The following is a 56,596-nucleotide window of genomic DNA, read 5'->3' as shown; positions in this document are numbered from 1 at the left end:
TCGCAAAAAAACGGCTTCGAGCCGATCCATTCGTATCAACAAACAAGGCCAAACCCTCGGTCGGAAAGGCAACGAGACCCGCTATCGCCTGATGGAAGCCGCGCGGCGCCTGCTGAAAATGCAATCCCCTGTAGAACTCACTGCCGTCTCGATCGCAAAGGAGGCTGGAACTTCGTCCGCTACCTTCTATATCTATTTCGACGACGTCCGCGACATCATCTACGCACTGAGTGAGGTGGCTAGCCTCGAACTGGGAGAAGTGCATCGGCTACTCGAGCAAGAATCGAATCCGGCTGCTGTCGATATGGAGCACGCACGGCGCGTAGTCGATGCATTCAACGATGTCTGGAATCGCCATCGCGATGTCCTCCGTTACCGCAACCTCGAAGCCGACCGCGGTGACCGCGCGTTCTCGGACCTACGTGTGCGCTCGGCGATCCGCATCATCGATCGCTTCGTCGAACGCATTATGGCCGCCTACCCCGAGAAGGAGCGCCCCAGCCGCGGACAAGCCTATGCCGAAGCAACGGTGTTGTTTGCCGCCATGGAGGGGATCGCCGAAACCGATCCGGCACTCGTCAAGGAGTGGCAAATCGGCGCCGCGCGTCTTTCGGTTGCGACGGCTTGGTTGCTGGCTCGCAGCTTCGGTGCTCGCAATCCGGCGGCAGACGCGATCGACACTGAAACCGACGCCGCCGGACGGCTCACAAAGAAAGCGGCTAAGAGGACTACCCCAAAACAAACCGCTGCGGCAAAAACATCCCGCGCACGTACTTGATTCAGACACGTACACCCTTCACTAAGACGAACCGTTTCCCTATTCCAGCCTATCTGCCGCCGGTCCCGTAGGACATCACTTTTTTGGGTCGGCGGCATCCGCTCTCGCAATAACTAACAATACGTCATTTTTCAAGCCCATGTCAATCGGCTACAGGATAGGCGTTCGCATCGCAAGTGCCTATCGTCGTCTTTCTCGCTATCCGCCAATGATGGCTTCCACAGACCAGATCGCCTCCGCGATCTGACCCGGTGTCATTTGGCGCACAAATCGCTTCACGCTCGGGCTCGACATGGCACCCTCCGCCAGTTGTTGCACTTCGGCCGTCGTCGGATTCGTCAGCCCGAAGTCAGCCAATCTCCGAGGCAGGCCCAACTCTGCAAAGAGGGTGATGATGTCGTCGATATAGCTTGCCTCACGTCCTTCGAGCATCAGTTGCACCAACAAGCCGTATGCGACATGGGAACCATGCAAGGTCCCAGCGGCGCGCTGAATCATCGGAAAACCGCGGGCAATGGCATGTGCGATCGACAAGCCGCCATTTTCGAATGCGAGTGTGCTAAGGAGCACCGTCGCTTCGATCAGCAGCTCGACATCCTCCGTGATTTCCTTACGGGATGCCGCTCGGAGCGCTGCGGCGCCGTGCTTGCGAATAATGTCATAGCAGGCATCCGCGACTACCAGTCCGGTATGGGAAGGTTTGCCGCCGAACAAGGTCGCCGCTCCAGCGGCCGCGCATGCCTGTGCTTCGAACGTCTTTGAAATTGCGTCGCCGACTCCCGCTAACAGAAAGCGCAACGGTGCATCGACGATGACGCGCGTATCGACCAAGACCAGGTCCGCGTTGCGCTTGAGTTGCTGGACTTCGACCAATGCATGATGGTCGTCATACAAGGCGATCGAAGCGCTCGCTGGACCATCATTCGACGCGATGGTCGGCACACTGACGAACCGCGTCCCCAGCAGCCGCGCTACCCCTTTGGCGGTGTCGATGGACTTGCCGCCCCCGACGCCCACGACGATGTTCGGCGACAATGGTCGCGCGTTTTCGGACAGCGCATCGATTGCTGCCTTTGTCACCTCTCCGGGGCACAAGAACATCTGGATGATCGCGTCTTGGCTTGTAAAGCTCCGTTCAATTCGCGTCCCAAACAATCTATTGACGTCCGCGTCTACGACAACGATTGCATTGCTTCCGAGTTCCAAAGCATATCGACCGAGATCGTCGATCACGCCTGGGCCCTGGATATAACGCGAAGTCGCGGCGAATATCCGCATGGCGGATCCTCCTAGCATGACATTCACTGAGGAAAGGACTAGTCGTTCACTCCTGGTTGCAACCCTGCCGTGCCCCGCGGCGTCTATGACTCAACAACGATGAGTAACCGGAATCTGCGCACCGGTCACCGCGCTAGCCTGTGCGGACACGAGAAACGAAATGACATTCGCAATCGATACTGGCTGCACCCAGCGCAAAAAATCAGCATCAGGCATTTCTTGGCGATTAACGGGCGTATCGATGATCGCGGGCAGAATCGCATTCACGGTGATATTCCGATCCTTCAGCTCCTCTGCCAACGACTCCGTCATGCGTGCCAGGGCAGACTTGGAAGCGGCATAAGCCCCCATCCCCAATCCGCCGCGACTAGCGGCCGCCGCACCGATATTGACAATTCGGCCACCACCTCGTGCAATCAACAATGGGATCGCAGCCTTGCACGCCGAAACGGCGGTCTTGAGATTCATTGAATAAAGATCGTCCCAAGTATCAAGGCTTCCCTCTTCCACGGTCTCCCAGCGAAATCCACCTGCGACGTTGATGAGGGCATCGAGACCGCCGAATTTAGCCGCGACAGTCCGTAAGGCCGCCTGCGCCGCATCGAAAGAAGTAAGATCCACGCCGCCCAAGAGACACTGGCCAGTGAACTCGCGCGCCACTTCGTCGGTCGGGGATAGCGCATGATCGATTAGTCCCACGTTCGCGCCTGCGGCCTTGAACGCTCGGCCAACAGCGGCACCTAACGTTCCGAAACCACCAGTAATGACAACGGTCATCGCCATACCGCCCCCTTAACCAAGCATCCCGATCAGTTGCGGCACCGCATCGAACAGGTCTCCCACAAGGCCATAGTCGGCGACCTGAAAGATCGGAGCTTCTGCGTCCTTGTTAATGGCCACGATCACCTTCGAATCCTTCATGCCCGCCAAGTGCTGGATCGCGCCCGAGATGCCCACTGCAACGTAAAGCTGCGGCGCGACGATCTTGCCCGTCTGGCCGACTTGGTAATCGTTCGGCACATAGCCCGCATCCACCGCAGCGCGCGAAGCGCCCAGCGCTGCGCCAAGCTTGTCGGCTAGCGGCTCGAGCACCTTGGTGTAGTTTTCGCCGCTGCCCAGGCCCCGGCCGCCCGACACGATGATGTTCGCGCTCGTCAGTTCCGGACGATCGAGCTTCGTCAGCGCCCGGTTCACGAACTGGGAGATGCCGCGATCAGCCGCCGCTTCGATTTTCTCGACCTCTGCACTTCCCCCTTCGGCCGCTACCGCGTCGAAACCCGTCGCGCGCACCGTGACCACCTTGATCGTATCGTCCGATTGCACCGTTGCAATCGCATTGCCCGCGTAGATCGGACGCTCGAATGTGTCAGCCGATACCACGGCCGTGATTTCGCTGATTTGCGCGACGTCGAGCTTTGCCGCCACCCGTGGCGCCACATTCTTGCCGTATGCGGTAGCAGGTGCAGCGATGTGCGAGTAATCCCTCGCAATGTTCAGCACCGTGGCTTCGACGTTTTCGGCGAGCCCCTCGGCCAGTTGCGGCGCATCGGCCAGCAACACCCTCGCCACGCCGGCGATCTTCGCCGCCGCGTCCGCCGCGCCTTGCGCGTTGTGACCCGCGATCAGCACATGCACATCACCGCCGACGAATTTGGCAACCTCGTGTGCAGCGGCCACCGTGTTCAGCGTCGCGCCCTTGATCGATGCGTTGTCGTGTTCGGCAATAACCAGAATCGTCATTTGTCTCGCTCCCTCTTACAGCACCTTGGCTTCGGTCTTCAGCTTCTCGACCAGCGTCTGAACGTCGGGCACCATCACGCCGGCACTGCGCTTGAGCGGCTCGGCTACCGTCAAAGTCTTCAAACGGGGAGCGACGTCCACACCGAGGTCTTCGGGTTTGATCGTTTCGAGCGGCTTCTTCTTCGCCTTCATGATGTTGGGCAGCGTGACGTAGCGCGGCTCGTTCAGGCGCAAATCCGTCGTCACCACGGCCGGCAACTTGACGGCAATCATCTCGAGGCCCCCATCGACTTCCCGCGTCACGGTAGCCATTCCTTCAGCGATCGAAAGCTTCGAAGCAAAGGTGACCTGGGGCCAGTCCAGCATGCTCGCAGCCATCTGTCCTGTCTGATTCGCGTCGTCGTCGATGGCCTGCTTACCACAGATGACAAGTTGCGGCTTTTCGCGATCAGCGACTGCCGTAATAATCTTGGCTACGGCCAACGGCTGCAATTCTGATTCGGTTTTCACGAGAACCGCGCGATCGGCGCCCAGCGCCAATGCATTGCGCAGCGTCTCGTGGCAAGCCGCCGCCCCGCAGGACAAGACGACTACCTCACCGGCGATCCCGTGCTCCTTCAGGCGCACAGCCTCCTCGACCGCGATCTCGTCAAACGGGTTCATTGCCATCTTGGCATTGGAGAGGTCGACACCACTACCGTCGCTCTTCACGCGGACCTTCACATTGAAATCCACAACGCGCTTGACCGGAACCAAAATCTTCATATTCTGCTACTCCTCGATTTCACCTGCATGGCTGGTTTTTCGCCGCCCAAGCCGATCAACAAAACGGCTCAGCGCATCCTGTGCTTCGCGCGACGCGAGAAGCTTGGAGAAGTGCTTGCCCTCTTCTTCCAACGTCAGCATCAACGCCGCATGCTGTCCTCGACGCATCAACTCCTTCGTCTTCACGACAGCATTCGGCGGGTGCTGCGCGAGCTTGAACGCAGCAGCGCGCGCGTGATCCAGTGCAGCACGGTCATCAACCACTTCGGTGACCAGCCCGCCAAGCACTGCCTGGTCGGCATTGAACGACTCTCCGAGGAGCAGCCATCGCGCGGCCCGCTTGTAGCCGCCACCCTGCGCCAACAAAAGACTCGAACCGCCTTCCGGGCATAACCCGAAGTCGATAAACGGCATCTGAAAGCGCGTTCCGCGTCCCGCATAGACCACGTCACAGTGGAGTAAGGCAGTCGCCCCTACGCCTATCGCCCCACCTTCCACCGCCGCCACGATGGGCTTGCCGCAACTCGCAATGGCGCGAAAGAACCGCAGCGGCACGAATTCCCTATTGGAATCATGGCCGATGAATTCGGACAACGCGTTTCCCGAAGTGAAATAGCCCTCTTCGCCGTGGAACAATAGAACCCGAACCTCTGGGTCGACACTGGCTTGGGCAATCAACTCTGCGAGTGCCACGTACATCTCGTTGTCGATCGCGTTGCGGCGCGATGGCGCATTCAAGCCGATGGTCAAGACGCCCCCGGCCTTGCTGGTTACAACTGCGTCGGTACTCATAGATGCTCGCCCGCTCGTTGCACGATAGGCTAGAGATTACCATAAAACTAACTACATGTCAGTTTCGTTGGGAGGCTACCGTCACCCCTCGTCTCGCTGTCATGGAACTGACTCTGCACCGTTCGCAGCTCGCGATTGACTTGCTCAGATGGATCCGTTGATCTCAAGCGGCTATCTATCATCGTCCTGCAATCGAACGATCGAGGCGCTCAGATCTGTGCTATCCGCGCATGCGCGATATCGGCCATTACGTCTTTGAGAGAGCTCGACTCGTCGATCAGTCGGGCGGCATCCACTTTGACTCGTTCGGCAACCAAGCGCTTGGCGACCATGAACTCCTGCGGACGATTAACCGCGTCCGCTGAAATCACTACGCCCTCTCTCAGGTAGAAGGCTACGAAGCGATCTTTCTCCATCGCACCGCGTACGACGAACTGGTCGAAGCCCTCCGATAGGCCGACCATCTGAAGCTTCAAGTCATACTGATCGGACCAAAACCACGGTACCGCGCTGTAGGCGGCAGGCTTGCCTATCATATTCGCCGCCGCCACTCGTGCCTGCTCCAGCGCATTAGGCACCGACTCGAGCCGCATCCGCCGTTGATAAAAGACATTCTCGTGGAACGTGCAATCTCCGCATGCGACGATATCCGGGTCCGACGTCAGCAAGTGCGCGTCTACGACAATCCCGTTCGACACTTCGAGCCCTGCGGCTTCGGCCAGCTCTGTATTCGGTACTAGCCCGATGCCGATGACCACAAGGTCTGCGTCGACGCGCTGCCCGTCCGTCAACACGAGGGCTTCAACTTTCCGTGCGCCATCGAGTGCCCGCACCCCAACGCCAGTGCGAATTTCGACTCCGCGCGCGCGGTGAACGCTTTCGTAATACGCCGATATCTCCGGTACAGTCACGCGCGCCAGCACTCTCGGCAACCCCTCGATGACGCAAACATGCAGTCCGGCCTTTACTGCTACTGACGCGGTCTCGAGCCCGATGTACCCCCCACCGATGATCACCAGGCGCCGCCCCGCCTCGAACTGTGTCCGCAGGCGCTGGATATCTTCGATGTTGCGCACGTAATGGACGTTTGAATGTGTGGCACCCGGCAACGGGAGTTTTCGCGCGCGCCCGCCCGTTGCCAGTCCCAACTTGTCATACGGGAGAACGGAACCGTCAGCGAGGCATATCCGATGTGCATCACGGTCAATGCGCTCGACGGCAGTTCCAAGCATGCATTGGATTCCTTGTTTTTCGTAAGCATCGGCGGTTTTTAGGTAAAGCGACTCCAGGCTGACCTCGCCGGCCAAAAACGCCTTGGACAACGGTGGACGCCGATACGGAGGGTATCGCTCGTCACCCAGCAAAGTGATGCTTCCAGCAAAGCCCTGAGAGCGAAGCGCACCTGCCAATTCGGCGCCGGCCTGTCCCGCACCGACGATGACGACTCGGCCTGTGGAGATATCGAGTTGCATGGTTACTCGCGCAGTTCAATTCGACCATTGTTGATCGCCAGCACATTCCGTTCGGTCGCCCATACGCGGAATGCAATCGCTTTCGATTCGCGCCACATTTCGGTGCGCAGCGTCTCGCCCGGGAAAACCGGCGAGGTAAACCGGCCGAAAATCGACGCGACTCGTTCGGCTTGATAGTCCAGCGCAGCGCGGATGACCGCGTGCGCAGCGACCCCCCATGTGGCAAGCCCGTGGAGGATTGGGCGCTCGAAGCCCGCCTTGCGGGCGACCGCAGGGTCTGCATGCAGCGAATTCCAATCGCCGTTGAGGCGGTATAGCAAAGCCATATTGTCAGCCGTCGGCATTTCGCAAGATAAGTCGGGCGTCCGCTCCGGGATGGCCGGTGGAGAAGGCACTGGCTCCGCCGGCCCGCCAAAGCCCCCGTCCCCACGCGCCAGCATGGTTTGCGTGATGGTGCAGAGCGGATCGCCTGTATCTCTTTCGAAAATACGCCGCTCGTAGGTGATGAATGCGCCTTTGCCAGCGCCCTTGTCAATGACGCTCACGACTCGTGATTTCCCAATGACATCCGCCTGGACCGGCAATGGCTTGTGCAGTACCAGCCCCTGTTCCGCGTGAACGATCCGCACCCAATCGAGGCCCGTGTCTAGCAGTTGGGGCCAAAAACCCGGATGGGCAAGTACAACCCCCATCGTCGGAACAGCACATAGCTCCCCTTCGTAAGCGAAACGCAATTGCCTTGCGTCGAGAGGATCCGAACCGTAGCCTAGACTGATGGCGTAGAGCAACGTGTCCCGATGAACATACCGTTGGGCCGTGTCTGGAATCGGCAACGACAACAGTCGCTCGCGATCGATTGCCATGCGGCCTCCTACAATCCTTGGAAAGAAGGTGCTCGCTTTTCAGCGAACGCAGCGACCGCTTCACGATGATCCTTCGTCAAGTAGAGCGCCGCCTGGTTGTCCATTTCGTATGCCAGAGCCTCCTCGAGCGTCGTCATACCGCGGGCGTATGCCGCCTTTAGCAGCGCTACCGACATTGGCGCATTGGCACCCAACTCCCGAGCAATAGCAACGGCTGCCGAGACCGTCTCGCCAGGTTCGACAAGGCTATCCGTCAAACCCAGTCGCTGTGCTTCTTCCGCCTCCACTTTCTGCGAGGACATCAAGATCCTCTTGGCCTGAGCAAGGCCGATGCGTTGCGGCAGCGTATACATCAACCCCAGGTCGGGTATCAGCCCGACTTTCGCAAAGGAAGAGACAAATCGCGCGCTTTTGGACGCGACGAGATAATCGCAGGCCGCAGCCAGCGAGAACCCTGCTCCCGCGGCATACCCCTCGACGGCGCCCACCACCGGTTTTCCCATCTGCGTCAATGTACGGACCACCCGATGCGCGATGACCATGCGCTCACGCCCAACCGGGAGCGGTCGCTCGGCCGACATACCGGATATATCGCCTCCTGAGCAAAAGTGCCCTTCCGCGCCCGTCAGCACGAGCGCTCGACAGCTTGCATCTACGCGCAGCGCCTCGAGATGGTCCGCGAGAGCCAGCAACAAATCGCGCGATAGTGCGTTGCGGGTCTTCGGATTGTTCAGTGTGACGATCGCGACGCTGTCCGCTCTTTCCGTCAGAACCAGTTCATTCATGAAGCTTCTCTCTGGAGTTGAGTCAAAACCAGCAGCGAGCGCAAGGTGGCGATCAGTGCGGCCGGCTGGTCGATCATCAGATGGTGATAGCCGCCGGGAATACCTACGGGCCCATATCCTAGTGGCAGGAGGTCTACGATGCGTCGAGCGAGGGCCGAAGAAACGATCGCACTAGCTTCGCCATAGACGTAATGCACGGGCCGGTTCACGCTACGCAGCAACAACTCTCCGTTATCCTCGTGCTGAGCGCCAGCGGGAATCGCCGGATCGAACTTCCAACGCCAGCCACCCTCCACCTTCCGTAGCGAGTGGCGCGCAATGTACTCGAAGGCCCAAGGGTTGGTCTTCGGCTGTTCCGGCAACAGACGGTAGCGCCCCACTGCGACGTCAAAGTCGGCATAGATCCGATCGCCGCGCATGTTCGGCGGCGCTTGTGGATGATCGCAGCCCTCAAATACCACATAGCTGTCAACGACAATCAGCCGCGAAAACAGGTCGGGCCGTTCCGAACAGGCGCGCAGCACTCGCAACCCGCCGCTGCTATGTCCCACGGCAATAACGGGCCCAATTTCGAGCGCCTCGATCAATCCGGTGATATCGCGCGCACCCGTGCCCGGTGGATAGTGCGTGCGATGATCGCTATCGCCCATCCCCGAAAGATCGAGAGCAATCACCCGATGCGTCGGCGCAAGAAACGGAGCAATAAAATCCCACCACCGAGCATGTGCCCCATATCCATGCACGAGCAAGAGCACTGGCTTATACGTGTCGCGCAAAGACCATCCGCGGTAGTGCAACTGCACACCGTCAGTTCCGACACGCCGCGATTCACCGGGTTGCGATAATGCCCAACTGAACCATTCGGGCGCCATCTGTTCGTCTACGGATGGGGAAGCCGAGGTCTGCATTGCCCGCTCATCGTCCCGAGAACGTGGGCTTGCGCTTTTCTCGGAAGGCATTGATCGCTTCTTGGTGGTCTTCTGTAAGAGATGAGACGTTCTCATAGGCCATGCCGACATCCATCATGCTAGCGGCCATTTGGCGCAGCGGCACATTGATCGTGCTCTTGCTCCAGCGCAGCGACTGCACGGGCATTGCTGCGAGCTTGTCGGCATACGCATCCACGTACGAGTCGAGCTCGCCCGCAGGCATGACCCCGTTGATCATTCCCATTTCGTAAGCCTTCGCAGCCGAGAATTTCTCACCGGTGAACAGGTAATGCTTGGCGCGCGCATATCCGATCAGGTACGGCCACATGATCTGACCACCGTCACCGCTGATCAAGCCGACATTGTTATGGGGATCGCCGAAGCGAGCATTATCCGCGGCAAAAATCACGTCACAGAACACGGCCACTGTCGCGCCCAGGCCGATCGCATCGCCGTTGACCTTTGCGATGATCGGCTTGTCGCACTCGAGCAAGCTCGTCACAATGCGCTTTGCTTCACGCACCGCTTGATAGAAGGCCGGCGGGTTGTCGCGCAGCCACTGCATGTGCTCGATGTCTCCACCTGCGCTGAATGCCCGCCCCGCACCGGTGATAACGATGATGTCGCTCTCCTCATCCTCAACGACGTCGGAGAATACTCGCGATAGCTCGGTGTGAGCCCGTCCGGCGAAACTGTTGAGCTTTTCGGGCTGGTTGAATGTGATAGTCAAAATACGGCCACGACGCTCGAATCGCATCGTTTCATAGGCTGAATAGTTCATCGGCTGACTCGGAAAATGCGGGTTGGAAACTGGGAACGACCGGCGTCTTCACGAAATGTTAAACATCAGTCGTCGATACGCACTCAGCGCTTTCCCTCGAGCAATCCTTTGAGGTTGGCGCTCATGATCTTCTCTACTGTCTTTGCATCGATATCACCTACGTCCTTGAAGAAATCCAGCGGTACGCCCAGCCCCTCCGGGTGGGGCCAGTCGCTGCCGAACAGCACACGGTCAGCCCCCATCAGTTCAACCAATCGGTCGATTGGATCTTCATAAAACGGCGAGATATAGACGTGTCTACGAAACGTATCGAGCGGGTCCCCCCGAAAGCACTGCGGCATCTTGTGATACGTGCTGCGTATGCGCTTGAGCAGAGGCTCGAGCCATGACGAGCCGTTCTCGAGTGACGCGACGCGGACATTTGGGAAACGGTCGAAAACACCGTGGACGAGCAAGGCAGCAAGAGAATCGGAGATCGCACGCCCCATCGCGTCGAGCAACTCCGGAAACGAGTCCTTTTCAAACGGGCGCCATTCCCCCTTTTCGCCAGCAGTCCACCACCGGTTGACTTTGTCATAACCCGAATCGGACACATGCAGGACGACAAATACCTTCGACTCGTCGATACGCGCCCAGAACGGATCGAACTCCGTACTGCCGATCGAGCGGCCGCCCCCGATACCCGGCACCGGCGCTGGGCGGATGCCGACTACCCGCGCGCCATTGCGCAGCAAATATTCGAGCTCCTCGACTGCAGCGTCTACATCGCCAAGATGGATCATCGAGACGGGGAATAGCCGGTTCGCTCGCGCGAGACCAAATTCTTCAACCACCCACTGATTCAGCGAATGGAAGAGCGCGTTGACTACATCGGCACGAGCGCCGATGCGCTCTTCAATCACCGACGCCAGAGTCGGCAATATCAAGCCTGCGTGGATTCCCTGCTGGTTCATCACATCCAGATGCGCAACGCCATTGTTGAAAGCCGGTTGCGACCGAATCGGATCTCCTCCGAACTCGCGAAGCGACTTCCCTTCCGGGTTCTGACCGCGGTACCACTTCTCGTGCGCACCGGGCGCCGCGACAACCTCGAACGTGGGATTGGGGATGTAATCGCTCAGTACGCCCGCCACCGCGAGCTTGGTCCGGCCGTTGACCTGCACGTACTGGAATTCCTGCCGGTATTGCTTCGGCAAATGCTTCAAGAAGGCATCCGGCGGTTCATAGAAGTGTCGATCGCAGTCGTATATGGAGTAGTTCATTGCATGCATCCCTACCTCCTGAGCAAAATTACGCGCATAAAACTGATTGATCGTCAGTTTTATGCGCGAACTAAGTCCGTCGTTGATTTATGATCGAGTGCCGCTACAAATTCCGCATGTAGTTGTTCGGTCCTACCGTCACCCCAAGCGTAATGCTCGCTTCTCGACTACATTGAACGGCCCCGTTTCGCTTTCATACAATCCGGCAATCCCCTCTGTGGCAAGATGCACCGAATCTCTCACGCAGCGAAGCGGCCACAACTTGGCCCGCCGTCAGAGAATCTCTCCGAGCACCGTGCCGACTTCGTAGCTTTCGCCGGCTAGCTTTTGAATCTTCAACGTGCCCGTCGCCGGCGCCTCGATGTCGTTCACGGCCTTTTCGCTTTCAAGCGCGTAGATCGGATCGCCCTGGCTAACGGCGCTACCGTCGGGGACCAGCCATTCGACAAGGGTCCCTTCGTTCATCGAAAAGCCGATCTTTGGCAAAAGGATGGGAGTAGTCATTGATATATTTTCCCGACACGTGGTGAAAGGATTAAAACTCGACTCAACGCAAAGTTTTGCGCAATGCTGCTTCGATCTGTGCCGCACCCGGAATGAAAGCTTGCTCCAACGGTTTCGAATACGGCACAGGGCAATGCGGAGCGCCGATTCGCTGCACCGGCGCGCGCAACTGGCTAAACAGCTCTTCGTGTATCACCGAGGAAATTTCCGCGCCTACGCCAAAAGGTTTTACCGCTTCGTGTGCGACCACTGCGGCCCCCGTTTTCGCCACGGACTTCAGCACGGTGGCGCGATCCCACGGTGCGATCGTGCGCAGATCGATGACCTCGATTGCAATATCTTCGCCAGCCAGCTTGGTAGCAGCCGCAAGAGCCGGTGCGACTTGCGGCCCGTAGCACACTACAGTCGCGTCGCGTCCCTCACGCACTATATTGGCCACCCCTAATGGGATGCGCAGGCCGGGATCAGGAGGATCGCCAGGCGTGAAATAGGTGGGCAAATGTTCGATAAAAATACATGGATCATCGTCAAAGATGCAGGACAATAACAATCCCTTCGCCTCGGCGGGCGATGAGTACGTCACCACCTTCAAACCAGCGGTATGCGCGAACCACGCTTCCAAATAGTCAGCATGTTGACCCGCAGTCGAAAAACCCGCGCCGGTGGTGGTGCGAATGGTAAGCGGAACCTGAGTCTGTCCGCCCGACATAAAGCGCAATTTGGCAGCGTGGTTGACGATCATGTCCATCGCAACCGTGGTGAAGTTCATCAGCATGATCTCGGCGATCGGCCGCATGCCGACCATCGATGCGCCGATCGCTGCACCGATGATCGCCTGCTCGGAGATCGGCGTCGACCGCACTCGGGCATCACCATATCGAGTGGAGAGGCCCTTCGTTACACCCATTACTCCACCGTCTTCGGGATCGGCGACATCTTCGCCGAGCAAGATCACCTCCGGGTCGGCTGCCAAGGCCTCGTCCAGCGCCATATTGAGCGCCTGAACGGTAGTTATCTTGTTGGTTTTCGCGGTCATTGCCGAATCTCCTTAACCGACGTATCGGCCCATACGTCGCAGCTCAATTCCGAGACGGCTGGAAATGGGGCGGCCACGGCGAGATCGATGGCGCGTTCGATCTCTTTGCTATAAGTTTCGTCGATTGCGGATAGTTCAGCGTCGCTCGCGTGCCCCTGTTCGATTAGCCATGCCCGGTATCGAGGGATGGGATCTGCTTGCATCGCAGCCGCCTTTTCTGCCTTGTCCATATAGGCATCCGCATCGCCGAACACGTGACCGTAAAACCGGAAGGTCATCGCCTCGATCAACGTCGGCCCCTCGCCCGCACGCGCTCGCTCGATCGCTTCATGGGCCGCCGCGTACATCGCTAGAGGATCATTGCCGTCGACGGTTACCCCAGGTATCTGATAACCGACTGCGCGATCCGAGATCCTTGCCGCCGCCGTGGCCTTTTCATAGCGAGTATGTTCGCCGTAGCGGTTGTTCTGGCAAACAAACACGACCGGCAGTTTCCAAACCGCCGCCATGTTCAGTGATTCATGAAAGGCGCCGATGTTCGACGCCGCATCCCCGAAATAGGCAATCGCCACCCGCCCGTCGTTACGGATCTGCGATGCCAATGCAAGGCCGTTGGCGATCGGCATGCTGGAACCGACAATCCCGGTGGTCACCATCGCGCCCGAGCTCGGGTGAGTGATATGCATTGGGCCGCCCTTCCCCTTGCACGTACCTGTCGCTTTCCCGGCGAGTTCAGCCCAGAGGTCGTTCAGAGGCACGCCCTTCGCGAGCATGTCGTGAATCCCGCGGTAGATCGTACAGATGTAGTCTTCCCGCCTCAAATTGACCGACACCGCGGCGGGAATCACTTCCTGCCCGCGGGGCGAATAGTAGATCATCGGTATGCGTCCCGACAGGATCGCCCCGCGCGCCTGCTCATCGTTCTGCTTGAGAAGGCTCATCTTGCGATACATCTCGATCAGCGTCGCTCGATCGGGCTGTGCGGCGGTCTGACTCATGCTGGTGCCTCCTGCAATGCCAAGTATGGGTTGCATAAATCGATTCGTCGGAAGGAATAACATTACAGCCGGCAGCCGAAGCGTCCGCCCGATAGCTGACACTATATCACTTTCTTGGTCGAAGAAAAGGCCAACCGATATTTGATGGTAGGGTATCGCATTAGGTACAAGGGATTTGGCGTCTAGGAGAAAGGGCGAGGATTCCACAGGCCCTCCGGTCGACCATCCATCCAGCGCCGCAACGACACTTGGCTGTCGAAGTATGTGGCTCGACGCGGCGGAATAAAGTTCGGCGAGACGCCTTGCCGCGTCCCGCCGATGATACCGCCCGCTCGGATTCCGGGGAATCCTTTGAGGACACCGCCTCGCGCGGGATGTCGTGCCCTGCGCACGGCCTGAACTTCAAATGGCTCAGTAGTTGATCGTATGATACGGTCCCGGCAGCAGCCCTGCTCCGCCCTTACACCGGCAGTGTAAGACGGGCAAGTTCCGCGAAGTATCTCGCTCCGGTGAGCAGAATGTCGTCGTTGAAGTCGTACGTGGCGTTATGGAGCGGTACTCCCCCTGCCTCGTTGGCGACACCGTTCCCGATGAATACGAAGTTGCCCGGTACGACCTGTAGAAATGCGCCGAAGTCTTCCGAAATCATCATTGGTTGTACGTTCGCGTCGACATTTTGTTCGCCCGCCACACGCGTGGCCGCTGCAACGGCGACTTCGACGTACCGCGGAGTATTCACCGTCGGCGCGAATTCATGGGTGTACTCGAATTCGCAATCCACTCCGTGCATTCGACAGAGCCCCTCGCAGACCTCACGCATACGCGTCTCCAGCAGTTGCTGAACTTCCGGCGCGTAGCTACGTGTATCGCCTTTGATCGTGACATTCGACGGAATCACATTGCGCAACCCATCGGTGATGAACTCCGTGCAAGAAATCACAGCCGGCAGACTTGGATCGAGGTTGCGAGAAATGATCGTTTGCAGCGCAAGTACGATCTGCGACGCGATCACGATCGGATCGACGCCCATATGCGGACGTGCGGCGTGCGTGCCTCGCGCCTTAATGTGAATGACGAAATTGTCTTCGCTGGCCATGATGCCGCCCGGCCGCGTCGAGAAGCTACCCGCCGGCATGCCAGGCATGTTATGCGCACCGAAGATCGCGTCGACCGGAAAGCGTTCAAACAAACCATCCTTCATCATGGCCTTCGCGCCGCGACCGTGTTCCTCCGCCGGTTGAAAAATGAATCGGACGGTGCCGTTGAAGTTGCGCTGCTCGGCAAGCAGGCGGGCCGCACCCAAGATCATCGCCATATGACCGTCATGGCCACAGGCGTGCATTTTTCCTGGGATGCACGAGGCGTGAGGCCGACCGGGGACGTTCTCCGTAATGTTCAGGGCGTCCATATCGGCGCGCAGCCCGATGGCGCCGCTTCCGTTGCCGACCTTCAGGTTTGCGACAAGCCCCGTGCCACCGATGTTGCGGTAGACCTCCAAGCCGAGCGTCGTCAATACGTTCGCAACGTAGTCCGACGTCCTCTTCTCCTCGAATCCTGTTTCCGGATGCTGATGAATTTGGTGGCGCCAGTTCTTCAACTGTTCCTGCAGCGAGCGTTCCATGATGCATTCTTCTCCGTTTGCCATTGTGTCGTCTACTGAACGACACGAAGTTTCCATGCAGCTTGGCGCGCTTCGACCGCGTTCGCGGTTTCGCCAACCAGTTCCCGGTAGACGGAGGGCGCAGTCGCCCCTTCAGTGTTGATGACCAGCACGCGCGACGTTGGTCCGAGCCCTGCGGCTTGCGCAAGGTCGCGGCTCTTCATCAGCACCGCCAATCCGGCATACCCCGCAGCACCCGACTCCCCCGCCACCAGCGGTGCGTCCCGCTCAGAGCCACGCGCGAGCGAACGCATTGCCGCAATTGCGTCGTCATCGGCGATCGTCATGAAATGATCGATGCATCGGTCAAGTATCTTCCACGCGAGTGGGGAAGCTTCACCGCAGGCCAACCCCGCCATCACGGAGTCGACGGACCCCGTCGCCCGGGATGCGAGCCCCGAGATTGCACTTTGGTACAGGCAGTCCGCCTGTTGCGGCTCGACCACGATGAAATTTGGCCGTTCGGCGCCGTAGTGCTCCCACAAATAGCTCGCAATTCCGGCGGCTAGACCACCGACGCCCCCCTGCAGAAATACATGCGTAAAGGGAGGCCGGGAAGGTTCCTCATTCAGTTGCGCCACAATTTCCGCCGAAATGACGCCGTAACCCTGCATGACATCTCGAGGGATTACCTCGTAGCCCTCGTACGATGTGTCGGACACGACATGCCAGCCATTGTTTGCCGCAAGTCGCGCGGCGTGCTCAACGGATTCATCATAGTTTCCGTCGATGCGAACGATTTTTGCCCCATAGGCAGCGATCGCTTGTTCCCGCTCGATGCTCACGTTGGCATGCAGCACAATCACGCACTGACAGCCGATCGAACTGGCCGCCGCCGCAAGGGACTTCCCATGATTTCCGTCTGTCGCGCTAATCACCGTCAGGTTCGACAGCATCTGCGCGTAATGCCCCGTGATCAGTGCTTTCGGCTCGATGTCGTGGGCACGCCATTGACGCATGACAAGTCGCATCAGCGCGACGGGAGCACCCAAGGCCTTGAAGCTCCCAAGGGGTGACCGAAACGATTCGTCCTTGAGTCGTAGCTCGGACACACCGAGAGCCGCGGCTGCATCCGGCAGGTCCCACAATGGCGTTGCGGCCCCGCTGATCTGCTCCCATTTCGAAAGCCACGCGCCGCTCTCATGCGCGGCACGTATGTTGAGAATGTCCCTCAAGGCCCCGGGGTACGAGGTATGGGACGACCGAGGGTTGGCAATCAGCATGTCGGGTTGCTCCGGTGAGGCAGCCGAGTCGGGGCCGCGGATTCGTTTGATTCGAGCGGGATCGCTTGTATCTTCGATCCCCTTTCGAGCAAAATAGTATTCCGCTGCGACCTCGAACAGATCTCTTCTTTTGCATCGGGTGCGCAAAAAAATCTCTATTTACCGGGAGTTTTTGAAAAAACATGCACGATGACCTTGATAGCTTCGACCGAAGGCTCCTGGCGGAAGTGCAGCGCAACGCTCACATTCCGCAAAATGAGCTGGGCACCCGAGTCAATCTCTCTACGGCGGCCGTGAATCGAAGACTGCGCCGTTTGTTGGAACTGGGCGTCATCGACCGCTACGTCGCGGTGATTGCGCAGGAAAAAGTCGGCTACAGCCTGACGATCATCACGTTGGTCGAGATTGAGAGCGAGCAGATCGATCAACTCGATGCGATGAAACGCTCGTTCCAGCAATGCCCATTGGTTCAGCAGTGCTACTACCTCGCCGGCGAATGGGACTTTGCGCTGGTACTGACCGTGAAGGATATGGACCAGTACAATGAGCTCACGCGCCAACTGTTCTTCGCGAACAACAATGTGAAGCGCTTCAAGACGCTAGTCACCATGAGCCGGGTCAAGACAGGACAGAACGTCCCGGTCGACCTACAAGACTAGTGGTGCTGCGCGGGAGATTGCCGATTACACCGCCTTTTCGGATCCCTATACCGTCAAACACCTCGTAGCGGACGGAGGGCATCACGCTGCAGTGACTCCAACAACCTATCCGCTACGTGGGCCGACCATGCGGCGATCGACAGACTCGGTGGCGCTCCGGGAGGCATAGGGAGCGCCGCGGCATCCGTTACATAGATCCCGGGGTTATCGAAAATTTCCCCGTTGGCGTCGACGACCCCCTCGGAATTCGACGCTCCCAAACACGCCCCCCCAATTGGCTGAACCGTTACAGGCGCACCGGTTGCGTACACTTTGGTTTTTGTCGACGCTTCTATATTCCGTATTTCTTCCGAGATTTCCTTATAAACATCGTTGTCACGCTTACTATATTTAATGGTAAACGTACCATTCCGCATCACCATCAAACCATTCCCCTCATCCCCTCCGATAGCAACGATAAACGAATTCTTGCGCAACCATTTTTTCATAAACATCGGAAGAGGAATATCATCCAAACCCTGAATTCCCGCTCGCAGCATCTGCGCAGATTTGCTCCGCGAATTTTTTACACGGAAAGGTTCACTGAGTGGTGTCCCCTGCGTAAGATCTCTCTCGCTGTTTTCAAGCCAAAAACCGAAAAAACCACCATTCGTGCCGAATCTATAACCCAACCTCGGCATGCCATCCAAACCACGATCAACATCGCGACTCTTCATTAGCAAACGAACAGTATTCACTCCGCCGGCGGCCAGGATGACGTTTTCTGCAAGCACGCTTGCGTCAAGTCCGTTTCTATGGTTTCGATAGCGAATTTCGTATCGCAGTTTGCCTCGGCCTCCCGCTCCTAGTTTTCGAAGCGACTTGACCTCGCAGAGATCCCGCACAATCAAGCCATCTTGCATTGCCGGCCAAATGACCGAGAAATCCAACGTTGTTTTGGCTCCGGACGGAGAACCGAGGAAGCTGTTGTTCCGCATGTCGCACTCCCAGCGCTCCAGCCCATAACCGGCCGACACCTTGCTCGCATGCCCGGGGTGCTTGGGCAGAAGAATGCCTACGGGTGCGTTTCTCAGCCCAGCGTTCGATAGCTCGCCGTTGTAATTCGTTCCATCTATTCGGTTCGGAACCTCATCATCTGGACACACAGGTCTTGCGTCGAGAAGCGCAAGTATCTCGTCATAGTAGCTCTCCATGTGCTCTTGAGAAATTCGCGGATCCCAATGATCCCAATACCGGGGATCGAATGGTCTACCCAGCACCGCCGCATAGATATGACTCCCTCCTCCGACGTTCGAAGAGCAAATCACATTGATGCCTTTACCTAGGTATGCCTCAACAAAGCCCCTTTTATTTAGGAGCATCTCACCTTTAAAGAACCGTGATCTGACCGATCTGAGGCCGTAGTTAAACGCATGCCGGCCTTGGGGGAGAGGCGCCAATTCATCCATGCCACTCGACTGCATAGGAACCGTATTTCGCCACGGACCGCGCTCGAGCATCAATACGTCCCTCCCCGCCTCGGCGAGTCTTTTTGCGGCAATAGCTCCGCCAAACCCACTGCCTATCACCAATATCTCGACTCGATCATCCATGGCTCTATGCATTTCCAATGAATTTCAAAGCTCGGCCGCGCCGGCCCGATCGTACGAAGCGAGATACCGACCAACGCCACCGGGCAAAAAACATATCTGCACAGACTGACGAACTTGGCACCGAGCCGTATATCGGTTCGCGTCGACAATCGCCCTTGGAGCCTGTGAGCAACGGGACCGATCAGGCTTGCGTCGGGTAAGCGTCCCACGGGCATGAGGTAGCCTGCAGAACTAGCATGGGGCTCCGCAGGCAGCCTCGCTTAGCAACCCACCAACGTCCTAGCGGATGCTGTTAGCGCTGGTCATACAGCTTCAACGCAAGGAGTCCCTGCCCGTACGCGGCACCAGCACGCATGGCGGCTGCGATCATGCAGACCTCAGCAATTTCTTCGCGAGTGGCGCCGTGCCGTTTGGCGCCCGCAGTATGAAGGTCAACGCAGAGAGGACACTGAGTCGTGAAGGCCACGCCCAGTGCGACGAGTTCCCGATACTTATTGGGAATCTGGCCATCCGTGCGCGCGATCGCGTCATGATGAAAAGCCTTAAACGTCTCTCCATCGGGACCAGCGAGTCGGAACAGCTCTTCTGACAAGTTGAGGTCGGACCTTTCCTGATAGCTCATTTGACGATTCCTCTTTTTGGATATCAGCTTCGAAGTTCGCGCAGACGAGAGCGCGTTAACAACGATAGACAGGCAAGAACCTACTCACAAGGCAGACGTGCTTTGTCGGATCACAATAAAATGTTTATCGCCCCTGCCTCGTCCGCCCTTCAATCCTTCAATCCCAGTTCGCATCCGATGAAACCGCATGGATGCGGCGAATGGTAAGCCGATTGAAGGAGGACGGAAAAGCTCAACTGACGCGCATCAGGCGCCTTACGATTTAGGTCTTCGAGGAAGCCAGTTCCAGCTATTCCTCAGAGGCCACCGTGCGACTCGCAAATGCTCTCTCGGAAGAAATTCTTTCACACCGAAAAACCTTATCTCGCTTGCCCCCGGCACTCTTGTACTCAAGACTTGCTTCCGTTCGAGCATGGACCCTGCCGAATGGAATAAACCTGATCGTGCAGCGTCCACCGGGGGGTGGGGATACACCCGAGACAGGAAATCAGGATGAACTGCGAAAAAGCAAAATCCGTCGCAACAAATCGATGGCGCGCTCAGCGTTGGCCATTGCTGCTGGTTGCCTCTGCAATCGCAACCGCTGCACATGCGTCGACGCTTCAAGAGGCGTTCCACGCGGAAAACGACGCCGCGATGGACAAAATGATGGCTGCTATGGAGATCAAGCCCTCGGGCGATATCGATCGAGACTTTGCCGCCATGATGATTCCCCACCACCAAGGCGCGATCGACATGGCTCTTGCGGAACTGCGCTACGGAAGCAATGAGCAGTTGCGGCGCATCGCCCAGGAAATCATCGTTGAACAGCAGCAGGAGATCGCCGCGATGCAATTCGCCCTGGGCGAACAACTCCCCCCGTCTGTACCGTCACCGACACAAGTCAGTGCACCAGCGCATCAGGCTATCGACGCGCCGGAACACAACGAACACTCGCACTAGGAACCCGCATGCTTAAGAAACTCTTGCTCTCATCGCTCGTTTCATCCGCGTTTTTGTCGGCCATGGCCGTCGCCGGCCAAGTACCTGGCCGAGAGACCGACGCGGATATTCCTGTCAGTCATCGGGACCGCATCTACGCAGCCGAGCAATTTTCGAACACCGTATCGGTAACAGACCCGGCCGATAACAAGCTGCTCGGCGTCATTCGTCTGGGCGATCCATCTCCCAGCAGCTTTAGTCCGCTCTACCACGGCCAAGTTCTCGTCCACGGTCTCGGTTTCTCGCCGGACCATCGAACGCTTGCCGTCGTATCGATCGGGTCGAATTCGGTGACATTCATCGATACCGAGACCAACGCGGTCAAACACACCACATATCTCGGCCGCTCCCCCCACGAGGCCTTCTTCACGCCTGACGGCAAGGAGGTTTGGGTCACTGTCCGAGGCGAAAACTATGTCTCGGTGATCGATGCGGCCACTTTCGAAGAAAAGACGCGCATCACGACGGCTGCCGGCCCCGGAATGCAAATCTTCTCGACCGACGGGAAGTACGCATATGTTTGTTCATCGTTCAATCCCGAGACAGCCATCATAGAGGTCGCGTCGCACAAGATCATCGCGAAGGTGAAGCAGGACAGCCCGTTTTGCCCGAACATCGCGGCTTCACCCGACGGCAACCAGGTCTGGTTCACACTCAAAGACACGGGCAGGACGACTGTATTCGACGCACGCCCCCCCTTCAGCGTGATCAGGTCGTTCGAAACGGGACCGATCACGAACCACGTCAACTTCGCCAAGACGAGCAACGGGACGTTCGCCTACCTGACCGTGGGCGGTCTCAACCAGGTGAAAGTCTTCAGAACAAATGACTTTTCGCAGGTTGCCACCATCCCTGTCGGTAACCTCCCGCACGGTGTGTGGCCCTCCGGCGACGGTAGCCGCGTCTATGTCGGCCTAGAAAATGCGGACGCCCTCGCCGTCATCGATACGGCATCGAACACCGTTGTCGGCAACGTACCGATCGGCCAAGCTCCGCAAGCCGTCGTGTATGTTCCTAATGCCGTGCCCAGCGGCGGGACAGGGATGCAGAATCTGCAGGCCCTGGGCGTAGCAGGCCAGGTAGCCTCGTTGTCGCTGGTCGAGGCGGGTACCGGCATGGGTCGAACGAGCGTTGCGTTGTTCGACCAAGGCTTGTCGCAAGTCCTGCAAGCATCCGTCACCGGATTGAAACCGAAGCAGCCCTACGTCATTGCGCTCGCCAAGAACGCTGACGGCTCCGGAACACTGGAGCCCCTGGCCAACTTCATGACCAATCCCGCCGGTTCGGCCATCGTCAACGCAGTCGGTCCGATACGCCAAGTTGTTCAAGCTGAGGCGACCAATGCCCGACGATATCTGGTAGTCGCGCCAATCGTTCAGGGCAAACCTGCAGAGCCGGTTCAATTGCAGGTTGCCACGCAATGATCGGCAGCGCGGGCATCGCCCTCATCACGGAACTCGAGCCAATGATTCCGGCGCTGCGTCGCTATGCCAGCGCGATGGTCCGTGACCGCGACCTAGCTGACGACCTCGGTCAAGATTGCCTCGAGCGAGCCATCAGCCATTGGGAAACCCGGCGGCGCGCGGAGAATACCCGCCAGTGGGTATTCTCCATCGCCCACAATCTCATCGTCAGCAGGTTGCGGCAACACGCGCGGCGTGGGTTGCACCTCGATATTGCAGACGTCGACGAGGGCGCCTTCGCCGTCCCCGCGCCCCAGGAGCACCGGATCCGCCATGGGGAACTGATGAAGGCATTGGCCGCGCTACCCGAAGATCAGCGCAGCGTAATCTTGCTGGTATCCGTGGAGGACCTTACCTATGCGGAAGCCGCCAAGACGCTGAACATCCCGGTTGGAACCGTGATGTCCCGTTTAGCTCGAGGACGAGAGCGCCTGCAAAGCGCTCTCGACGGCACCGGAAAGCGGGAGGCACGTACTCAAGGCGGCCCGTTCTTGCGGAGGATGAAGTAAGTGGACAAACATCAGCAGCCAGCTCCCATTGTCGAAGAGGATTTTCATGCCTACATCGACCATGCGCTTGACGCCGATCGCCGCAAGGAAGTTCAAGATTATCTGGATCGTGATCCTGCGGCCGCAGCCACCGTAACAAAGTTCGCCGCGCAGCGGCAACGCCTGCGATCCGCACTTGCACCGATTGCCGACGAAGCTGTTCCCGAGCGGCTGCGGGTGAGTTCGCTGCTCGCGCATCAGCACAAGTCGCGCCCTACGATTTGGCGAATGGCCGCAGCAGTCGTGCTTGCACTTACGACCGGCACCGTAGGCGGCTGGCATATGCGAGGCGCACTGGCGCCGAGCGGCGGCATCTCGGTACTCGCTGGCGAGGCACGCAGCAGCTATATGGCCTATGCAGCCGATCCGGCTGCGGAAATGGACAAGGCGGATTTGATCAAGCTGGTGTCAGAGAAGCTTCAGCGGCCGGTGGAAATTCCGGACCTAAGCCGATCCGGTTACCAATATGTCGGCGGTAGATTGGTGTCAACGGTTCATGGCTCAGCTGGATTGTTCTTCTATGACCGAGCCGATGGAACGCGCATGGCCATCATGATCAGGCCGATGGTTCGCGAGAAGGAGGCACCGATGATAGAGCAGGCCGCGGGAAACGTAGGCGGTATCACTTGGGCAGCGCGTGGACTTGGCTACAGCGTGGTTGGCACTGAATCGCCTCACCTACTTCACCCCATTGCAGACGAGGTCCGTAGGCAGGTGCGTGTCGGGCCTTCGGCGTAGCGAAAGCGGCAGGAAACCGTTGCTTTGCAGCTGGTCGTCGCCGGCCCGAGTTCGCTCTTTGATGAGCAATGGCATCCGGTGACCCAGTGCCTTGTCCCGCGTCGTCTAAACATTTTCTTTCTCTAGAAACAGAATATCTAGTTTGCCGGGAAGCACTTTACGGTGAACAATAGCCTCGGCTCAGGTCGGCGGGCTGGGTCCCGCGAGGCGTTTAGTCAACCTTAGTATTTGTGTTCGACGAGAGATCTCCTACTTGCGCGAGCTCGACGCAGCGAGAGCGTTGGACGGCCCCCTCTTTTTCATGAGAAATCAGATGGCAAAAACAAAAAGCATGATTGCGCTGAGCACGATCGCAGTCGCAAGCCTCACCTCGCTACCGACAGCACACGCACAAGTTTCAACCAGCGGCTACGTCCTGCCAATGAAGCTCGCATTGGAGGCGGCGCTCGAAGCGGTGCAAACGTGCACTGCAAAGGGCTACGCTGTCACGGCGACCGTAGTCGACGTCGCAGGAACGCCCCAAGCTGTCTTGCGGGGCGACCATGCGGCAATCCATACGAAAGATTCCTCTTATCGGAAGGCGTACACAGCAGCTTCGATGGGTCCGGTTTTTCATTTCGAGCGTACTAGTCAGTTCCTGGATCTACTCACCTCGAAATTTCCGCCCCTTGCTGCAGAGTCCTTGGCATCCACGCCAAATGTAACAACGTTGCCCGGTGGGGTGGCCATCAAGGTCGGCGATGAGATCGTCGCGGGCATCGGCGTGGGCGGTTCGCCTGGAGGGGACAAGGACGAAGCGTGCGCGCTAGCCGCGGTAGCTAAGATCAAAGACCAGCTACCGCGCTAACCCCACAGCGATCCGCGCCCGGTGCCGCGCTCGGCTTGTCGAATTCCATACCGCCCTTCTCATTCTGCTATTAGGACGCCGTATGCTGAAGAAACTGACCTCCGCACAACGACCGAGCGAGTCGCGATCGCAGCGAGTGGGATCGCGAAAGGCAACCAGGCGATGAAGCAGGTGTCCGATATGGTAGGCGAAATCGCCTCCGCCTCCGAAGAGCAAAGTCGCGGCATCGAGCAGCTCAATCAGGCAGCCGTGCAGATGGACGAGCTAACACAGCGGAATGCGGCGTTGGTTGCAGAAACGGCCACCGCGGCGAAATCGCTGGAAGAGCAGCCGACTAAATCAAAAGACTTCGTTGCCTCGTTCAAATTCTCGAGTGACAGTTCTTCGATGCAAAAGATCGCCCAAGAACAAAGACCCCAGCTTTCCGTGCGGAAAGCGTCTGCCGATCCCGCACTCACGAAAGAAGGCCGATCCACCGTTACCGCTACCGTTATTGGCACCATCAAGCCGGCGAGGCGCATTGGAGCAAACGGATGGGAGACGTTCTGAATGTCTGCCCCGACGTGCAATACCTTGGAAGGCCATCTGCGAGTACTCAAGCGGACACTTGAGACGAATGCTAATGCGATATCCGTCTTTGGCGGACGGCTCGCGGTACTGTACAAGTTTGTTGATGCGGTGTTGCCTCTCTTGGCCACTTCGCAGCGCAAAGAGGTCACGCACCGCTTCCGTCAGGGCATAGAAGACGCTCTGTCGTTCGGAGACGATTTGCCACTGCCCGCCGAGTATCAGGAAGCGCTGCTGAATCAGACCAACGTGCTCTTGATCGCGCTGCAGGCAGAAGGCGCCATGCCCAACTAGGTTCTTCGCGCAACCCGCACCGCCTCGTTTGGATCCCGGGCCTCCTCTCCACCCTGTCCCGGGATCATTTGGGGTGCCGTGCCAGCACGGCACCTTTTTTTTCCGTCTCGAGGAAAACCAGCGGAATGCGCGTAGACGGGCACCCTCTTCGTTCCAGCGCTTATAAAGCATTCGTCATCACTGTCTCGAGCACGGGGATTTCTTGTTCGATTTCTCATGAGAAAAATGAATAACCTCAAAATCGGCGTTCGTCTTTCCGCAGCCTTTGGTCTCTTGATCGCGCTGCTGATCGGAATCTCGATCCTCGCGGCAACTCAACTCCGCGCGGCGAGCCAACGCACACAAGAGCTGGTCACCGAAACCTATGTCAAGGTTGATCTCGCTCATCAACTCAAAGATTATGCGAACTTCGCGGCGCGTCAGATGCGCGCCGCGCTGCTGGCCCGCGACGCAGATGAGGTCACCAAGTACCTGGAGCAAGTCCAGCAAACGCGCATAAAGTACGATCCAGCGATCAAGCAACTCGACGCGCTCATTCGCTCTACTGAAGAACGCAAGCTCTTCGACGAGATGAGAGCTGTACAGCTGCACTACCGGGATACGCGTAACAGGGTCGCTGATCTCACCCGGCAGGGGCACAAAGACCAGGCCATCGATCTCAGTTTTGATGATCTACGCAAAGATCAACAAACGTACTTCGACGCGCTCGACAATCTGGTGAAATTCCAGACCGACCTGATGGTGCAAAGCGGCAACGACGCCGCGGCCGCCTCGCGCAGCGCCACACTGACCATTGCCGGAACCGCCCTTGCCGCAATCGTACTCGGCATCATCTGCAGTTTGGCGATCACTCGCTCGGTCGTCGCGCCAGCACGCGCGGCTGTCGAATCGGCCAATCGCGTCGCTGAGGGAGATTTGACGGTCCACGTCGAAGCGCGGACGCACGACGAGATGGGCCAGCTTATGCAAGCCTTGCAGAAAATGAATGGAAGGCTTGCACAGATCATCGGTGGCGTCCGGACAAGCGTCGAGACCATCAATTCCGCCGCGAGCCAAATTGCCACGGAGAACGCCTCGCTGGCCAACCGCACCGAACAGCAAGCCGCCTCACTCGAGCAAACCGCTGCAAGCATGACGCAATTGACCGAAACAGTGAAACAGAACGCGGACAACGCGCATGAAGCGAAAGCGCTCGCAGCGGATGCGAGCGACATTGCGGATACGGGCCACTCCGCGGTGCAGGAGATGCTTGGGACAATCGGGCGGGTCAATGAAAGCGCTACGGAGATCTCGGAGATTACGAGCCTCATCGAAGGCATCGCATTCCAGACCAACATCCTCGCGCTCAATGCCGCGGTTGAGGCGGCACGCGCCGGCGAGCAGGGGCGCGGCTTCGCCGTAGTGGCGAGCGAGGTGCGCTCGCTCGCGCAACGCTCGTCCGCGGCGGCGAAGGAGATCAAGGGAATCATCGAGACATCGGTCGATATGATCCAAGATAGCGCGCGCCAGGCTGGCGAGGTTGGCGCTAGCGTGGAAAAGATCAAGCTGGCGGTGCGCAAGGTATTGGACATCGTCGCAGAGATTTCGACCGCATCCGAACAGCAAACTGATGGCATCGAGCAGGTCCACACTGCTGTCAATCAGCTTGATCATGTGACCCAGCAGAACGCCACCCTTGTGGAGGAATCGGCAGCAGCGGCGCGGTCGCTCGAGGAGCAGGCGATCGAACTGCGCACCGCCATCTCCATCTTCAAGGTGGATACACGCCTGCCCGCGCTTAGTGCTGCGTGAAATATACGTACGCCTGGCGCCCGTTTATAGGCCGTGACCTGCGAACATGTTCCGCGCATCTATCCGTGACCTGCCCCCAACGACTGGGAAATTTAAGGAGTATTCGTGAATCGTCGCTATTCGAAGTTCGCCATGCGAGCTTGCGCAACTCTCGCCACCGTGGTGGCGTTGTCCATCTCGTCAGTCCACGCATCGGCTCAATCCGCGCTGCATGTCTACGGACCAGGCGGCCCGGCACCGGCAATGAAGGAAGCGGCCGCAGCGTTCGAGAAACAGACAGGCACGCATGTCGATGTCACGGCTGGACCGACGCCCTCATGGATCGATCACGCACGCGCCGACGCTGACCTGATCTACAGCGGCTCAGAAACAATGATGTCGGACTTTGTCGTGGCGATGGGCGATCAACTCACGCCTCAAGCACCGATACCGCTGTATCTTCGTCCAATGTCAATACTCGTTCGCCCCGGCAATCCTGGTCATATTCATGGCCTGGCGGACTTGCTGAAGCCGGGCGTAAAGATTCTGGTGGTCAATGGCGCGGGGCAGAACGGCGTATGGGAGGACGTTGCGGGCCGGCTTGGAGATATTCGCACCGTTGCGGCGATGCGCAGCAACATCGTGAGCTTCGCAGGCAATAGCGCGGCCGCGCGACAGACGTGGATGGCGCAGCCCGACATCGACGCTTGGCTGATCTGGAACATCTGGCAGGTATCGAACCCCTCGCTCGCCGAGACAGTCCCGATCGAGCCGCGCTACGCAATCTACCGCGACACCGGCGTGGCGGTGACCAAACACGGAGCGGAAAATCCCGCTGCCCAGCAGTTCGTGGATTTCCTCCGTTCCGATGCGGGTGCGGCGATTTTTGCCCATTGGGGCTGGGTCACCGGAAGGTAAGTCGGGGAAACGAGCGGTGGATAAGGGCAAGCGCGTGATGACGCCTGCCCGTCCGGATCAATTGCGGCCGGCCATCACACCACCGTCCACGTCCCAAGTCGCCCCGGTAACCCAACTCGCCTTATCCGAAAGCAAGAAGGTAACCACTTCCGCAACGTCCTGAGGGGTGCCGATACGGCCGATCGGGTGAAAGTTATCGAAGCCCTGCAGAGCGCTATTCACTTCATCCTTCGGCATGAACTTCTCGTAGATCGGGGTCTGGACTACTGCTGGCGACACAGTATTGACACGGATGTGTTTCGGTGCCAACTCCATCGCCAAGTGCTGTGTGAGCGAATGCAGGCCGGCCTTCGCCATCGCGTATGCCGATGCCGGCATCGCAGCGATGGCCTGCTGCGCACCGACCGAACCAATGTTGACGATCGCGCCGGAACGACCTTTTTCAACGAGGTTCGCGGCTACCTTCTGCGTGATAAAGAAGAATGATTTGTTCAGCGTCAGATACTGGTCGTAATCCGCGGCCTGATGCTCGAGGAACGGCTTCGGGAAAAACACGCCAGCCGCGTTGACCAACAGGTCGATATCGGCATGCTGCTCATCGATGGCCTCGAGCAGCGCCGCCAGTCCTTCATCGTTGGACAGATCCGCGGCCAATGCCGCAACCGGGCCCGTTGCGGCCAGTTCCTTGCGCGCCTCCTCGGCCTTGTCCGCACGGTGTCCGACAATGACCGCACTGCCGCCTTCGGCAAGAACCATGCGGGCCGTTTGCAGGCCAATTCCGCTCGTGCCGCCGACGACCAGCAGTTTCCTACCCTTGAATTGATTGCTCATCTTAGTCTCTCCACCTGCTAACTGTCAGGATTCGGTTGAAGGTAAGCAGGCTGACGCCACCGCTGCTCGGCGGGCGGTCGCATCTCATTAACGACGAGAAGGAGCATTCGCGAAGCCAGCAAACATAGAAAGCAAAACTATTGATGCTCGTGATCTAAAGGTCTATCCGCACCACGCCTTTCGCTCATGTTTTGGCGCTCTATCAGCCCTGCTTTTTGACATTGTTCTCTCATTCCATTCCATATGCAAACGAGAGAAAGTGTCTTCCACTGAAACGAAATCTTTATATCGCGTCCGAGCCGACCCGTGCTTGACTTTGCCACGATAGCAATGTCTAGCCTACTCGACACGGTGAACGAAGGGCCATCAGTCGGCTATTGAACGAACGCCCCATCCACTTGGAACGTGCTCGTCCGCGTTGGCAGCCGATCAATTCAGGAGATTTATATGTCGTCAAAACCTGTTCGCAACACCTCTTCGGATGAGGAACAGCTCGCCTTTCGCGTCGAGGGAATGGATTGCGCAAGTTGCGTAGGCAAGATCGAGACCGCGCTGGGTCGTATGGACGGGGTATCCGACATCAGTGTTCAATTCGCCAGCGAGACCTTGTCGGTTAGTCGCACGCGGTCCGGCAAGGCGACGGCGCTGGACATCGTGAAAAAAATCCGAACGCTCGGTTTCGATGCAACGCAGTTGCCGTTGAGTGTGGTTTCGCATTCGGGTGCGGTCGATGCATCGCAACCGAACGATGATCCTGTACACCATCGCGACGCCAGCACACCCCATCGCCGCACGTGCAGCGATGCACACGATCACGGTACGCATCATCACGAAGAGGGACATCAGCACGAGTCGTGTGAAGTCCAACCATCGTCCGGCAAAACACTATTCGAGTGCGCAACCGGCATGCCGAATGTCACGATGCGTGTTGAAGGCATGGATTGCGCAAGTTGCATAGGGAAGATCGAGACGGCCCTTTCACGCATGCCAGGCGTCTCCGATGTCCAAATCAATTTCAATGCAGAAAGTTTGGCGCTCTCCCTCGCCTCGGGCGCTTTCACGCAAGTCGCAGACATCGAAAAGACGATCAAGAGCCTAGGCTTTGGCGTCTCGGGCGCCCGGCACGACAGCACCCCGGCCGATACATCACGCAAAGCAGAGGCTCCCTCCCGAGCTCAGCGCTGGTGGCAAACAAAGAAAGGGAAATTGGTTGTCGGCATGGGAGCGTTGATGGGAGCAGCCTACGCTGTAGCCCACTGGCTCCCGGAATATGCGAACTGGATCTTCACAGCCGCCGTGGTCGCCGGCGTTTTCCCCTTCGCACGCAAGGCTTTGGCGCTTTCGACCTCCGGCTCGCCTTTCTCCATTGAGATGCTGATGACGGTGGCTTCGCTGGGCGCACTCGCGCTTGGACAATCGGCGGAAGCCGCTGCCGTCGTGTTCCTGTTCGCAATCGGCGAGTTGCTCGAAAGCGTGGCCGCGGGCCGGGCACGTGCAGGGATCAAGGCGCTCGCGGCGCTGGTGCCCAAGACCGCGATCTTGCTTGATCAGCAGGGAAAGCAGCGCACCGTGGCGGCCGCGGATTTGCAGGTTGGCGACGTTGTCCTGGTGCGCCCAGGCGATCGTGTTCCGGCCGATGGCGTCGTTCTCCACGGAGCATCGAGCATCGACGAGTCTCCTGTGACGGGAGAATCGGTCCCGCGCTCCAGGACTCTCGGCGAAAATGTCTTTGCCGGATCGATCAACGTTGAAGGTGCACTCCAGGTGCGAGTCGAAAAAACGACTGCCGACAATACCATCTCGAGAATCATTCAGCTGGTGGAACAGGCCCAATCCTCCAAGGCGCCCACGGCCCGATTCATCGAGAAATTCAGCCGATATTACACGCCTGCGGTCATGGTTATCGCTGCCGCAGTTGCCGCTCTCCCTCCTCTGGTCAGCGGTGGCGACTGGAATACATGGGTCTATCGCGGCTTGTCGCTGCTACTGATCGCCTGTCCGTGCGCACTCGCGCTCTCGACACCAGCCGCCATCGCCTCCGGGCTTGCCGTCGCAACGCGTCGCGGCCTTTTAATCAAGGGCGGCAATGCGCTGGAAACGATCGGACGCGTACGCGCCGTGGCGTTCGACAAAACCGGCACGCTGACCGAGGGTAAGCCTCGTGTGACCAACGTTGTGTCCGTCCGCCCAGGCGGCGAAAGCGAGGTTCTTGCTCTCGCGGCAGCGATCGAAACCGGCTCCAGCCATCCGCTCGCCAAGGCGATCGTCGCGCACGCCGCAGAGGCTGACGTCGCCATCCCCCCTGCCTTGAACGCCTCGGCGACGCCGGGCAAGGCTGTCCACGCAACCGTGAATGGGCGAAAGTTGGCGGTCGGGTCTCCTTCGTACGCAGCCCAAGCATGGAATCTCTCAGCGGAATCGCGCCAGCGCATCGAAGCATTGGAAGATGGCGGAAATACGGTTGTCGTATTGCTCGACGAAGAGAACAGCGAAATGATCGGGCTGCTTTCCCTGCGTGACGAACCTCGACGGGACGCACGCGAAGGCGTGGCGTTGTTGCAGCAAATGGGCATACGGTCCATCATGCTGACCGGTGACAACAACAGGACTGCGCGCGCTATCGCCTCCCAACTCGGTATCGAATGGCAAGCGCAATTGCTGCCCGCGGACAAGTTGCGTCATGTCAGCCAGATGAAGCGCGATGCCAAGGTGGCCATGGTCGGCGACGGCATCAACGATGCACCGGCACTTGCAACTGCAGACGTCGGCATCGCCATGGGAGGCGGCACTGACGTCGCCATCGAGACGGCGGATGCGGCGTTGCTCAAAAGCAGAGTCACCGATGTCGCTCACCTCGTCGCGGTCTCGCGCGCGACTATGGCGAATATTCGACAGAACGTCACCTTCGCACTTGGCCTGAAAGCATTGTTCCTGATCACCACCGTGCTGGGTATGACCGGCCTCTGGGTTGCGGTCATGGCCGATACGGGCGCAACAGCACTTGTCACGCTCAACGCGTTGCGTCTGCTGAGATTCGGCAAGTCGCGAGACGCGAGCGGCGGACGTGATAACGGCATGACGCCACGCCCAGCTGCAACCGTGAGCTAAACCAGCCGACTGGGAAATCGCTAGAAGACGCAGATGCGCCGCGACAAGTTCAGTCGCGGCGCGTCTGTTTTCTCGACTCGAACAACATTTCAATGGCTCTCGGGATCACCTCTACCCGCACCCGAGACAATCTCACCAGGAGAATCGCATCCATGTCCATACAAGCTCTGGCAAAGACGGCATGCTTGATTTGCGCCGCCGTGATTTCGGCAAGTGCGTCGGCCTCGCCGACGAACTCAGTCGACGAGTCCGGCAGCAACGCACACATCGTATCGTTCCAGCAGATTCGCAATGCAACGATCAAGGTCCGATACGGAGAGACCACGTTCTTGGTCGATCCGATGCTTGGACCCAAGGGATCTTATGCGGCTGCACCCGGCGCATTCAACGAACAGATTCGAAACCCGACTGTCGATTTGCCGATACCGATCGATGACGTGACGAAAGCCGATGCGGTCATCGTTACGCATTTGCATCTCGATCATTGGGACCAGACAGCAAAGGAACGTTTGCCCAAGGACATGCCGATCTTCGCGCAAAACGACCAGGATGCGGAAAAGATTCGAGGCGCAGGTTTTCGCGACGTGCATGCCCTCGATACGCCTACTGAGTTCAAAGGGGTCCTATTGACCAGAACGAACGGCCAACACGGCAGCGACGAAGCGATGGAAGTCCGCGGAAAAATGTTGGGCATGGTCCATGGCGTCGTGTTCCAGCGTCCTCACTTCAAAACCGTGTACGTGGCTGGCGACACGGTATGGAATCAGGATGTCGAGGCCGCCATTACCACCTACAAACCCGATGTTATCGTCTTGAATACTGGCTACGTGCGCTTCAAGGACATCGAAGGCGCAATCATCATGGGCAAAGAGGATCTATACCGCGCGAGCCAGGCGGCTCCGGACGCCTATATCATCGCCAGCCACATGGAGGCGTTGGGCCACGCCATGCAAACGAGAAAGGAATTGGCGGAATTCATTTCCGCGAAAAAACTCGACCCCAAGCGTGTGCTCATTCCAGCCGACGGGCAAGGCTATGAATTCTAAGGGAGTCGAGTCAGGGATGGCATAGCTACTCGTCGTCGCCCATTCTTAGGAAAGCCCCCGGCAGTTGGATCGTCGCCGAACTGTCGGGGTGGTGTAACGTAGACGAGGCGCATCATTCGAAGCGCCCACCTATCGCGGGCTCCCTACCGAGCCACCGACCTGTCGTTCCATACTCCCTGCCCGAACTGACGCACGGTGATCGCCCCATTGCGAATGTCCCCGCTCTCGTCAAACTGGATCGGCCCCGTTACCCCGTCGAATTTCACCGCCTGAAGCTTTTGCATGTACACCTTCGGATCGGTTGAGTTCGCTGTCCGCATAGCTGTCGCCATCGCCATCACAGCATCGTACGCATACGGAGCGTAGAGTTGCACCGGCACGCCGAAGCGCTGCTGGAACCGCTTGAAAAAGGCCGGCCCCTGAGGCATGCGCGACGGCGGTACACCCGCCAGCGTGCAGAACGTGTTGACGGTCATCGACGACCCAGCGAGCGCGATGAACTGCGGCGTGCAGGACTCATCGCCTGCAATGAACGTCGCCTTCAACGCGAGCTTCTGCATTTGCTGGACGAAGGCCGCGGCCTGCGTGTCTCCCCCTGTAAACGCGATCGCGTCCGGTTGATGGCTCTTGATTGTCGTCAAGACCGCCTTCCAGTCGGTTGTCTTATCCGTGCCAAATTCCCGATCCACGACTGTTCCGCCTGCTGCCTTGACGGCCTTCTCGACCTGGTCCGCAAGACCTTGCCCGTATGCCGTACGATCGTCGACGATGGCGACCTTGTGCGCCTTCAAGTCATGAACGAGATACGTGCCGATCACCGAGCCCTGTCGCACATCGTTGGCGACCATGCGAAACACACTCTTGAATCCCTGCTGGGTCAAGAGAGGATTGGTCGCCGACTCCGTGATCATGGGAATCCCGGCGGCCGCGTAAATTCGCGACGCCGGAATCGACGTACCGGAATTGGCGTGCCCTACCACACCCGCCACGCGATCGTCGATCAGCTTCTGCGCAACCGTCACGGCAGTCTTCGGGTCTGCCGCGTCGTCCTGCGAATCCAGAACAAACGTCACGGCCTGTCCGCCGATTTTTAGCTTTTCGCTGTTCAGATCCTCGATCGCGAGCCGCACGCCGTTTTCGTCGTCCTTGCCGATATGCGCGAGTTCACCAGTAAGTGGTGAGACCTGTCCGATTTTCACGGTTGTATCCGCGAACGCAGCAAATGGTTGCACTACGGCCAGCGCAGCAATCAGAGCAGAAGTAATTCGGTGGATCTTCATGGGCGGTCGGTCTCCAGTCTCCGCGTTGAGCACGCCCCTCGATCACCGCCACTCTCGTGTACGTCAATGTGACCTCAGGGTATGGCGCTCATGGTATGCATTGCGATTTGGAGAAAGGAATCTGAATTGCTCCGCGAAATGAGCTTTTTTTTCATCCCGAGCCCTTAGCATTGTTCTTTTTAAAGGGCCAGACCGCAAAGGCCCATCAAACGGACGTGCGATCGACCTAGAGCGATGATGCCTCAAGCACGTATCGTTTACCCGCGATGAAGACGGTCCATTCCAAGGCGCGCCAACCGCGACTTTTCTTTGCGCGGTTAGTGATCAATGACCGGACTGTCGCCGTTTGTCAGGCAGGGGACTCCTTGGTGAAACCGTTGGCAGCAATGGCGCGCACCGCCGCTCCGGATGCGAGCGACTCGATAATCGGACAGTCCGGCCTGTCGTCTCCGTGACAGCAGTGCAGCAACTGTTCGAGCGCTGCCTTCATCTCGTTAAGCTCCCTCATTTTTTCGTCGAGTTCCCTGAGGTGCGCCTGCGCCAGTGTCTTTACCTGCCGACTGGAGCGCTTGCGGTTCTGCCATAGGTCGAGCAGTTCTGCGATTCGCCCCAGCGAAAAACCGAGGTCCCGACCGTTGCGGATGAACCGCAGCCTGCTCACATCCTTGTCGCTGTACTGTCGGTAACCGCTCATTGAGCGACTCGCTTGAGGCAAGAGCCCCAGACCTTCATAGTGCCGAATCATCTTGGTCGAGACGCCGGATGCGGACGCCACTTCGCCGATGTTCATAGTCAACCTCCCTTTATCTCGCCAAACGTGCCATCGGTGTCACCGCCGACGCCAACGATGCAGCATCAGTGCATTGCCGACGAGCTTGTCCTCCGTCAGCGTGCCCGTCTTGTCGAACGCCACAACGGTCACCGGGTAAGTCTGAATCGGAATATCATGCGCCAGTGATCACTAAGTCGGCGCAATCTCCGATCGTTTCCGCCAGAATCATCTGATAACAGCCTGGCGGCACGCGCATATCGCGTAGTCGGGGGCGAAACACTCGGTCGCCGCGATTGATGGTGCGCCCAGTCAATGCGCAGATCGCGGCGACGGGGGCGCGGCCGCTGCACCAGATCTGCTCTGTGTATCGACCGACACACGGATCGCTCCACGAAACGCTAATCGTGAATGGCGACAGCCGGTCCACGACCATGATGTTGGAAGGCCGCTTCGCCGGATGCCGATGATCTTCAGTGACAGGTGGACATACCCTGTTGCGACGTTTATCGAGTATCACCGATTGGTCTTTCGCAGGCGCATTGAGCTGCTCGGCAGACGGACTAAGAACATTCAACAACGTGCGGAGCACGCGATTGTCTTCGGATAGTTCGGCCATCGATCCATCTCCAGTAGCTTCCGCGGACATGGTGAGAAAGCAGAAGCCCGTTCATGTGCGCGGCAGCCAAACTTGGCTGCCGCGCTGACGGCTTTAATGTCCGCCTTCCTGGCGCACCGTCAGCTTGCTGCTAACTGAGGTGACACCTTCCACTTTCTGCGCCGCATCGACGGCCAGATCGTTCTGCTGCTCTTCCTCAGTATGGCCAGCCAGCGTCACGTGCCCCGTCTTGGCATCACCGAACACGGTGATCGACGTTGCATCGAGGCCCTTGGTTTTGGAGAGAGCCTTATGAACGGTCTTGGAGAATACACGGTTGGCTGCGCGAACCGCCTTCTTCGTCGTAGTTGTCTGCTTGCTCGTCGCAACGCCGGTGGCGTCCGACGCGGACACCGCCGGATCTGCAGCGAACGCCGTGGTATAAGTCATAGCCGCAACAGCAAATGCAAGGCCGCTCTTCAGAACGAGTTGTCGAAGCTTCATGATTGATCCTTTTATTTGATGTTAGATAGTGGACGTTTCAGATTTAAAAATAGGTGAATCAACGGGTGTAGGAGGCGCCGGTAGACGCCAAATAGCTATCATGGTGCTCACCGCGAGCGGGCGACGCTGTGAGCGAGCAACCCTTAGTGCTGCGGTCCACAGCAGATCTTCGCCTGAGTGCATGCGTTGGCGCTTTCGCCCTCGACTTGAACGGGCGTGTAGCCGGCATCCGCAATGGCGTCGCGCAACTTGTTCGGATCGACATCGGTCGACTCGATCGTCACCCGATGTGTGACCGGATCGACGGTAATCTGCGCACCGCCGTCCACAGCGTTCAGTGCCTCGGTAATCGCACCGACGCAGTGGCCACACGTCATGTCATTGACTTCGAAGACAATCATGAGCTTTCTCCTGATGGGTCTTGTTGATGAGATGTTAGAACTATCCGGCTTCCCATCGTTGTAATGTCAAGAGGCTTTTAGCAACGAGGCTCAGAGGGTCCGTGGATTGAATTTGAATCCTATTTTTCCACGAGCGGCCGCCTGAGCATTACAACGTTCGATACACGGAATTCTCAAATTCAACGCATGGACTTCCGTCGCTTGTCGGGCAAGATTTTTCGGACAGGGCTATTGGAGGTACCGTCTCGCATGGCTGCTGTCGTCGCGAGCGACTCGATGATTGGGCAGTCCGACGTATCGTCGCCGTTGCAGTGGTGCACCAAGTGTTCGAGCGCGGCCTTCATCTCCTGAAGCTCTTTGAGTTTTTCGTCGAGTTCCGCGATGTGCGCCTGCGCCAATGCCTTGACCTGCCGGCTGGAACGCTCCCGGTTCTGCCATAGATCGAGCAGACCACCAATCCGTTCTAGCGAAAAACCGAGGTCGCGGCAGTAGCGGATAAAGCGTAGCTTGCTCACATCCTTGTCACTGTATTGCCGGTAACCGCTCATCGAGCGGATCGCCTGCGGCAACAGCCCGAGACCCTCATAGTGCCGAATCATCTTGGTCGAGACGCCGGATGCCGCCGCTACTTCGCCGATGTTCATAGTCAAGCTCCTTGCGTCGGGCCAAGCGCGCCGGCGGCGGTCGCCGCGCCCCGCCAACGACGCAGCATCAGCGCATTGCTGACGACGCTGACACTGCTGAAGGCCATCGCAGCCCCGGCAATGACCGGGTTCAACAAGCCCAAAGCCGCCAGCGGAATACCCAGCACGTTATAGGCGAACGCCCAGAACAAGCCCTGTTTAATCTTTGAGTAAGTACGCTGCGAGACATCGAACGAATCCGCCACCAAGCGGGGATCGCCGCGCATCAACGTGATGCCTGCCGCTTCCATGGCCACGTCGGTGCCCGTCGACATCGACAAACCAACGTCCGCCGCCACTAGAGACGGCGCATCGTTCAATCCGTCTCCGACCATCGCCACGATGTGGCCTTGCCTACGCAGGCCATCCACGATCGACGCCTTGTCACCGGGCAACAATTCGGCACGGACTTCATCGATGCCCAGGTCTCGCGCCACGGCATTGGCACTGCCCTGGTTATCGCCGGTCAGCATCACCGTCTTGATGCCCAGCTCGCGCAGCCGCTTGACGGCCGCATACGACGCGGGCTTGACGGTGTCGCCAAAGGCCAGCAGCCCCAACACGCGAGTCCGACTTTCCTCTTGCGCCAGCAACCAGGAGATAGTCCGCCCTTCCCCCTCGAGGCGCTCAGCCTCAGACAGCAGCGCTCCCGGAGCCGCATCAGACTCCTTCATCAACCGCGTGCTGCCCAACAGGAGCTGCCGGCCGCGCACGACGGCCTGCACACCGCGGCCGGGCAGAGCCCGAGCTTCCTGTGCCTGCGGCACGGCGATACGCTCATCGCGGACCTTCTCCATCACCGCATGTGCGAGCGGATGGTCACTGGTCTTCTGCAGTGCGGCCGCAAGCTGCAGCACCTCTTTCGAATCGCCGGCGTCGGCTGCCTCGATCGCGACCAACGACGGCTTGCCTTCGGTCAGCGTGCCCGTCTTATCGAACGCCACGACGGTCACCGAGTGGGCCACTTCGAGTGCTTCCGCGTCCTTGATCAGAATCCCCTGACGGGCGGCAACGCCGGTGCCGGCCATGATGGCCGTCGGCGTGGCGAGGCCGAGCGCACAGGGGCAAGCGATCACAAGCACCGCGACCGCACTGATCACGGCATGCTGCACATCGCCGTTGTAAATGAACCAGCCGACGAAGGTCAACAGCGCCAGCCCGAGGACGACGGGGACGAAGACCGCACTCACGCGGTCGACGATGCGCTGAATCGGAGCTTTTGCCGCCTGCGCCGACTCCACCATGCGGATGATTCTGGCAAGCGTCGTCTCAGCGCCAATGGCCAGCGTGCGAACCTGCAATACACCTTCCTCGTTGACGGAACCGCCGGTCACCTTGTCGCCGGCAGCCTTCGCGACCGGCAAGCTCTCGCCGGTGATGAGTGACTCGTTGACGTGGCTGCGACCGTCGATGACTTCGCCATCCACCGGCACCCGCTCTCCGGGACGGATGACGACGATGTCGCTCACCGCGACCTGCTCGACCGGCGTGGAGACTTCGACGCCATCCACCAGGACGCGAGCGACAGTCGGACGCAGCGCATTCAGCGAGCGGATTGCATCGGCCGTCTGCCGCTTGGCACGCGATTCGAGCCATTTACCGAGTAACACCAGAGTAATGACCGCAGCCGATGCCTCGAAATAAAGATCCGGCGTATCGCCGTTGCGGTGCTGCCACAACAGGAAAACCGAGAGCCCGTACGCCGCACTCGTGCCCAGCGCGACCAGCAGGTCCATGTTGCCGCTGCCCGCCTTCACCGCTTTCCAGCCGGCGCGGTAGAAACGAGCGCCTAGCCAGAACTGCACCGGCGTCGCCAGCGCCAATTGCGCCCAGCCCCCCAGCTCCCACTCGATGCCGAACAACTGCAGCAGCATCGGCAGCAGCAGCGGAAGCGTCAGCAACGTACCGGCGAGCACCGGCCACCATTGCGGAAGACTTGCCGCAGCCGGCGCGGTCGATGCCGTCGATGCGGCATCGACCGGCTTTGCTACGTAACCGGCTTTTTCGACAGCCGCGGCCAACGTCGCGAATGACACGCCGCCATGCGCCGCAACCGTCGCCTTTTCAGTCGCCAAGTTCACCGATGCGGCCGAGACGCCGGGAACCTTCAGCAACGCCTTTTCCACCCGGCCCACGCACGATGCGCAGGTCATGCCTTCGATCCCGAGTTCGATCGGGCTGGAGCGGACATCGTATCCGGCCTTGCGGACGGCGTCGGCCAGCGCCCCGACGTCCACATCGGCAGACGCCCGAACGGTGGCTTCCTCGGTCGCGAGGTTGACCGCCGTGCTTTCGACGCCCGGCAGCGCCTCCAGCGCCTTCTCAATGCGCGAGACGCAGCTCGCGCACGTCATACCTTCGATGGGCAGCTTGAATTCTTTGAATTCGGATGTTGAAGCGGTCGTACTCATGAGGGTGATCTCCGTTTCGTTGGTGTTTCGATGGAGAACAGCTTCATGGTTCCCATCATCGGAAGGTCAAGCGGGGCATGAAAAAAATTTTCGATTACGTCATAGCGTTCGCAATAGCTCTATTGACATTCCGACGATAGGACGCTCTACAGTCCCGCCGTCTCATCGAAAAAAACCAGTCGAGAAATCTCATGGCTCATCGACTGCCGTAGATCACGGAGAATTCCATGCAAAGTCGAAATCCGCCAACCAGTACGTCGCGGCGGCGCTTCGTTAAAGGCTTGGCCTTGGGCGGTGCCGCTGCCACACTTGGCCTACTCCAGTCCTCGCGCACCTGGGCGCTGACCAGCCCCGACCAGCCGACCGTGCTGAGCGGCACCGATTTCGCGTTGGATATCGCCGAGACCCCTGTCAACTACACCGGCCATTCACGCTTGGCCACCACGATCAACGGCAGCCTCCCGGGACCCACGCTCCGCTGGAAGGAGGGAACCACGGTGACGCTGCGCGTGACCAATCGGCTACGCGTGCCGACTTCCATTCATTGGCACGGCATTCTTGTTCCGACTGAGATGGACGGGGTGCCCGGCCTCAGCTTTCCTGGAATCGCACCGGGCGAGACCTTCGTCTATCGCTTCCCCGTGCGGCAGGCCGGCACCTATTGGTACCACTCGCATTCGCGCTTTCAGGAACAAACGGGAGTGTTCGGTCCGCTGGTCATCGAACCGGCTGGGCAAGATCGCATTGCGGTCGACCGCGACTATGTCGTCATGCTCAACGATTGGTCCGACGATGACCCCGAGCACATCTACGCCACACTGAAGAAGTCGGGCGATTACTACAACTACGCCATGCCCACAGCGCCGGATTTCTTCCGCGACGTGCGCGACCACGGGCTGAGCAAGGCATTAGCCCGGCGCAAGATGTGGGAGCAGATGCGCATGAACCCGACCGACTACAGCGATGTGTCGGGACAGATCTATACCTATCTGACGAACGGACACTCGCCGGCCGACAATTGGACGGGAATTTTCAAGCCCGGCGAAAAGGTGCGACTGCGCTTTATCAACGGCTCGTCGATGTCGATCTTCGACGTGCGCATCCCGGGCCTGAAAATGACCGTGGTCAGTGCCGACGGACAGGATGTGGAGCCGGTGAGCGTAGACGAGTTCCGCATTTCCATCGCTGAAACCTACGACGTGATCGTTCAGCCCGAAGACGACCGCGCGTACACCGTATTCGCCCAATCGATCGACCGCAGCGGCTATGCGCGCGGCACGCTCGCGCCGCGCCTCGGCATGCAGGCGGACGTCCCGAAAATGGACCCGGTCGGCTGGTTGGACAAGGTGGACATGATGGGCGCAATGATGATGGGCGGGATGCATGCGCAAGGCGGAATGTCAGGGAAGCCCGGAATGGGGATGATGGCTGCGACGCCGCCCGCGCATCACGCTCGTACCGAATATGGGCCTGGTGTCGACATGCGTGTCGATATGCCACGCACCAATCTCGACGACCCGGGCGCGGGTCTGCGCGGCAACGGCCGCCGCGTCCTCACCTATGCCGGTCTGCATACGATCGGCGGGTCTCTGGACCCGCGCGAGCCGAACCGCGAAATCGAACTGCACCTTACCGGCAACATGGAGCGGTTCATGTGGTCGTTCGACGGCGTGAAGTACTCTGGTGCAAAGCCGGTTCACTTGAGAACCGGGGAGCGCGTGCGCGTCGTGCTCGTCAACGACACCATGATGAATCATCCGATCCACCTGCACGGCATGTGGAGCGAGCTGGAAAATCCGTCCGGTGGTTTTCAGGTGCGCAAGCACACCATCAACGTGCAGCCTGCGCAACGTATCGCCTATGGTGTGACGGCCGATACGCCGGGACACTGGGCCTACCACTGCCATATGCTCTATCACATGTTTGCGGGCATGTTCCGCGAGGTGGTCGTGTCATGATTAAAAGACGACAACTTACCGCCATGATCCCGCGGCGCTTTCTGTGGCTCGCGGCGGGACTGCTGGCCGCGCCGACCCTATCCATCGCCCAAGTGGTTCAGCCCCCCGCCGACAGTTCGATGCCCTCGACGAACGCTTCGTCGCATGATGAAAATTCAATGGGCGGCATGCAGATGCCTCCCAAGATGAACTCCATGCAAAACGGCAACGCTGCGCCGCACGGCAAAAACCCGAGGCCCACGCAAATGGGGTCCATGCAGGGCGGCAGCGCACCGGCCAACGCGCGCAGCCCCGACTACTCCGACGGTGTCAGCGCCAGTTCCGAGCCGGGTATGGACATGGACGACGCCGCGCCACTGGGCATGCTGCAGTTCGACCAGTTGGAAGTGTTCCACGACAAGGACACTAACGGGCTGGCTTGGGAAATGCACGGATGGTACGGCAACGACATCAACAAGCTATGGGTTCGCAGCGAAGGGGAACGTAGCGGCGGTCACTTTGGAGATGCCGATGTCGAGGCGCTCTGGAGCCATGCGCTCGCGGAATATTGGGACACGGAACTCGGCATACGCCAGGATTTCGGCGATGGGCCGGCCCGCCATTGGGCTGCATTCGGTGTACAAGGCATCGTGCCGTACAACTTCGATATCGAGGCCACCGGCTACGTCGATCCAACAGGACGAACTGCTGCTCGCGTGCGCGCGGAGTACGACATGCGCTTCACCCAGCGGCTGATCTTGCAACCGGACCTCGAGGTCAACGCGTATGGGCGCTCGGATCCTGCCCGGGGAATCGGCGCTGGGATCTCCGACGCCCAGTTCGGCTTGCGTTTGCGTTATGAGATCAATCGGCGCGTCGCGCCCTACATCGGCGTTGAGTGGAAACGCCACTTCGGCGCCACCGCTAATCTTGCCCGTGACGCGAATCAAGCCGTCTTCGATCAACAGTGGGTTGCCGGCATTCGCATTTGGTATTAGTTGCTAAAAGCCTGTTGACATTACGACGATGGGAAGCTCGATAGTTTCATCGTCCCATCGACACAACCCATTAGGAGAACTCTCATGATCGCCTTTGAAGTCAATGACATGACGTGTGGCCACTGCGCCGCTGCGATTACCGACGCACTGAAGGCCGTCGACAATCTCGCGAAGTTTACTGTCGATCCGGCCAAGCATCGGGTGACAATCGAGTCGACCCAAGTCGATCCGAACAAGCTGCGCGATGCCATTGCCGATGCCGGTTACACGCCCGTTCAAGTCGAGGGCGAAAGCGCCAACGCATGTACCACTCAGAAGAAGAGCTGTTGTGGACAGCAGCACTAACCGTTGCGCGCTCGCCGCGCCCACCGCTCGCGATGAGCATGCTCACTGCGATGAGGCGGCACCCGCGACGACGCGCTTCATGCACCTTTGCAGGGCACATATTCCGGCGTCGCACTTCGGAATAGTGCTAGGCGTCTCCGGGCTAGGGCAGGCATGGCGAATGGCGGCTCGGCTATGGGCCTTGCCACCCGCTGTCGGAGAAACGCTTCTCGCTGTCGCCGGGTTGGTCTGGGCCGTCCTCGCCATCGGCTACGTATGGCAGGCCATCCGAAGCTTCGATAGCGTCAAAGCCGAGTTCCTGCACCCTGTGCAGGGCGGCACGCCCGCGTTGTTGGCGGTGTCCACGCTGCTCGTCGCCATGGCAGTGCTCCCGTACTCGGTTCTCTTGGCGTGGATTCTGGCCATGAGCGGCATCGCGTGGCACGTGGGCTTCTCTCTCTGGCACACAGGAACGCTATGGCAGGGCGGTAGAAACGCGGAGGACATGGTGCCGACCCTGTACCTGCCGACCGTTGCAGGTAACTTTACTAGCGCAGCGGCGCTGGGTTCGTTGGGATGCCCGGACTGGGGGTGGCTATTTTTAGGTGCCGGGCTGTTCTCATGGCTGGCCCTCGAGTCGTTGGTAATCCATCGGCTATGGCATTCGACAGCCATACCCGCGCGTCAGCGCCCTCTCATCGGCATTCAGTTCGCCCCGCCGGCCGTGTGTGCCATGGCTTGGCTGGCATTGTCTCCAAGTAGCACGGACCACTGGCTTCTCATGCTTTGGGGTTACGGGCTCTTCCAGTTGCTGCTTGGCTTACGCCTCGGATCATGGCTCGGCGTTCAGTCCTTCATCCCTGCCTACTGGGCCTATACGTTCGGCGTCGCGGCCGCCACGGTTTGCAACCTCAAGCTCGCACAGTCGGGCGTTCGATCGGCGCAAGTGCTGGCTATACCGGTATTCGTCGGCGCCAACCTTTTCATAGGATACCTGTTGATACGGACCATCCGTCTGCTCGTCAAAACGTGGGCATCCACTCGGCGACTATCCCCTGCTGCGCCGGACTGACTCAGCAGCGGCTCGGTTCTTTTTCGCTCGCCGGGGCCGATGGTTTTGCCGAAGCATTCGCTCGCAAGCGAACACTCGCGCGGTCCGCATGCTGCCGCATGTATGCCTGTGGGCTCGTCCCCATTTCCAGGCGAAACGCGTACACGAAGGCTGACGTCGAGCCATACCCGAGTTCCATTGCAGTCCGCGTCACGCCCAACCCTCCGCCAAGCAACTCGATCGCCCTGAACAAGCGCATACGCCGGCGCCAAGAACGCAAGCTCATCCCCGTCTCGGTTACGAAGTGCCGAGCCAAGGTCCGCGTCGACATGCCGAACATGGCACTCCACGCCTCAGGTCCTCGAGGGTCCGCAGGATCCGTGTAGAGCGTTTCACAAAGCGCTGAGAGCACTCCGTCTCGCGGCCACGGCAGCGCAGCCGAAATAGTATGAGCCCGGCGCAGTTGGTCGAGAATCAAATGCGTGACTCGGCCGGCATACCCGTCGTCGTCTGCCATTTCGCTAATCGAGGCGGCCTCGACCACTAGCTCTTTCAGCAACGGCGTGACGCCGAATACGGTCGGCTCCACGCCGACCCCGCCCGCGCTTACGTCGTCCGCGATCCAAAGGCTGCGAAACTCGGCACCCAGTAACGATCCGACACGGTGATGAACACCGGTTGGCAACCACACCGCCTGCTCAGGTGAAGTAACGAAGGATCGGCCGCCAGCGATGACGGTCAAGACACCCGAGCTGGCATACACCATCTGATTCCAGCCATGAGCATGCTCCGGAAAGTAGTGTCGTGCGGGAATGGACTGCGCACGCACTGCAAGCGGTTTTGGCGGCACCAGCCCCCGCGGCGCGTGGATCGGCTTCCAGGTCATTGCATTCTCCGGTTGGCAGATATTCTATACATCTTGTCGATTGGTTGAAACACCGCCACCCCGAAAATTGGTCTAATGCCGGGAGGCCTCGCCCGCCCCGTCGGATGCGACCTCTGATTGCTTCCCACCATGGCTCATCATTCCACAGGAGAGACCGTCAACATGGCCCGCTTTGATCGCTACAGCCAGCCACTCTCGACCACCTCGGACGCCGCGGCAGAGCGCTATCGTACCGGCGTCGATCTTCTGCTCTCGCTGTGGCCCGGCACCGCCGAAACGCTCGACCAGGCAATCGTGGCGGATCCTGACTTTGCCCTCCCCTATGCAGCACGCGCACGCTTTCATGCGATCCGGGCGGAAATCACCGAAGCTCGCCAGAAGATCGCGACAGCGGTGGAGCTAGTCGGACGCAATGGAACCGAGAGGGAGCGAAGCCATGTGGCCGTTCTGTCGTTGGCGATCAACGGCCAGTCAGCAAAGGCGCTCGAAGGTGCCCTGCAGCATACGAACAGATGGCCGCACGACATCCTGATTATGTCGCTCCTGCTGGGGGCATTCGGCCTCTTCGCGTTCTCTGGGATGTCCGATCACAATCAGGCACGCGTCGATCTTTGCGAGCGTCACGCCCCACACTTCGGAGCCGACGACTGGTGGTTTATCACCTATCGAGGTTGGTCTCATGGCGAAAACGGCAACCTCGGACTTGGCCGTTCTTTGACCCAACGCGCGCTCGAACTGCGGCGACAGAACGCCAACGCGGCCCATGCGGTCGCACACGTGTTGTACGAGGCAGGTGCCGGCGACGAAGCTGAAAAGACGATCAACGGTTGGCTACCGGAGTACGATCGCAGCGCAGTGCTCCATAACCACATCGCTTGGCATGCAGCCCTTATCGCATTGGAGCGCGGCGATACGGAGCGGGCGCTGACCATCTACAATCAAAACGTGGCGCCTCCCGTTGCTACCGGCGTGCCTATCAACGTCGTAAGCGATACTTCGTCGTTTCTCTGGCGATTGCAAGCCTATGGGCACGCCGTGCCCGAAGGCTTGTGGGAAGAGACGGCGAAGTACGCGTCGGCGTACTTCAAACAAGCTGGCTTCCCGTTCGCCGACTGTCACATGGCCCTGATTGCCGCTGCGACCGGTGATAGGGCCGCTCTTGACCAACGCGTCGATGCGCTCGTCGACTTGGACGAGACCGGCAAGCTTCCCGCCGGCCCTGTCGTGCCGGCAATTTGTCGAGCAGCCCTTGCCTTTGCGGAAGAAGACTACGCACGCTGCACGGAAATCCTCGAGCCGGTCGCCCATGAAGTAGTGCGCATCGGAGGAAGCGGCGCGCAACGAGACATCGTAGAAGAAACGCTGCTGGTTTCGCTGATGCGAAGCGGGCAAGCGGCAAAAGCGCGCTCGCTTCTCAATGCAAGGCTGCATCGACGCCCGTCCCCGCGCGATTCGCGCTGGATGAGTCAAGTCACGATCGCTTGAATTCGCATTTAATCGTCGACCGCTGCCTTACCCGGGACTCGCGCCCGATCTCAATGACGATTTGCAGAGCCGGCCACCAAGATCACGCTTCCTGGGCCGGCTCATGCATCGATATCCCGAACCGATCTAGAAAGCGCTGCAATGGATTCAAGCATAACAGTGAAGCGAACCGCGTTACAGAAGCTGCTCGTCAACAACCTGGGGCCGGTCGCAACGATCTCGATCGCACAGCTTTTTGGCACCGCGCTATGGTTTAGCGCCAACAGCACAGCGGGCGACCTCATGCGTATCTGGCACGCCAGCGCCGCGGACATCGGCTGGCTGACCGATGCCGTGCAGCTTGGATTCATTCTCGGCACCCTCGTGATCTCTTTGAGCGGTGCGGCCGATCGCTTCAGAGCCAGTACGATCTTCGTCTATGCCGCGATCGCGGGAGCGACGTTCAATGTGTGTTTCGCCTGGCTCTCCACCGGCCTCGTCAGCGGTGCAATCCTTCGTTTCGGTGTCGGTGTATGCCTCGCAGGCATTTATCCGATGGGAATGAAGCTCATCGTCGGCTGGGCGCCTGAGCGAACTGGACAGGCCCTTGCGCAGCTTGTTGCAATGCTGACTCTCGGTACCGCACTCCCTCATGCCATGCGAGTCATGGGCGCAGGCTTCCCTTGGCAGATGATCATCACCGCTTCGTCCGTCCTGGCGCTGATCGGCGCCATGTTAATCGGCGCGTTGGGGGACGGGCCGCACGCACGCACGAGGAGCCCTTTGCCGCTCTCATCGCCGACTACGGAGGCACGGCCACCGTCCGTCCTCTCGGCATTCCGGATGCGTCCGTTTCGCGCTGCAACGCTCGGATACTTCGGCCATATGTGGGAACTCTATTCGTTCTGGACCACTGTGCCGCTGTTGGTGGCCCATACCGCTCTGGCAACACGCTTTTCGGCGTTGGGCGTATCCGGTGTCTCGTTCTGCATAATCGGCATCGGGGCGCTTGGCTCATTGGTCGGTGGTGTATTGTCTCGTCATATCGGCAGCGCGAAGGTTGCGATCGGAGCGTTGGCAATGTCCGGCCTTTGCGCGCTAACGTTCGCGATCGGCTGGCGCTACCTTCCCATCGGGGCCATTGCTGCGCTGCTTGTTCTCTGGGGCGCTTCGGTCGTTGCCGACTCGCCTCAGTTCTCCGCCCTCGCCGCCAAGGCTTGTCCGCCTGACCTCGTGGGAAGCGCGTTAGCCATCCAGAACTCGATCGGCTTCGCCATCACAGTCGTTTCGATCGCAGCGACCGTAGCGCTCTTCGAACATGTGGGGCTCGACGCAACTTGGCTGCTGATCCCCGGGCCCGTGCTCGGACTACTCGGCTTCGCGACGGCTTCTCGGGGAGCCGCTTCCCCGAGCGCTCCAATCAGCTAAGTAGATCGTGCCCGCGGAGCATGGTCTCTTATCTTGAAGATATTCAGCCGACGGATTCACATCCTCTCGTCGGCCGGATCGACATGCTTACGGCCCGCCGAGCTTATGGCCATTCACAATCCGACCGTACATCGATGTCGGTGTATCGTGGAATTTCGCACGGGTCTGATCGACTGAACCCGTGAAGCGCGGATCCTGTGGACGTTCGTGGCTATCCATGAAGAAGGCCACGTCCCAAGCTTGCTGGCCAGTCAATGTGTTGCCCAATCCTAACGGCATGTTCGCCTTGATGAACCCTGCAGCATTTTGGATCTCATGCATGCCGGCCCCCCAGTTGAACGAGCGATCGCCCCAGAGCGGCGGAAACACGGTTCGACCGGCGCTGCTCTGCCCCTGCCCATCGGGGCCATGACATACGGAGCAATGCTGCGCATAAACACGGGCGCCACGCGTGTAATCTGCCTTCAGCGACGGGGGAGGCAACTTCGGATAACCCCTGCCTGCGATCTTCCCGCCTACGGGTGCACCCGTGGCAAGCCAAAACGCGTAGCTCTCCAACGCGACCAACACCGAATCGCCGAGCGGGGGCGCCTTACCGTTCATGCTGTAGCGAAAGCAGCCCTGCATCCGTTCGGCGAGCGTATTCACGTGCCCGTTCTTGCTGCGATACGCCGGATAGGAAACGTAGGCGGCCCATAGTGGGCTCGAATTGACTCGGCGGCCCGCGTCGAGATGACAGTTGGCGCATGTGAGTGAATTGCCGACAAACTTGCCGGCGTATTCGCCGGTGCGCAAAAAGATCTGCTCGCCAAGCTTCACCGATTTTCCGAATTCACCGCTCGGCATTGCGCTCTCTGCTGGCGGTTCGAACGAATGGGCTGGGGCGGTATCTGGTTGGGCGGCCGCCGTGGCGTTCGCAGGCTCCGCTGCAGCGACCTGGGCTAGACGCAATGCAATCGACAAAGCGATCAGGAACGTCGTGCCATTCCGTTTTCGTTCGATGCTCACGGTTCCTCCTTATTTCGCTCTCGTTTCGCTGATCTGCGCCGGCTGCGCGTAGTACTCCGCTACCGCATGCATGTCGACATCGGAAAGCTTGCTCGCGACAGCGGGCATCAGCGCAAGTGGCCCAGCTGGACGCGCTCCCGCTTTCCATTCGTGCAACTGCGTTTCGATGTAGCCTGCCGGTTGCCCTGCCAATGAGGGAAATACACTGCCTACGCCAGCGCCAGCAGGACCGTGGCATTGCGCGCAGGCGGGCAGATTATCTTTCCATCTTCCCCGCGTTGCGAGCCAAGCACCGGTATCCGACGGTAGAGGATCGGAGGGGTCGCTACTGCGAATGCCCTGGGGAGGTGAAAGAGTGCTGAAGTAATTTGCGACCGCGGTGCGTTCCGAGGCCGTCAAGTGGCTTGCGATCGGCTGCATCACGGCGCTCTTACGACTGCCATCAGCAAACGCCGCCAGCTGTGCATCGAGATAACTCGAGCTCAAGCCCGCGAGCCGAGGAAAACCTGCATCCGCATTGCCTTGTCCCGCAGCGCCGTGGCAACCGATACAAGCAGGAACGCCTTTCGCATTGCCTCCGGTCGCCATCTGTCGCCCCAGCGTCGTCTGCGCAAATGCACTCGTTAGCGTCGCCGCGAGCCACGCGGCAATGCAAGCGGTCGCGGCTCGCCCTACCGGCCGGCGCTCCTTATTTTTCATATGGCTCCTCGCTTCCCCTTCTTGCCCCTTCTTGCTGCGAAGCTGCTCAGTGCAGCCCCCCCGGAGCGCACCAGGACGACATCATGTCAATGATTCTACGCCCGATAGATAAGTCGCCAATTCGTGACAATCACTCCAAAGATCATGTCTGGATTTTCACCGATCCGATAATTTTTAATTGTCACAATGACCGCTTGCGGTCGGCTCCAGCGAGGCAACGCGCAACCCGACGAAATCATGGGTCACCGGGTGCCGGTCCAAAATCATAGAGTCTGTCGAAGCAATACGATTTGGTGCGCATTGAAGTCACTCATTACCATCGGAAACTTACGGGAAAACCATGAAAATAGCTCGTCGACATGCCCTCGGAGTCGGTGCCGTAGCGGGTCTTACGCTCATGACAGCAAAAATCGCCGCGGCAACCCCGGAAGATTCCTCCGGCCCGACGTCGGAACCGCAAGACGGCTGGCTCGACGAGGGCGGGCATCGCCATAGGATCGTCTTCGACACGATCAGCGCAAAGGGTCTGGGCATCGGAATGAATTTCGCCACAAACTTCTTTCTAGCGAATCAACAGGGCTATGGAATCTCAGCCGGTGAATTATCGGTGGTAGTCGTGATGCGACATGCCTCCACCGCATTCGCCTTCAATGATGCAATGTGGGATAAATACGGAGACTATTTCGTCAGCCACACAGAAGTGTTCGACCCGCACACGCAGGCACGCCCCCGAATCAATCTGTACCGCGTCCAATCCAATGGAGCGCCCCTCCCCAACGGCAAAGCCACGCTCGTCGAACTTGCCCAGCTGGGCGCTCGTTTTGCTGTATGCGCCATGGCAGCCGCCAATTTGGCCAAATCGATTGCGGAAGATACTCAAGGAAAGGACGATTCCGTTCTCAATGAACTAAAAGCCAACCTGATTCCCCATTCCGTCATGACGCCTGCCGGCATCGTGGCTGTGAACCGTGCTCAGGAACACGGCTACACCTTCTCCTATTGCGGTTGAGCGCGGACCTCGGTTTACTTAAGAGCTCAGTTCAAAAACCCCTGAGGGGGATGTTAGTCAGTAAGACTCCTATAAGGATGTCCCTGTGCCAGCGGTTCTTGCGGTGCGGAAAAGAACGACTCGGTAGCATCGACCGGCGGCGGCAGTTCGTCGAGCAAGCCAATCGGCATCCCGGCTGCGTGATCGATTTGTGCATCCATATTCTGAGACTCCTGATTGTTGAAATGATTGATGTCGCCTTTACGAAAGGGCTGCGCTGTAAATCTTAAGGATCCGACGCCAACGGAGCTGCTTGCGAAGCGCATTGCAAGCAGCTCGGCGGCGACATGAATTGCGCCCCACCGACGTCAGTGCAACACTTTCCCCAAGAAATCGCGTGCGCGCTCCGACCGCGGTGCGTCAAAGAAACAATCCTTGGCGCAGTCCTCCACGATGAGGCCCGCGTCCATAAACAGAATACGATCCGCGACCTTCCGAGCGAAGCCCATTTCGTGCGTCACGCACACCATCGTCATCCCTTCCTGAGCGAGTTCGATCATGACATCCAAAACTTCGTTGATCATCTCCGGATCGAGCGCGGACGTGGGCTCGTCGAAAAGGATGGCCGCCGGATCCATCGATAAGGCCCGCGCGATGGCAACGCGCTGTTGCTGCCCCCCGGACATCTGGCCAGGATATTTGAGCGCATGGGACTTCAATCCCACCCGGTCGAGAAGCGAAAGCGCTTTTACTTCCGCCTCATCGCGGGACCGGCGTAGAACCTTGGTCTGCGCTAGCGTCAAATTTTGAAGTATGTTCATGTGCGGGAACAGCTCGAAGTGCTGGAAGACCATTCCCACACGCGTCCGAAGCGATGACAGGTTCGTCTTCGAATGGCCCACGCTGACACCGTCGACCGTGATCGACCCTTTCTGAAAGCTCTCCAACCCGTTGATGGTCTTGATGAGCGTGGACTTGCCGGAGCCGGACGGCCCGCAGACAACGACCACCTCGCCCTTTTTCACAGCCGTCGTACAGTTGTCCAGTACGCGGAACTGCCCATACCACTTCGAGACTTCGTTGATGTCGATCATCTTCAGCATCCAACTGTTAATGCACCCATACCCTAGCCGCACACTCCGATTTCAATGCCTCGACCGTAAAGCAAGGCGTCCTTCGAGGCGGACCTGAAATGCACCCAATGCGGAACTCAAGATCCAGTACAGCGCAGCGACAGCGAGATAAAGAGGCAGCGGCTGAAACGTCGCCGCGATGACTTCCTGCGCGGACCGAAGCAACTCCGTCACGGTGATCACCGACACGAGGGACGTGTCTTTGATCAGGCTGATCAGCGTGTTACCCATTGACGGCACCGCAAGACGCAGCGCCTGCGGGCCGACGACATAACGAAGGGTCTGAAAGTAAGTGAGCCCCAGGCTGTGCGACGCGCTCCACTGGCCGCGAGGTATGCCAAGGATCGCCCCGCGCATAGTCTCGGAAAGATATGCCCCCGCATTAAGCGTCAATGTCAGAACGCCCGCCGTGGTCGGCGACAGTGCTAGGCCGATACTGGGAAGTCCGTAGTACATCACGAACATTTGCACGAGTAGAGGCGTGCCGCGCATCACGCTCACATAGGCTTGTGCAACTCGATCCAGCAGCCGATTGCCGCTGATCCGCATGACCGCCGCTAAGGCGCCGACAATGAGACCGAAGACCATCGCGGCAATCGCGAACTTTATGGTCAGTAATGTACCCTTCAACAACGTCGGGCCCGATTGAATCACCAGATCCAATTGCTCCATATCTCCCCCTACGCGCGGCACGCCTTGCCAGTTCAATCGACTATCAGTTCACGGGTCGAGTGACATCCGAACCGAACCACTTTTTCGAGATCGCCGAGAGTGTGCCGTCCTTCTGCATCGACTGCATCGCTTCGCTTACCGAAGCGGAAAACTTCGGGTTTCCTTTCACGTACGGGAAAGCGACCTCTTCCCCAGAGTTCTTCAAAACGCCAGCGCCGCGCACGGGAACGTTTCGCGTCTTGAGAAGATACGGAACGAACAATCGATCGTTCAAGTAAGCGTCGACGCGTCCCGTGGCAAGATCGGCCAACGCTTCCGCCAACCCCGGATAAGTCTTCACGTTGATGCCGGGAACCGAGTGCGCCAGCGTTTCGAAGTTGGATCCGATACCAACTGCAACCGTTTTACCTTTCAGTTGGTCGATGCTCTGATAGTCGCCTTTCTCGTCCTTTCTTACCAAAACCTCCGCAGCGGAATAGGCGTAGGCAGGACTGAAATCGAGCGTCTGCTTGCGCTGAGGCGTGGTGTCCACCTCGTTGGCCACAATGTCGAATCGGCCGGCTTGAACGCCGGCAAGCAAACTGGACCATTCCGACGTGTAGAACACCGGCTTGACGCCCAACTTCGCGGCCAACGCGGTAGCGACGTCGACATCGAAACCCACCAACTTTCCATCCGAATCATGGTAGGTGAACGGGGGATAGGTTCCCTCCGTCCCTACCCTGAGCACGCCTTGAGCCTTCACGGCATCCAGCAGGTCGGCCGCACGCGCGCCGAGCGACGAGACCGCCGTGGTAGCGATAAGCGTCGCGAGCAAAACACCCTTCTTCACTTTCATGACGTGGTCCCCTGTGGCTTACGATCGACGCATCACCACGTTTGCAATGTGATGTTCTGAACAACCATCGAGTCTGGCTTGCCAGCCACCCTCCTCAACGGATGACAATCCCACCTCAATCTCTCCGGCGTCGCGCGTATCGGCAAGGCATCACAACCAAACGCACCAATTAACTGCGTAATGTCGGAGAGAATCGAAGTAAACCGTGTGGTTCGACTCGAGTATCGACAGCCATATTTTTCGAGACAATTGAATTTTTTGCGTGTCAGTCATGACGCTTTCTCACGAATCCGGCCGCTGTCGGCGCCGTGCGTCGAGTCCTGACCGGGTTCTCGTCTCGCCGGGCTTCTTATCCACCTCCGGCGCCACTCGTAGGCGCACGTGGTCCGGACTTCGATCTCAGTTTCGGTCCGACCTGGGGCGAGCCGGACTCTGACTTTGGGCGCTACGAAAGAAGCCGTTTCGGTTCGGCATCGATACGCCGGGAAGCGACTTCTCGTCCATGACAGCGTTCTCGGAAATGATCCCGTTGCGGGCAAGAATGAACGCTGTGAGCGAATAAGCTTCGTTGCTTGTTAGAGAGCCCGGGGCGGTCAACGGCATCGCGCGGCGAATGTAATCGAACACGCCGGTTGCGTAGGGCCAATAGCTGCCCACCGTCTTGATCGGTACATCATCGACCAGCGTGCCAATGCCCCCTACGAGGCGTGGAAAGGCACCTCTCCCCGACACTGGCACACCCTCGCCCTTCGCGCCATGGCATGCAGCACACCGCGCTGCAAAAACTGTCGCGCCTTCCGCGGCTGTTCCGTGTCCTATCGGCAGTCCGGTGCCGTCCGGAACGACATCGATATTCCATCCGGCGACCTCCTCGACCGTTGGGCTCCGGCCGAATCCGTGGGCCGGTGTCATATCGGATTGCGCGTATGCAGACCATGAGGCGCTTAAGGCTAGCGCGGCGGCAAGCAACGACGCAGGCGCCGATCGACTATACGCGGACATTGGTCACTCCCCCTTGTCGATCGACGCCCCAACTCTGAATTCCGTTGAGGTGATAAACCGAATTGACGCCCCGGGCTTGAACGAGGCTCTCGATTGTCGGCTGAACGTATCCGGTCTCATCGACACATCGGCTCTGCAGGATGGCAGGTGTCCCATCCCATGCCCAGTCGAGCCTGAATCTCGTCAGGCACTTGGCCAGCACCGGTTCTTGCAGTTGCGCGGCACGCCATGTTCGCCCGCCGTCTGTCGATACGTCGACGCGTCGAACCCGCCCCTCTCCCGACCACGCCAGACCGGAAATCTCGTAGTATCCGGGCTCCTCGAGTTGCATATCGCCGGACGGGAACGTAATAACCGATTTTGCCTGCATCACGAAATTGAACTGCTTTGCCTTCCCGCTTTTCATCAACTCTGTGTAGTACGCGGTTTCCTCGTAGGTTTCGAACGGTGCCGTACTGAATTTCAAGCGTCTGAGCCACTTGATGTTCATATTCCCCTCGTACCCCGGCACCAACAGGCGCAACGGATAGCCTTGGGATGGCCGGAGCATCTCGCCGTTTTGCGCATAGGCGAGCATGGCATCGTCAAACAGCTTGCGTACGGGGATGCTGCGATCCATAGCGGCTGCGTCAGCCCCCTCTGCGAGCGCCCAAGTCGCTTTCGAATCCACCCCGACGTCGTCCAGCACCGTCGACAGGAGCACGCCCGTCCATTCGGAACAACCGAGTAGTCCGTGCGTTTGCTGCACGGTCTTTCCCATCGGCTTGCGCCACTCCGTGGACGTGTTTCCCGAACACTCCACGAAGTGCATCCGCGAAACCGACGGATAGCGCAAGAGATCGTCCATCGTCAGCAGCAACGGCCTTTTGACCATGCCTTCGATCAGCAACCGATGCTGCGATGGGTCGATATCGGGCACGCCCCCGTGATTGCGCTCAAAATGCAATCCGCTGGGTGTAACGATCCCGTGCAGGTACTGTAGAGGTGTGAAGTTCCACGACGCGAAATCGATTGCCGTCCTCGTGGTCGGGATACGCACGACGTCCTTTTCATACACGGAGGGCGTGCCGTACCCGGTCAACGCTCGCCCCGGCGCCATCATCCATGCGGGGCGGTTCGGCGGAAGATCCGCTGCGTTCGGCGGATTCTTCTTCCAACCCGCAGCATGCCTGATCGGCTCGGCTCGGGGCTCCGCGCGTGCCACGCCACCAGTCAACACCGCACCGGCACCTAACGTAGCCGATGCCATATTTTTCAATGCCTGCCGCCTACTCACCTTCCTCGACGAATCCGTCATTGCCATTTCCTCATGGATTGGCCGGTCGGCTCGACTTGCACAACGCAATCCGGCGAGCGATGCGCATCAAGTTAGCGTGTCTCCGTGCGACTGTCTGTCGACTATTCGACATTGTGTACATACCAACGGCCATGCCGACGAGCCGGCAGGACTTCGAAAAGACGGCAGCGGGCCACCTGCCCCGCTCATCTCGTTTCGACTTCGAACGGCGGAACGTCGATCGCTTCTTGAAGCCCCCTCTCCCAAGGGGGGACCTCGCCGATGTTTTCAACAAGGAAGTCGATGAAGCTACGCACCAACGCGTTCGAGTATTTCGAGCGGTAGTACATGGCGTATAGCGTGTGCATAGTCGCCGACCGGTACTCCGGCACGACGATACGCAATGCGCCTCGAGCAATATCGGATGCCACGAGATAGGTCGGCAGACAGGCTACGCCATGCCCCTGTAGCGCAGCTTCATACAACGCCAGGCTAGAGTTGGAATCGAGCACAGTCTTCACAGCAACATGCTGCGATTCGTGCTTTCCGAGGAAAGACCATGCACCGTTGGTAGTGATGCCCGGATAGGCCAAGCATCGGTGTCTCGCGAGATCGGCGGGTGTGCGAATCGGCTCGTTCGAATCAAGATAGTCCGGTGCCGCACAGTACATCCACTGTATTGTCGCTAGCTTCCTGGCCGCGTAGTTCGAGTCCGTCCTGCTGGTGATACGGATGGCCAAGTCAAAGTTTTCCTCGACCAAATTGGTCAGTCGGTCGTCCAGCGTGATCGATGCGCTTACCGCCGCCTGCCCGCTCAAATATCGCCCCAAGATCGGCGTGAGCTGCTTGGACCCAAACGCGATAGAACAGGTCAATCGCAGGTTTCCTTGCAGCGTCTTGAATTGACGGGCTGCGTCGAGCGTGCTTTCGAGATCGGCGAGGATATCGTTCGCCCGTTCGAATATGATTCGGCCGCTGTCCGTCAGCGTCAAGCTGCGAGTCGTGCGCTTCACGAGAAGCACGCCCAACCTATCTTCAAGCTGTGCCAAGCTCTTGCTGACTGCCGAAGGCGACAGATTCAATTCCCGAGCTGCGGCGGACAGGCTTCCCAGCTCCGCAATCCGAACAAAGATGGTGATCTGTGTCAGTGACGCAAAATTCTTCATAACGCAACCAAACCGGTGTTCAACAAAATGACAGCCCATTGGTAGAGTTTTGATTGCGCCACGCCGAGCGGGGCATCACACTGTCTCGCTCTGTCGTGAGACGAACTAGTGTGTCGTTCCGCTGATTCGCGTACAAAGTCTTTGTAGCTTGGCGAGGATGGAATCAGCGGTAGCAGTCCACATGAATGGCTCGCAGTTTTGGTTGTAGTGGGAGACAAATTGATCGATAC

Annotated in this window: 56 protein-coding genes and 1 pseudogene (1 of these 57 cut by a window edge); 20 read left to right on the top strand and 37 right to left on the bottom strand. The window is 58.9% G+C overall.

The annotated features are described in order from the left end of the window. On the top strand, positions 1 to 778 hold the 3' portion of the coding sequence (locus VSR68_RS35180; RefSeq protein ID WP_342944165.1) for a TetR/AcrR family transcriptional regulator. Its footprint begins 35 nt before the window's first position; only the last 778 of its 813 coding nucleotides appear in the window; its start codon lies off the left edge, out of view; its stop codon occupies positions 776 to 778. A 198-nt stretch (positions 779 to 976) separates the two neighbouring features. Here the strand turns inward: VSR68_RS35180 and VSR68_RS35175 are convergent, their stop codons facing one another. From VSR68_RS35175 to VSR68_RS35100, 16 genes are all read right to left on the bottom strand, one after another. Beyond that, on the bottom strand, positions 977 to 2,056 hold the full coding sequence (locus VSR68_RS35175; RefSeq protein ID WP_342944164.1) for a glycerol dehydrogenase: 1,080 nt from the start codon (positions 2,054 to 2,056) through the stop codon (positions 977 to 979). 90 nt (positions 2,057 to 2,146) lie between these two features. Further along, positions 2,147 to 2,839 carry an SDR family NAD(P)-dependent oxidoreductase gene (locus VSR68_RS35170; protein WP_342944163.1) on the bottom strand — a complete coding sequence of 231 codons (693 nt, stop codon included), beginning with the start codon at positions 2,837 to 2,839 and terminating at the stop codon, positions 2,147 to 2,149. A gap of 9 nt (positions 2,840 to 2,848) precedes the next feature. Then, positions 2,849 to 3,796 carry an electron transfer flavoprotein subunit alpha/FixB family protein gene (locus VSR68_RS35165; RefSeq protein WP_342944162.1) on the bottom strand — a complete coding sequence of 316 codons (948 nt, stop codon included), beginning with the start codon at positions 3,794 to 3,796 and terminating at the stop codon, positions 2,849 to 2,851. Between the two features lie 15 nt (positions 3,797 to 3,811). Then, on the bottom strand, positions 3,812 to 4,561 hold the full coding sequence (locus VSR68_RS35160; protein WP_342944161.1) for an electron transfer flavoprotein subunit beta/FixA family protein: 750 nt from the start codon (positions 4,559 to 4,561) through the stop codon (positions 3,812 to 3,814). Between the two features lie 6 nt (positions 4,562 to 4,567). After that, complete coding sequence (locus tag VSR68_RS35155; RefSeq protein WP_342944160.1) at positions 4,568 to 5,353, bottom strand: enoyl-CoA hydratase-related protein; 786 nt, start codon at positions 5,351 to 5,353, stop codon at positions 4,568 to 4,570. Between the two features lie 209 nt (positions 5,354 to 5,562). Beyond that, entirely contained in the window at positions 5,563 to 6,825 is a 1,263-nt protein-coding gene (locus tag VSR68_RS35150) for an NAD(P)/FAD-dependent oxidoreductase (RefSeq protein ID WP_342944159.1), read from the bottom strand. Between the two features lie 2 nt (positions 6,826 to 6,827). Further along, positions 6,828 to 7,688 carry a MaoC/PaaZ C-terminal domain-containing protein gene (locus VSR68_RS35145; RefSeq protein ID WP_342944158.1) on the bottom strand — a complete coding sequence of 287 codons (861 nt, stop codon included), beginning with the start codon at positions 7,686 to 7,688 and terminating at the stop codon, positions 6,828 to 6,830. Between the two features lie 8 nt (positions 7,689 to 7,696). Then, positions 7,697 to 8,473 carry an enoyl-CoA hydratase/isomerase family protein gene (locus VSR68_RS35140; RefSeq protein WP_342944157.1) on the bottom strand — a complete coding sequence of 259 codons (777 nt, stop codon included), beginning with the start codon at positions 8,471 to 8,473 and terminating at the stop codon, positions 7,697 to 7,699. Next, positions 8,470 to 9,381, bottom strand: a complete 912-nt coding sequence (locus VSR68_RS35135; RefSeq protein WP_342944156.1) for an alpha/beta hydrolase — start codon at positions 9,379 to 9,381, stop codon at positions 8,470 to 8,472. Before VSR68_RS35135 ends, VSR68_RS35140 begins: the two co-directional genes overlap by 4 nt. Positions 9,382 to 9,388: 7 nt before the next feature. After that, the gene (locus VSR68_RS35130) at positions 9,389 to 10,183 is read right to left on the bottom strand and encodes an enoyl-CoA hydratase/isomerase family protein (protein WP_342944155.1); all 795 of its coding nucleotides are present in this window, start codon (positions 10,181 to 10,183) and stop codon (positions 9,389 to 9,391) included. An 83-nt stretch (positions 10,184 to 10,266) separates the two neighbouring features. Beyond that, a complete protein-coding gene (locus VSR68_RS35125) occupies positions 10,267 to 11,445 on the bottom strand; it encodes an amidohydrolase family protein (RefSeq protein ID WP_342944154.1) in 1,179 nt (392 codons plus the stop codon). A gap of 273 nt (positions 11,446 to 11,718) precedes the next feature. After that, positions 11,719 to 11,949, bottom strand: coding sequence for a lipoyl domain-containing protein (locus tag VSR68_RS35120; protein ID WP_342944153.1), 231 nt, complete (start codon positions 11,947 to 11,949; stop codon positions 11,719 to 11,721). Between the two features lie 43 nt (positions 11,950 to 11,992). Continuing rightward, on the bottom strand, positions 11,993 to 12,985 hold the full coding sequence (locus tag VSR68_RS35115; RefSeq protein WP_342944152.1) for an alpha-ketoacid dehydrogenase subunit beta: 993 nt from the start codon (positions 12,983 to 12,985) through the stop codon (positions 11,993 to 11,995). Continuing rightward, entirely contained in the window at positions 12,982 to 13,983 is a 1,002-nt protein-coding gene (locus tag VSR68_RS35110; RefSeq protein WP_342944151.1) for a thiamine pyrophosphate-dependent dehydrogenase E1 component subunit alpha, read from the bottom strand. The genes VSR68_RS35115 and VSR68_RS35110 overlap by 4 nt, the downstream gene beginning before the upstream one ends. A gap of 460 nt (positions 13,984 to 14,443) precedes the next feature. After that, a complete protein-coding gene (locus VSR68_RS35105; RefSeq protein ID WP_342944150.1) occupies positions 14,444 to 15,604 on the bottom strand; it encodes a M20 aminoacylase family protein in 1,161 nt (386 codons plus the stop codon). Between the two features lie 32 nt (positions 15,605 to 15,636). Then, a complete protein-coding gene (locus VSR68_RS35100; protein ID WP_342944149.1) occupies positions 15,637 to 16,866 on the bottom strand; it encodes a diaminopropionate ammonia-lyase in 1,230 nt (409 codons plus the stop codon). A 182-nt stretch (positions 16,867 to 17,048) separates the two neighbouring features. Between VSR68_RS35100 and VSR68_RS35095 the strand changes: the two genes are divergently transcribed. Beyond that, on the top strand, positions 17,049 to 17,525 hold the full coding sequence (locus VSR68_RS35095) for an Lrp/AsnC family transcriptional regulator (RefSeq protein ID WP_342933353.1): 477 nt from the start codon (positions 17,049 to 17,051) through the stop codon (positions 17,523 to 17,525). Between the two features lie 53 nt (positions 17,526 to 17,578). Here VSR68_RS35095 and VSR68_RS35090 read toward each other — a convergent pair whose 3' ends face one another. Then, on the bottom strand, positions 17,579 to 19,117 hold the full coding sequence (locus tag VSR68_RS35090) for a GMC oxidoreductase (protein ID WP_342944148.1): 1,539 nt from the start codon (positions 19,115 to 19,117) through the stop codon (positions 17,579 to 17,581). A 292-nt stretch (positions 19,118 to 19,409) separates the two neighbouring features. Beyond that, positions 19,410 to 19,739 carry a carboxymuconolactone decarboxylase family protein gene (locus VSR68_RS35085; protein ID WP_342933351.1) on the bottom strand — a complete coding sequence of 110 codons (330 nt, stop codon included), beginning with the start codon at positions 19,737 to 19,739 and terminating at the stop codon, positions 19,410 to 19,412. A 492-nt stretch (positions 19,740 to 20,231) separates the two neighbouring features. On the opposite strand from VSR68_RS35085, the gene VSR68_RS35080 reads away from it, so the two are divergent. The 9 genes from VSR68_RS35080 to VSR68_RS35040 all read left to right on the top strand — a co-directional run bounded on the left by VSR68_RS35080 (position 20,232) and on the right by VSR68_RS35040 (position 27,865). Beyond that, positions 20,232 to 20,681, top strand: coding sequence for a DUF305 domain-containing protein (locus tag VSR68_RS35080; RefSeq protein ID WP_342944147.1), 450 nt, complete (start codon positions 20,232 to 20,234; stop codon positions 20,679 to 20,681). An 8-nt stretch (positions 20,682 to 20,689) separates the two neighbouring features. Continuing rightward, the gene (locus VSR68_RS35075; protein WP_342944146.1) at positions 20,690 to 22,144 is read left to right on the top strand and encodes a YncE family protein; all 1,455 of its coding nucleotides are present in this window, start codon (positions 20,690 to 20,692) and stop codon (positions 22,142 to 22,144) included. Next, positions 22,141 to 22,692 (top strand): sigma-70 family RNA polymerase sigma factor, encoded by a 552-nt coding sequence (locus VSR68_RS35070; protein ID WP_342944145.1) that lies wholly within the window; start codon positions 22,141 to 22,143, stop codon positions 22,690 to 22,692. The genes VSR68_RS35075 and VSR68_RS35070 overlap by 4 nt, the downstream gene beginning before the upstream one ends. Then, positions 22,693 to 23,469, top strand: coding sequence for an anti-sigma factor (locus VSR68_RS35065; RefSeq protein WP_342944144.1), 777 nt, complete (start codon positions 22,693 to 22,695; stop codon positions 23,467 to 23,469). A gap of 313 nt (positions 23,470 to 23,782) precedes the next feature. Continuing rightward, positions 23,783 to 24,316, top strand: a complete 534-nt coding sequence (locus VSR68_RS35060) for a GlcG/HbpS family heme-binding protein (RefSeq protein WP_342933346.1) — start codon at positions 23,783 to 23,785, stop codon at positions 24,314 to 24,316. Positions 24,317 to 24,478: 162 nt separating this feature from the next. Further along, positions 24,479 to 24,865, top strand: coding sequence for a hypothetical protein (locus VSR68_RS35055; RefSeq protein ID WP_342944143.1), 387 nt, complete (start codon positions 24,479 to 24,481; stop codon positions 24,863 to 24,865). Further along, on the top strand, positions 24,866 to 25,177 hold the full coding sequence (locus tag VSR68_RS35050; protein WP_342944142.1) for a hypothetical protein: 312 nt from the start codon (positions 24,866 to 24,868) through the stop codon (positions 25,175 to 25,177). Between the two features lie 225 nt (positions 25,178 to 25,402). After that, entirely contained in the window at positions 25,403 to 26,968 is a 1,566-nt protein-coding gene (locus VSR68_RS35045) for a methyl-accepting chemotaxis protein (RefSeq protein ID WP_342944141.1), read from the top strand. A 132-nt stretch (positions 26,969 to 27,100) separates the two neighbouring features. Further along, a complete protein-coding gene (locus tag VSR68_RS35040; protein ID WP_342944219.1) occupies positions 27,101 to 27,865 on the top strand; it encodes an extracellular solute-binding protein in 765 nt (254 codons plus the stop codon). Positions 27,866 to 27,922: 57 nt separating this feature from the next. Here the strand turns inward: VSR68_RS35040 and VSR68_RS35035 are convergent, their stop codons facing one another. Beyond that, positions 27,923 to 28,696 (bottom strand): SDR family oxidoreductase, encoded by a 774-nt coding sequence (locus VSR68_RS35035; protein WP_342944140.1) that lies wholly within the window; start codon positions 28,694 to 28,696, stop codon positions 27,923 to 27,925. Between the two features lie 447 nt (positions 28,697 to 29,143). On the opposite strand from VSR68_RS35035, the gene VSR68_RS35030 reads away from it, so the two are divergent. Together VSR68_RS35030 and VSR68_RS35025 are read left to right on the top strand one after the other, a co-directional pair. Then, positions 29,144 to 31,804, top strand: coding sequence for a heavy metal translocating P-type ATPase (locus VSR68_RS35030; RefSeq protein ID WP_342944139.1), 2,661 nt, complete (start codon positions 29,144 to 29,146; stop codon positions 31,802 to 31,804). Positions 31,805 to 31,956: 152 nt separating this feature from the next. After that, positions 31,957 to 32,850: an MBL fold metallo-hydrolase gene (locus tag VSR68_RS35025; protein ID WP_342944138.1), complete on the top strand. Its 894-nt coding sequence runs from the start codon at positions 31,957 to 31,959 to the stop codon at positions 32,848 to 32,850. Between the two features lie 143 nt (positions 32,851 to 32,993). On the opposite strand, the gene VSR68_RS35020 is transcribed toward VSR68_RS35025, so the two are convergent. The 7 genes from VSR68_RS35020 to VSR68_RS34990 form a co-directional block, all read right to left on the bottom strand. Beyond that, entirely contained in the window at positions 32,994 to 34,130 is a 1,137-nt protein-coding gene (locus tag VSR68_RS35020; protein WP_342944218.1) for a branched-chain amino acid ABC transporter substrate-binding protein, read from the bottom strand. 349 nt (positions 34,131 to 34,479) lie between these two features. Then, on the bottom strand, positions 34,480 to 34,920 hold the full coding sequence (gene cueR, locus VSR68_RS35015; RefSeq protein ID WP_342944137.1) for a Cu(I)-responsive transcriptional regulator: 441 nt from the start codon (positions 34,918 to 34,920) through the stop codon (positions 34,480 to 34,482). Positions 34,921 to 35,074: 154 nt separating this feature from the next. Further along, positions 35,075 to 35,518 carry a DUF3331 domain-containing protein gene (locus VSR68_RS35010; protein WP_342944136.1) on the bottom strand — a complete coding sequence of 148 codons (444 nt, stop codon included), beginning with the start codon at positions 35,516 to 35,518 and terminating at the stop codon, positions 35,075 to 35,077. A 93-nt stretch (positions 35,519 to 35,611) separates the two neighbouring features. Beyond that, positions 35,612 to 36,001: a BON domain-containing protein gene (locus tag VSR68_RS35005; protein ID WP_342944135.1), complete on the bottom strand. Its 390-nt coding sequence runs from the start codon at positions 35,999 to 36,001 to the stop codon at positions 35,612 to 35,614. 143 nt (positions 36,002 to 36,144) lie between these two features. Continuing rightward, positions 36,145 to 36,402, bottom strand: a complete 258-nt coding sequence (locus VSR68_RS35000) for a heavy-metal-associated domain-containing protein (RefSeq protein ID WP_342944134.1) — start codon at positions 36,400 to 36,402, stop codon at positions 36,145 to 36,147. Positions 36,403 to 36,581: 179 nt separating this feature from the next. Beyond that, complete coding sequence (gene cueR / locus VSR68_RS34995; RefSeq protein ID WP_342944133.1) at positions 36,582 to 37,046, bottom strand: Cu(I)-responsive transcriptional regulator; 465 nt, start codon at positions 37,044 to 37,046, stop codon at positions 36,582 to 36,584. 2 nt (positions 37,047 to 37,048) lie between these two features. After that, a complete protein-coding gene (locus VSR68_RS34990) occupies positions 37,049 to 39,496 on the bottom strand; it encodes a heavy metal translocating P-type ATPase (protein ID WP_342944132.1) in 2,448 nt (815 codons plus the stop codon). A 227-nt stretch (positions 39,497 to 39,723) separates the two neighbouring features. Between VSR68_RS34990 and VSR68_RS34985 the strand changes: the two genes are divergently transcribed. From VSR68_RS34985 to tehA, 4 genes are all read left to right on the top strand, one after another. After that, positions 39,724 to 41,454 carry a copper resistance system multicopper oxidase gene (locus VSR68_RS34985; protein WP_342944131.1) on the top strand — a complete coding sequence of 577 codons (1,731 nt, stop codon included), beginning with the start codon at positions 39,724 to 39,726 and terminating at the stop codon, positions 41,452 to 41,454. Beyond that, a complete protein-coding gene (locus VSR68_RS34980; protein WP_342944130.1) occupies positions 41,451 to 42,431 on the top strand; it encodes a copper resistance protein B in 981 nt (326 codons plus the stop codon). The genes VSR68_RS34985 and VSR68_RS34980 overlap by 4 nt, the downstream gene beginning before the upstream one ends. 84 nt (positions 42,432 to 42,515) lie before the next feature. Continuing rightward, a complete protein-coding gene (locus VSR68_RS34975; protein WP_342933333.1) occupies positions 42,516 to 42,776 on the top strand; it encodes a heavy-metal-associated domain-containing protein in 261 nt (86 codons plus the stop codon). Continuing rightward, complete coding sequence (gene tehA / locus VSR68_RS34970; RefSeq protein WP_342944129.1) at positions 42,760 to 43,827, top strand: dicarboxylate transporter/tellurite-resistance protein TehA; 1,068 nt, start codon at positions 42,760 to 42,762, stop codon at positions 43,825 to 43,827. Before VSR68_RS34975 ends, tehA begins: the two co-directional genes overlap by 17 nt. A gap of 1 nt (position 43,828) precedes the next feature. Here the strand turns inward: tehA and VSR68_RS34965 are convergent, their stop codons facing one another. Further along, entirely contained in the window at positions 43,829 to 44,692 is an 864-nt protein-coding gene (locus VSR68_RS34965) for a helix-turn-helix transcriptional regulator (protein ID WP_342944128.1), read from the bottom strand. 162 nt (positions 44,693 to 44,854) lie between these two features. Here VSR68_RS34965 and VSR68_RS34960 point away from each other — a divergent pair, with 162 nt between their 5' ends. Further along, the gene (locus VSR68_RS34960; protein WP_342944127.1) at positions 44,855 to 46,177 is read left to right on the top strand and encodes a tetratricopeptide repeat protein; all 1,323 of its coding nucleotides are present in this window, start codon (positions 44,855 to 44,857) and stop codon (positions 46,175 to 46,177) included. 141 nt (positions 46,178 to 46,318) lie between these two features. Then, positions 46,319 to 47,584: an MFS transporter gene (locus tag VSR68_RS34955; protein WP_342944126.1), complete on the top strand. Its 1,266-nt coding sequence runs from the start codon at positions 46,319 to 46,321 to the stop codon at positions 47,582 to 47,584. Between the two features lie 87 nt (positions 47,585 to 47,671). On the opposite strand, the gene VSR68_RS34950 is transcribed toward VSR68_RS34955, so the two are convergent. Together VSR68_RS34950 and VSR68_RS34945 are read right to left on the bottom strand one after the other, a co-directional pair. Then, complete coding sequence (locus VSR68_RS34950; protein WP_342944217.1) at positions 47,672 to 48,556, bottom strand: c-type cytochrome; 885 nt, start codon at positions 48,554 to 48,556, stop codon at positions 47,672 to 47,674. 45 nt (positions 48,557 to 48,601) lie between these two features. Next, positions 48,602 to 49,291: a c-type cytochrome gene (locus tag VSR68_RS34945; protein WP_342944125.1), complete on the bottom strand. Its 690-nt coding sequence runs from the start codon at positions 49,289 to 49,291 to the stop codon at positions 48,602 to 48,604. 397 nt (positions 49,292 to 49,688) lie between these two features. On the opposite strand from VSR68_RS34945, the gene VSR68_RS34940 reads away from it, so the two are divergent. After that, complete coding sequence (locus VSR68_RS34940; protein ID WP_342944124.1) at positions 49,689 to 50,300, top strand: hypothetical protein; 612 nt, start codon at positions 49,689 to 49,691, stop codon at positions 50,298 to 50,300. A 53-nt stretch (positions 50,301 to 50,353) separates the two neighbouring features. Here VSR68_RS34940 and VSR68_RS34935 read toward each other — a convergent pair whose 3' ends face one another. The 8 genes and pseudogenes from VSR68_RS34935 to VSR68_RS34900 form a co-directional block, all read right to left on the bottom strand. Continuing rightward, positions 50,354 to 50,605 (bottom strand): hypothetical protein, encoded by a 252-nt coding sequence (locus tag VSR68_RS34935; RefSeq protein ID WP_342944123.1) that lies wholly within the window; start codon positions 50,603 to 50,605, stop codon positions 50,354 to 50,356. Positions 50,606 to 50,647: 42 nt separating this feature from the next. After that, a complete protein-coding gene (locus VSR68_RS34930; RefSeq protein WP_342933327.1) occupies positions 50,648 to 51,373 on the bottom strand; it encodes an amino acid ABC transporter ATP-binding protein in 726 nt (241 codons plus the stop codon). A gap of 51 nt (positions 51,374 to 51,424) precedes the next feature. After that, entirely contained in the window at positions 51,425 to 52,084 is a 660-nt protein-coding gene (locus VSR68_RS34925; protein WP_342944122.1) for an amino acid ABC transporter permease, read from the bottom strand. 43 nt (positions 52,085 to 52,127) lie between these two features. Then, positions 52,128 to 52,922 (bottom strand): transporter substrate-binding domain-containing protein, encoded by a 795-nt coding sequence (locus VSR68_RS34920; protein WP_342944121.1) that lies wholly within the window; start codon positions 52,920 to 52,922, stop codon positions 52,128 to 52,130. Positions 52,923 to 53,321: 399 nt separating this feature from the next. Beyond that, positions 53,322 to 53,834 (bottom strand): c-type cytochrome, encoded by a 513-nt coding sequence (locus VSR68_RS34915; RefSeq protein ID WP_342944120.1) that lies wholly within the window; start codon positions 53,832 to 53,834, stop codon positions 53,322 to 53,324. Positions 53,835 to 53,910: 76 nt separating this feature from the next. After that, positions 53,911 to 55,221, bottom strand: a complete 1,311-nt coding sequence (gene soxC, locus VSR68_RS34910; RefSeq protein WP_342944119.1) for a sulfite dehydrogenase — start codon at positions 55,219 to 55,221, stop codon at positions 53,911 to 53,913. A 185-nt stretch (positions 55,222 to 55,406) separates the two neighbouring features. Next, positions 55,407 to 56,366, bottom strand: a complete 960-nt coding sequence (locus VSR68_RS34905) for a LysR family transcriptional regulator (protein ID WP_342933321.1) — start codon at positions 56,364 to 56,366, stop codon at positions 55,407 to 55,409. Positions 56,367 to 56,471: 105 nt separating this feature from the next. Next, positions 56,472 to 56,596, bottom strand: a pseudogene (locus VSR68_RS34900) (IS630 family transposase); the annotation flags it as partial.

Origin of the sequence: Paraburkholderia phymatum, assembly GCF_038900715.1 — a bacterium.
Taxonomy (GTDB): domain Bacteria; phylum Pseudomonadota; class Gammaproteobacteria; order Burkholderiales; family Burkholderiaceae; genus Paraburkholderia; species Paraburkholderia phymatum_A.
This window is presented reverse-complemented; position numbering and strand designations above follow the sequence as displayed.

Excerpts from the sequence above, each read along its gene's own strand:
- soxC (WP_342944119.1), bottom strand. The coding sequence starts at position 55,221 with ATGACGGATTCGTCGAGGAAGGTGAGTAGGCGGCAGGCATTGAAAAAT.
- VSR68_RS35010 (WP_342944136.1), bottom strand. The coding sequence starts at position 35,518 with ATGGCCGAACTATCCGAAGACAATCGCGTGCTCCGCACGTTGTTGAAT.
- VSR68_RS35175 (WP_342944164.1), bottom strand. The coding sequence starts at position 2,056 with ATGCGGATATTCGCCGCGACTTCGCGTTATATCCAGGGCCCAGGCGTG.
- VSR68_RS35005 (WP_342944135.1), bottom strand. The coding sequence starts at position 36,001 with ATGAAGCTTCGACAACTCGTTCTGAAGAGCGGCCTTGCATTTGCTGTT.
- VSR68_RS34990 (WP_342944132.1), bottom strand. The coding sequence starts at position 39,496 with ATGAGTACGACCGCTTCAACATCCGAATTCAAAGAATTCAAGCTGCCC.
- VSR68_RS35055 (WP_342944143.1), top strand. The coding sequence starts at position 24,479 with ATGAAGCAGGTGTCCGATATGGTAGGCGAAATCGCCTCCGCCTCCGAA.
- cueR (WP_342944137.1), bottom strand. The coding sequence starts at position 34,920 with ATGAACATCGGCGAAGTGGCGTCCGCATCCGGCGTCTCGACCAAGATG.
- VSR68_RS35165 (WP_342944162.1), bottom strand. The coding sequence starts at position 3,796 with ATGACGATTCTGGTTATTGCCGAACACGACAACGCATCGATCAAGGGC.
- VSR68_RS35060 (WP_342933346.1), top strand. The coding sequence starts at position 23,783 with ATGGCAAAAACAAAAAGCATGATTGCGCTGAGCACGATCGCAGTCGCA.
- VSR68_RS34955 (WP_342944126.1), top strand. The coding sequence starts at position 46,319 with ATGGATTCAAGCATAACAGTGAAGCGAACCGCGTTACAGAAGCTGCTC.
- VSR68_RS35045 (WP_342944141.1), top strand. The coding sequence starts at position 25,403 with ATGAATAACCTCAAAATCGGCGTTCGTCTTTCCGCAGCCTTTGGTCTC.
- VSR68_RS35075 (WP_342944146.1), top strand. The coding sequence starts at position 20,690 with ATGCTTAAGAAACTCTTGCTCTCATCGCTCGTTTCATCCGCGTTTTTG.
- VSR68_RS35040 (WP_342944219.1), top strand. The coding sequence starts at position 27,101 with ATGCGAGCTTGCGCAACTCTCGCCACCGTGGTGGCGTTGTCCATCTCG.
- VSR68_RS35050 (WP_342944142.1), top strand. The coding sequence starts at position 24,866 with ATGTCTGCCCCGACGTGCAATACCTTGGAAGGCCATCTGCGAGTACTC.
- VSR68_RS35150 (WP_342944159.1), bottom strand. The coding sequence starts at position 6,825 with ATGCAACTCGATATCTCCACAGGCCGAGTCGTCATCGTCGGTGCGGGA.
- VSR68_RS34980 (WP_342944130.1), top strand. The coding sequence starts at position 41,451 with ATGATTAAAAGACGACAACTTACCGCCATGATCCCGCGGCGCTTTCTG.
- VSR68_RS34965 (WP_342944128.1), bottom strand. The coding sequence starts at position 44,692 with ATGACCTGGAAGCCGATCCACGCGCCGCGGGGGCTGGTGCCGCCAAAA.
- VSR68_RS34945 (WP_342944125.1), bottom strand. The coding sequence starts at position 49,291 with ATGAAAAATAAGGAGCGCCGGCCGGTAGGGCGAGCCGCGACCGCTTGC.
- VSR68_RS34975 (WP_342933333.1), top strand. The coding sequence starts at position 42,516 with ATGATCGCCTTTGAAGTCAATGACATGACGTGTGGCCACTGCGCCGCT.
- VSR68_RS34930 (WP_342933327.1), bottom strand. The coding sequence starts at position 51,373 with ATGATCGACATCAACGAAGTCTCGAAGTGGTATGGGCAGTTCCGCGTA.
- VSR68_RS35125 (WP_342944154.1), bottom strand. The coding sequence starts at position 11,445 with ATGAACTACTCCATATACGACTGCGATCGACACTTCTATGAACCGCCG.
- VSR68_RS35095 (WP_342933353.1), top strand. The coding sequence starts at position 17,049 with ATGCACGATGACCTTGATAGCTTCGACCGAAGGCTCCTGGCGGAAGTG.
- VSR68_RS35035 (WP_342944140.1), bottom strand. The coding sequence starts at position 28,696 with ATGAGCAATCAATTCAAGGGTAGGAAACTGCTGGTCGTCGGCGGCACG.
- VSR68_RS35105 (WP_342944150.1), bottom strand. The coding sequence starts at position 15,604 with ATGGAACGCTCGCTGCAGGAACAGTTGAAGAACTGGCGCCACCAAATT.
- cueR (WP_342944133.1), bottom strand. The coding sequence starts at position 37,046 with ATGAACATCGGCGAAGTAGCGGCGGCATCCGGCGTCTCGACCAAGATG.
- VSR68_RS35025 (WP_342944138.1), top strand. The coding sequence starts at position 31,957 with ATGTCCATACAAGCTCTGGCAAAGACGGCATGCTTGATTTGCGCCGCC.
- VSR68_RS34920 (WP_342944121.1), bottom strand. The coding sequence starts at position 52,922 with ATGAAAGTGAAGAAGGGTGTTTTGCTCGCGACGCTTATCGCTACCACG.
- VSR68_RS34960 (WP_342944127.1), top strand. The coding sequence starts at position 44,855 with ATGGCCCGCTTTGATCGCTACAGCCAGCCACTCTCGACCACCTCGGAC.
- VSR68_RS35085 (WP_342933351.1), bottom strand. The coding sequence starts at position 19,739 with ATGAGCTATCAGGAAAGGTCCGACCTCAACTTGTCAGAAGAGCTGTTC.
- VSR68_RS35160 (WP_342944161.1), bottom strand. The coding sequence starts at position 4,561 with ATGAAGATTTTGGTTCCGGTCAAGCGCGTTGTGGATTTCAATGTGAAG.
- VSR68_RS35145 (WP_342944158.1), bottom strand. The coding sequence starts at position 7,688 with ATGGCAATCGATCGCGAGCGACTGTTGTCGTTGCCGATTCCAGACACG.
- VSR68_RS34985 (WP_342944131.1), top strand. The coding sequence starts at position 39,724 with ATGCAAAGTCGAAATCCGCCAACCAGTACGTCGCGGCGGCGCTTCGTT.
- VSR68_RS35100 (WP_342944149.1), bottom strand. The coding sequence starts at position 16,866 with ATGCTGATTGCCAACCCTCGGTCGTCCCATACCTCGTACCCCGGGGCC.
- VSR68_RS34940 (WP_342944124.1), top strand. The coding sequence starts at position 49,689 with ATGACAGCAAAAATCGCCGCGGCAACCCCGGAAGATTCCTCCGGCCCG.
- VSR68_RS35000 (WP_342944134.1), bottom strand. The coding sequence starts at position 36,402 with ATGATTGTCTTCGAAGTCAATGACATGACGTGTGGCCACTGCGTCGGT.
- VSR68_RS34935 (WP_342944123.1), bottom strand. The coding sequence starts at position 50,605 with ATGCGCTTCGCAAGCAGCTCCGTTGGCGTCGGATCCTTAAGATTTACA.
- VSR68_RS35170 (WP_342944163.1), bottom strand. The coding sequence starts at position 2,839 with ATGGCGATGACCGTTGTCATTACTGGTGGTTTCGGAACGTTAGGTGCC.
- VSR68_RS35120 (WP_342944153.1), bottom strand. The coding sequence starts at position 11,949 with ATGACTACTCCCATCCTTTTGCCAAAGATCGGCTTTTCGATGAACGAA.
- VSR68_RS35020 (WP_342944218.1), bottom strand. The coding sequence starts at position 34,130 with ATGAAGATCCACCGAATTACTTCTGCTCTGATTGCTGCGCTGGCCGTA.
- VSR68_RS35130 (WP_342944155.1), bottom strand. The coding sequence starts at position 10,183 with ATGAACTATTCAGCCTATGAAACGATGCGATTCGAGCGTCGTGGCCGT.
- VSR68_RS35110 (WP_342944151.1), bottom strand. The coding sequence starts at position 13,983 with ATGAGTCAGACCGCCGCACAGCCCGATCGAGCGACGCTGATCGAGATG.
- VSR68_RS35090 (WP_342944148.1), bottom strand. The coding sequence starts at position 19,117 with ATGGATGATCGAGTCGAGATATTGGTGATAGGCAGTGGGTTTGGCGGA.
- VSR68_RS35070 (WP_342944145.1), top strand. The coding sequence starts at position 22,141 with ATGATCGGCAGCGCGGGCATCGCCCTCATCACGGAACTCGAGCCAATG.
- VSR68_RS35135 (WP_342944156.1), bottom strand. The coding sequence starts at position 9,381 with ATGCAGACCTCGGCTTCCCCATCCGTAGACGAACAGATGGCGCCCGAA.
- VSR68_RS34925 (WP_342944122.1), bottom strand. The coding sequence starts at position 52,084 with ATGGAGCAATTGGATCTGGTGATTCAATCGGGCCCGACGTTGTTGAAG.
- VSR68_RS35080 (WP_342944147.1), top strand. The coding sequence starts at position 20,232 with ATGAACTGCGAAAAAGCAAAATCCGTCGCAACAAATCGATGGCGCGCT.
- VSR68_RS35140 (WP_342944157.1), bottom strand. The coding sequence starts at position 8,473 with ATGAATGAACTGGTTCTGACGGAAAGAGCGGACAGCGTCGCGATCGTC.
- VSR68_RS34915 (WP_342944120.1), bottom strand. The coding sequence starts at position 53,834 with ATGACACCGGCCCACGGATTCGGCCGGAGCCCAACGGTCGAGGAGGTC.
- VSR68_RS35155 (WP_342944160.1), bottom strand. The coding sequence starts at position 5,353 with ATGAGTACCGACGCAGTTGTAACCAGCAAGGCCGGGGGCGTCTTGACC.
- VSR68_RS35030 (WP_342944139.1), top strand. The coding sequence starts at position 29,144 with ATGTCGTCAAAACCTGTTCGCAACACCTCTTCGGATGAGGAACAGCTC.
- VSR68_RS34905 (WP_342933321.1), bottom strand. The coding sequence starts at position 56,366 with ATGAAGAATTTTGCGTCACTGACACAGATCACCATCTTTGTTCGGATT.
- VSR68_RS35115 (WP_342944152.1), bottom strand. The coding sequence starts at position 12,985 with ATGACCGCGAAAACCAACAAGATAACTACCGTTCAGGCGCTCAATATG.